Source organism: Polaromonas sp. CT11-55, assembly GCF_047303325.1.
Lineage (GTDB): Bacteria > Pseudomonadota > Gammaproteobacteria > Burkholderiales > Burkholderiaceae_C > Polaromonas.
On the sequence record NZ_JBKBEX010000017.1, the window covers coordinates 55,697 to 107,205 of the forward strand.

The window sequence follows — 51,509 nt, forward strand, 5'->3', positions numbered from 1 at the left end:
CAAGCTGCGCGGCACCGTGCAGCTGCTGGCGCCCGGCAGTCTCCCCAACGATGGCAAGGTTATTGAGGACGCACGAAGTTACAAGTGAAGCCCCCACGCTTTTCACTGCGCCTTCGGCTTCGTGTAATGCGCGAGGCCTTGCAGGCCGCGGCTCGCGAGACGCTTCGCCTCTGTCGCCCGTCCAAGCCTGCGCAGGCAGGCTTGGAGCCGCGGGCTCCAGCCCCTCGGGGGCGCTGCGCCTGCGGCCCCTGCTGGCCTGAACGCCCGAAACCAGGGCCGCTTTTAAGGCCAGAAAAGCCCCGCCATGAAGGGGATAGCCCTTACGTAGTTCCCGCGATGCTGGGGCGGTAAGGGGACCGTAAACTTGGCGCCTTCAGAATCAAGGAGACGCTCATGAAACGCCTGTTAGTCCTCGCCGCCGCCGCAACGGCCATGTTTGCCGCGCACGCGCAATCCGCCTTCCCCAGCTCCAAGCCCATCAGCCTGGTGGTGCCCTTCGCGGCCGGCGGCCCGACCGACCGCGTGGCCCGCGACCTGGCCGAAGCCATGCGCAAGGCCATGGGCGGCAACGCCAACTTCGTCGTTGAAAACGTCAACGGCGCCGGCGGCACCATAGGCGTCGCCAAGGTGGCACGCGCCGCCCCCGACGGCCACACCCTGCTCGTCCACCACATCGGCATGGCCGCCGCGCCCGCCCTGTACCGCAAGCTGCCGTACAAGATGCCCGACGATTTTGAGTACCTCGGCATGATCAACGAAGTGCCCATGACCATCATCGGCAAGCCGCAGTTGCCCGCCAACAACTACCGCGACTTCGAGAACTACATCCGCGCCAACTCCGGCAAGCTCAACATCGCCCACGCCGGCCTGGGTTCCGCATCGCACCTGTGCGGCCTGATGTGGCAATCGGCCATCAAGGCCAAGGACGCGATGACCACCATCCCCTTCGGCGGCACCGCGCCGGCCATGAATGCGCTGGTCGGCGGCCAGGTCGACATGATGTGCGACCAGACCACCAACACCACCGGCCAGATCGAAGCCGGCCGCGTCAAGGCCTTTGCCGTCACCACCGCCAAGCCGCTGAGCAACAACAAGCTGCTCAAAGACTACCCCACGCTGCAGGAAATGGGATTGAAGGGCTTTGACCTGACCATCTGGCACGGCCTCTATGCGCCCAAGGGCACGCCCCCGGCCGTGCTGGCCCAGCTCAACACCGCGCTGAAGGCCGCCCTGAAAGACCCCGACTTCATCAAGAAGCAGGAAGGCCTGGGCGCCGTCGTGGTGACCGACAAGCGCGTGGAGCCCGCGGCCCACAAGGCTTTTGTGATCGCCGAGATGAACAAGCTCAAGCCAGTGATCGAAGCCGCCGGCAAGTTTGCCGACTGATTGACTGTCTCGCTGACCAACGTCGCTTTCTGACTGCCAAGCCGCCCGGTTCACGCCGGGCGGCTTTTTCTTTTAAGGCGCCCGGGTTTAACCCCCTTGAAGCTCCGGCAGGTGCACGCTATCTTCATGCGACCCCCCGGCCGACTGCCGGCCATCCCCTGGAGACATTTCTTGAACAAACACCCATCCCTGCTTCGCGGCGCCACCTTCTTCGCCACCGCACTCACCGCCCTCAGCACCTTCATGGCCACCCCCTCGGCCTGGGCGCAAAGCGCCAACTGGCCCACCAGGCCCGTCAAAATCGTCGTGCCCTTCGCGCCCGGCGGCACCACCGACATCCTGGCCCGCGCCATGGCACCTGAACTCTCAAAAGCCTTCGGCCAGCCCTTTGTCGTCGAGAACCGCGCCGGCGCCGGCGGCAACATAGGCGCCGACATCGTCGCCAAGTCCACACCCGACGGCTACACGCTCCTCATGGGCACCGTAGGCACGCACGGCATCAACAAATCGCTGTACAGCAAGATGGCCTACGACCCGCAAAAAGACTTTGCGCCCATAACCCTCGTCGCCGGCGTGCCCAACGTCATGGTCGTCAACACCGAAAAAGCCAAAGCCGCCGGCATCAACAATGTCTTGGACTTCATACGCGCAGCCAAAGCCAAACCCGGCACCTTCAACATGGCCTCCAGCGGCAACGGCACCTCCATCCATCTGGCCGGTGAGCTCTTCAAAACCATGAGCGGCACCTACATGACCCACTTCCCCTACAGCGGCTCAGGCCCCGCGCTACTTGCTTTAGTGGGCGGCGACATGGACGTCATGTTCGACAACCTGCCCTCCTCCATGGCCCTCATCAAGTCCGGAAAATTGAAAGCATTAGCCGTCACCAGCTCGGAACGCTCAGCCGCCCTGCCCGACATCCCCACCATAGAACAAGCCGGCGGCCCCGCCCTGAAAGGCTACGACGCCAGCTCCTGGTTCGGCCTGCTCGCCCCCGCAGGCACACCGCCCGACATCGTCAACCGCATTCAGCAGGAAGCATCCAAGGCGCTGGGCACGCCGGCGATGAAAGAAAAACTCCTCGCGCAGGGCGCGATTCCCTCGGGTAATACGCCGGCGCAGTTCACGGCTTTTATCAATGCTGAGCACAAGAAGTGGGCGCAGGTGGTGAAGGCTTCTGGGGCGAAGGTGGATTGAGGGTTGAGGCCTCTGCAGCGCCTACCTCCACAGCGCTGCGACCCTGTGGCGTTGATTTTTTCTGGGCGAGCATTGCCTTGGACTGGCGAATTGACAATGATTTGACAGGCCTTCGATCGTCAATCACATCGAGCATCTTGAAGTTATCGCCCGCGGAGTACATCTCCTGTCAACTGCAGTAGGTTGCGTCGGCGAGCGGCCTGAACGTGGCGCTCTAGGCGAATGAGGTGGACAAAAAAGTTTTCTCCATCCAAAACGAAGGCGTCGACACACGAAGAAATGACTGTCGCAACATCTGTTTTTTTTGTATTTTCGTCAATCGCCTGCATCACTTTTACGATCCCCTCGAGACCCAATAAGATCTGTGCGGCCGAAGCGCGAAAAGCCACAGTGGAAAGCGCGATTGCCGGTCCCAGGTGTGCCGCATCGCTGTCGCTAATAAAGGTTTTTCCATCCATCAGGTACTGGCGAGTTGTCACAAATCCGTCCAGGCCTGCCTCGAATACGGCCGAGGTCATAGAGGATTTGTCAAAGCCTTTCCCGTCGTCCACGACTTTCTGCAGTGCCTCTTTGATCTTTGCTCTTATCTCATCCCGTTTTCCGACGTTCTCCGTATGTTGGGTATTAAACGCCTCGCGTCCCCGCATCAAGGATTCGGTGAGTTTCTTTTCGCGTTCTTCGATAGTGTTATAGAGCTGTACAGCATGGAGGTGCCGTACAACCAGCCCCTTCCAATGCATCACATAGGCTTGGAGCTGGCCCAGCATGATCTGTCGTTTGAGCGCAGCCTGAACTGCCTCCTTCACATAGATCGCTGCGATGGCTCCTACCCCACCGATCACAAGAGGCCAAAAAACTGAGTTTTCTTCTGCAGCCATCAATGCTCCTCCTCGTGGTTTTGGCGCGTGCTGCTCCGACAGACTGGCTCAGGTGATGAGAAATCGCGTGACCGTCTGTATTTATGGAGACTGCTAGCCGCGCTTCTAACCAGGGCTTTCAGTTCGCGTGCTAAACGGCGCTATTACGTGACGTCGACCAGCAGCAGCACCGCGGCGATCAGTTCCTACGATTTTGAAATGCCGATGAGTTGCGTTTAGAAATTGACTGTATTCGCTTCTCGCCTGCTTCGGAATTTTCTGATAAACGAGATTAATTGGCAGCTCAATCTCATCAAATGCCGGCTCCTCATTGATCAGAGGTATGCGTTTCCACCCATCGTCAATGTCACTAGACAACAGCAACGATGACTCCAAATGAGCCGCGGTTAGCTCCCAAAGGGTGCTCTTGTATCCGGTCCCCGATCTCCAAACCAAATAGCGATTGTCTGGATGATTTTCGCGCCTCAGATCATTTTCAATCCATTTAGTTAAAAAGTCTTGAGTCTTCGTAGGTATGAGGAGATCTGCACCTGGTTGCTGGGACCCCACCTTGTTTGCTGCAGCAAAATTGAGCGCACGAACAAGAATTGAAGACACGAGTTCGCTGGCGCTGATTGAGTCTCCGTTTTGAGCGCCATAAAGCGCAAGATAGCTCATTACCGCAACAGCAGCACTAGATTCAGCACCTGCCTCGATCTCATCCCGTAGAAGGCGCTGATACTTCGGCGCCCACTCTGTCGGGACTTTATTTTCAGCGAAAGCTAACAGCAAAATAGCCAACGTCGAGGCTGGTAATGCAGAGCCAGGATCACTCTCAATCCGCATCCAGAGTCGCTCCATAAACTCTGAAGATCTGGAAAATATAGCGAGGTAATTTAGACCAACAAGGCCAGTTTGCTCGGTAAGTGTTGCATACCATTTATCGAGAAAACTTTTGTCCGGTGCAAGTCCTATGAAGTTGCTGATCTCTTGGTTCAGAAATCGCGAGTAGGAGGTGTGCGTTGATGTATTGCTGACAAGGATCATTCGCTCTGCGACCAGAAACTCTTGGAACGATCGATGCGAAAAGTACAGAACCCCGGCTTCCTTTTCGTCCGTCAGCGTAGAGACGATGTATTCATTTTGCTTTGCTTCGATGTCTGTAGCCCCACCGTCGGGCAGTGCTTCTAAAAGTTCTGGTGGCACATCATCTCGGTAAAAGCTGCCTTGACTCACTCCGGCCCGTGCCCACGCCCACCAAGCAAGGTCGCGCTGGAACGTTAGCCTGTTTTCAAGAGGAATCTCTCTACGTGCTCGCTTATGGATTTGATCGCGCTTAACCATTTCCTTGACGAAATGAGAGTACAACGTGTATTCATCAAATCCATTGAAGTCAAAGACCGGATCGGCTGCAGCTTCGGCAATGAGCACCACATGCACGGGGCGTTTGAGTAAGTCATGCGGTACATGATTCATCACATCGTCCGTCCGAGAACTAACGGATGGTGTCAATTGGTCATGTCCAAGCGCTACTATCAGTACCTGCTGTAGAAGACTAACGGCTTCCTCTTTGGTAAAGAACGACAATCGCCACTCGAGCCAAGGTTTGTAGTGTGGTGACTGGATCGTTGTGCTACCAATCCGTTTGCGCCCCTTGAAGACCAGCTCACGCTCCTCCGATGGAAGTGCACTTGGTCGCCCCAGCAACATTACCTTCGCGCGTCCAGTCAAGAGACGGTTGAACTCCCTGAAGTTGGCTTCAAAGTCATGCGCACTCATCGCATGTTTCATCTCGTCGAACCCGTCGAGAATAATAAGGAGTCTTCCGAGTTGGTTTAGGTGCATTAAGGTATCGAAATGGTATTTCGAGACGTTGTGCTTTGCGGTGAACTCCTTGCCGAAAAGCCCCTCTAATTGGGTTTCATGAACAACCTCGCCCAACCGAATTAGTATTGGTATTCGATTGGTTGGATCAGCTAGGTACTTGTCGGCTGCGTAAGCTGCCACTTGTTCAGCGAGACTGGTTTTTCCTTGCCCGTACCCGCCGAGGACCGCGAGTCCTGGGTTATCGGGAGCGGCGATCCATTTCTCAATGGCTTCAAACGCGGGCTCGCTGTGTTCCTCAAATCGTGCTTGAATGTATCGACTAGAACTCGATTTCTTCGCTTCACGCAGCTTCTCGACGACTCCTCGAATTCCAAATAGCTGTTCAGCAAGCACTTCAAAAGTCAAATGTGCGTATGCAGGGAGAGCGCCCAAATATCCTTCAGCTGGTGCACTAATGGCTTTGCGACTAACTATGAGAACCTTATCGACGGATTTGGTCTGAACCATTGGTTCATATTTAGAGAAAATTTCTTGAAAATCTGCCTTTGTTAGTGCGCCCTCATAGTTCTTGCACTCCACGGCGCACTTCAGCGACTTTCCCCAAGTATGTTCGGTGAAGGTGATATCCACCTTCGTCCCGTCGATCAGTTGCTCGGTCTTAACATCTGGGAATTGGGTGCGGAGCAGAGCCGCCACGGCATCACGAAACTTGTCACCAATTTCTAGTGTGGTTGCCATCTTTGCGTAAGTCCTGTGGTGCGGTCAAAGGATTCGATATTTGGACTGTCGATTCTTGAAAGCTGGTTCCGTACCTTCCAGAATCTGCACAACTTTCGCCTTCATCTCAGGGTTCTCGATCGCCCCGGCCTCATATTCGAAGCGGCTTCCTGCCTTATTACAGGACGCATAGATGATTTGCTCGGCGTCGCAGACCACAGCCAAATTGGGGTTATGGGTAACCATGATGACCTGGCGGCGCTCTTTAGCGCGCTTGATGCAGCGGACAAGGACCTTATAAATCGTCTGATTGTCTAGATTTTCTTCGGGCTGATCGATAACGATTGGGATGTCATCTTCATCCACGAGCAGATAGAAAACGAGCAGGAGCAGACCTCGCTCGCCAGGCGAGAGCTGCCCGATCTCTTGACCGTCATAAGTCAGTGAGTATTGCGGGGACAAGTAGTCGAAAGCAAAAAGGTAGTCAAGAAGATCTTGCTCCGACGCGCCTCTCGCGAGCTGATCGCTCAGTTTGATCTCACGCCCGACTTGCCCTTCTCGTCGGTCGAACCGCAACATGTCGTCAATCCGGTCAGCGAAAGCAATCGCCTCATCCGCCGTCGAAAAGCCTGCTTCCTGGAGCATAGTCTTGAGGAGTAGAGAGCTTTCATCGACGCCCATGAACGAACCTCGAACACGCTGATTCAAGCGACTCATGAGTTGTTGGGCGAACCCCGACTCCTCTACGCGAACTTGGAAGTCCAACGGCAAATTCATCTCCTTCTGCTCGTCCGAGTTCACAAAATTCTGAACAGGCAAATAAAGGCGCCGATACTCCTCGACCATCGCTTGGATACGCGCGTGAACGGCGCGCGACAGCCCGGATCGCCGTGCTCGCAGGCTTACGAGCTTTTCGGGGAGCTCGGCGAGGGCTTCGATCTCGGCTTGTAGTTGAGTGATTGATCCCACTTTTGCACCGTCGCCGACAATGGTTGCTTTGGCCGTTTCCCAGGACGCTAACTCCTCCTTGTAGCGCACGTAGAGGCGCTGAGGTTCGTCTAATTGGCTTTTGGCAGCAGCGACAGCTGCTGCCGCGGCCAATTTTCTGTGCGATAGGCTTCCTTCGGCCTCATCGAGAAGCGCGTTATCGATTACGGCTACTTCCTTAGCTGAGGCGGACACAATAGCGTCCACCGGAGCAGAATTGACCCGCAGGTCCACGAGGGCGGCGACCTCGATTTTTTCGTCAAGTTGCGAGAGTAGTTCTTGGAGATCGGCGACGAATGCATGGTGGTGTCGCTTGTGATTTTCGAGCGCTTGTGAGATGCGCTGCGCGACAGCCTGTTTCTTTGCGAGAATAGATTTCCGATCCACCAGCAACGCTTCCTCGCTCACCAGTTGCCGCACTAACGCTTCTGACGCTTCCATGCGCTCAGCCGCTTGTTTCGATGCAACCTGCGCCAACTCGGATGCATTGGGATCTACCATCTCCGTCGGCTTTGCACTATCTAGGGCCGCAAGTTCTGCTTTTTTCGCAGCTAATTGGGCTTGGAGCCCTCGCAGAAACTCCTCCGTCGACCTGCGCTCCGCCTCTAGAATTTCGGCGTTGACTTTGCTGATGTCGTCTCTGAGAGCTTTCCTAGCGCGCTCGATCTCGGCCACTTTGAATTCGAGCAACTCATCCATGGACGCTTTGCCAAGCCTATCTGCGTCGGGCACGTGTGAGTAAATTATCTTGCGCAGTTCGGCGTCAAAGGTGGCCGAGCCTCCGTCGCCGAGCTCGTTGCATAGGTCTTCGAGGTAGCTCTGCGGCAAATATTTGACGCGCTCGACGTCGACAGGATTTGGATCCTCGTCAAGTCCGCGGTTGCTCGACGGGCCATCACGCCATCGCAGTTCGCCAACGAAATGTTGAGCGAATTTCGTCTTGGGGTTTCGAAAGCGATTGGTCTTTAAAAATGAGAATTTCTGATGATGCCTTGTGTTGCCGACTAGCGCAATGATGTCCGAAAGGGCACTCTTTCCGCTTCCCTTGTTGCCGATGATTGCGACCAGATCCTGATTCAATGGGAGATCGACATCAAACCAGTCCTGAGGCAACGGTGACCCCGGTTTCTTTGACACCTTTATGGAGTCGATGAACTTTGTCTTATTCTGTTCAACTATCTTTCGTTTGGGCGGATTGTCACCTACGAAAACACGATCGTCGAACTCGTGGATAGCTTGAAGCAGGCCTTCAAACGTCGTGTCGGCCTTGATCCATGTGAAGCAATTGCCAATACGATCCTTGTTTGCCGAACTGCTCAGCGCATGGGCATCCGAGCAATCCAACATTCGATCATTCACCATGGCCGCTTTTAAGACCGCTCTGGCGGTCGCATACCGCTGTGGATTCTCTGCGGCGATGAACACCAGATTAGCTTCGTTTATCACAGTTTTTTTGTCTGCAATCGTATGGTCGTTCCATTTCAGGTTGTCCCACTCGCTCTTGCCGATCGCAATTAGGCTTTTACCTTGGAAATAAGGCGTATTCAACGCGCGCTTGACTTCTTCGACACTGATGTTGAGATTGTTGAATCCGACGCGCAGCGGTGATGGAGCGTTCGCGCGCAGTGCCGCCGGCATCGACGCGATTACTCGATTGCCAAGCTCAGTCAGGTTGTCGCGCGTGATTACTCCGCCCCATTGGCCATAGGCTGCCGATCCAGGAACAAGCGTGTAATGCCGGTGAATTGATGCAAGAAACTGCGCGCGAATCACATCTGGATCTATCTCATCGAAGACGACATGAAGATTGATCTTGCTCCAGGCGGATGGCAAATAGCCGTCTGGGCCTTGCTCGAGCAGGCCGCCGAATTTGTCTAGACGCAGTTCGATGACCGGTAGAACAAGATCAATGTTGGCTAGTCGCCCCTTTTTTCGCTCGCTGAGAATGCGCGCATAGCCATCGACAAAAACATAGTCATTGATCCCAATAACTTTAAATTCCGGCGGTAGCGCTTCCAGGTCAGTTAAAAAGGCACTCCAAGCCTCTTCTTTGGTGCCTGGATAGTTATTCGTCTGCGACTCTGGCGTGTGGACGTGCAAGTCCCACTTTGCCCAGGCAGATCCTGGCAGTTTTATTGTCATTTGCTCCCCTCCCTTTTCCCACCCTCTGGTCGATCTATCTTGCGCTAAAGCAAAAGCAAAAGCCAGCGTAAAAGATTCACTGAATCGAGCCGCGCGATTACCGCAGTCTTTACTTCGGAGAAAGCCGATTTTAGAACTAAATACTGTATATTTATACAGTGATTTTCGACGTCTACATCCTCGGTGCCAAGGGCAGTGACCCAGTGGAAGCGCTGCGCTCGGGTCCCAGGCGCGGTGAGCTGATCATCCGAAGGCGGTGGCCGGATGGCCCACGCACAGACTTGCAAGCCCTCCTACTGGAGCCAGGCACTCGCAACGAGTTACTGCCGGCGCTTTTGAACCCAACCGTCATTGCAATGAACAGCTTGGGGATGACCGTCGAGGGCACCACGGCGCACCAGTTCCGCAACACGGCCAAGGCCAGGTTCGAATATTCCAAAGAGCGATGGCTGTGCAAGCCGCCGGGCGCCAAAGCCGTGCTGGACACCGAGAAGCTAATGAGGCAAAGCGCTGAACGACTCAAGCGCGCGTTGGACAACCCATTTGATCCAGCGCATGACGATATAGACGATCACACTGGCGATCAGCCTTCGATGTGAGCTAGGCTACTCGCGTACTCTTTTCCTCGGATACCTGTCAGACATTCACTGGGGTGAGCTCTATCTGAAGTAGCAGCTGTGCAGTTTCATGGGATCACTTTCGCCGCGACTAATCGCTCAACGACAGCTCTATAAAAATCATCAGCCATGGCGGGCGTTTGCTCCATCCCCAAAAGAGCACCAGCCTTGAAATCGGCCGACCACACGGGCGTACTCAGCTTGGGGTCAATCAGCCGGACGTCGAATGTGATGGACGTTTGGCAAATGATGGATGCTTTTCCACATTCAACAAAGTAGCGCTTCGGCGTAATGATCAGGCTGGTACTTGTTGGTTGGGCTGGCGCTTCGATGGCCACGCTGAGCCTGCGCCTTTCCAGCCGTGGTTTCAAGTCTGTGGCCAGCCCCTTCCGAACATGCGAGAGCATCACCGGAACATCTCTCTGGGCTTGTGCTTCCTGCTTGGACCAATCCACTTCAAAGCCCTTCTTCACGAGCGTCTCATATGTGCCCTTGAGGGCGGGATTTTCAACAAAGACGATGCTCACAGAAGACACCGGCGTGGAAGGATCGGGGCCCCTTTTTTCATTGCTGACGAATGTCGAGCAGCCCACCAGCATGACGAGGCCAAGAAGAGTGGCAATATTGCGCCAGCAATGTATGCAACGAGAAAAAGCAGGTTGAGGATTCACAGTAGCTCCAACAATAAAAAAGAACACGACGACCAACGCGGAGCCATAGATGACAAGCGATCCCGTGCCACAAGGCGTCAGCGGACGGACTGTAAAGAGATGACGAGGAACGCGCCAATAGTGTTTTGACATCTGCGCATACGCATCTCTCATGGTGCTAATGAACACAGATCAAAGTGCGACTGCTTGCAGATAAACTCCCCCACACAAAAGGGAGGATCGCTTCATGAACACCAAAGCAGCACGTCAACGTGCAGGCTATTTCTCGGCTACCTGCGTGCTGGCCGTTTTGCTTCAGGCAAGCAGCGTGTCAGCGCTTGCGCAAGCAAGCACAACACCCAACACCCAACTCACCTCACGCCTGGACCAGGTCACCAAAATGCTCGCAGGCGCCGCATCGCGCGATGCCAATGCGGTGTGGGATGCAAAGACGGAGATTGAAGAGCTGCCCTACCCCGCACGCGGAGACCGCAAGCTTGCGCGGCGGCTGAACACCACGGCGCTGGAGAAATTCAAGGCCGACCAGATTCCCGATTCGATGGCTGACTTTGAAAAGGCGCGGCGGGCCGACCCTTCCGATCAGGAGATTGCCAACAACTACGGTTATGTGCTGTACCGGGTGGGCAAGCTGCCTGAGGCGGAAGCGCAGTTGCGCTACACGCTGGCGCTGGCGCCGGCACGGGCGGCCGCCTGGGCCAACCTGGCGGAAGTGTTTGGGGCGCAGGGGCAGGTGCAGCGGGCGGCGGATGCGTTTGTGGTGTCGCATCGCTTTTCGCGCAACCCGGATACGACGCGGCAATACATTGAGAAGTTTGCCGCGTCGACGACGGACCCGGCGGGTTTGAAGCAGGGCGCTGCGCAGGCGCTTTCGCGCTTGTTCCCGACTGTGGGGGCGAATGGCACGGCGGCTACCGCTGCGGTGCAACCGCTGGCAGGCACGACGACTGAACGCAGCGCGGCTGCGCAGGCAGAGATGGCTGCGGCGGCGGGCGCCGCAAGCAGCACTGCGGCGGCTGCCGGCAAGGCAGTGCCTGTGGCGCTGGCGGATCCGTTTGCGCGGCTGCTGTCGCAGCTGCCGAATCCTGAAGTGGTGCCGCTGTTTGCGGCAGCATCCCAGGGCTCAGCCACCGCGCGTGAGGAGTTGCTGCGCCTGGCCCATGGCGGCAATGCGCGCGCCCAGCATGCGGTGGCGACGATCTACAACAACGGTCGGGGTGTGGAGGTGAACCACGAGCTGGCCAATACCTGGTACCGCAAGTCTGCCGAGGCGGGCTTTGTGCTGGCCCAGGCCGGGCTGGCGTGGAACCAGCAGAATGGCATTGGCATGGCGGCCGACCTGTCGCTGGCGTTTGACAACTACCGGCGCGCGGCCGAGCAGGGGCACCCGTATGCGATGAACAACCTGGCCATGATGTACTACCGGGGCATGGGCACGCGGCCTGATGTGAAGGCCTCGTATGACTGGTTTGTGCGTGCAGCGGAGGCGGGCCTGGCGCGCGGCGCGCATAACGCGGCCTGGTACCTTGAGTACGGCGTCGGCCAGCCGGCGGATTTACGCAAGGCTTTTGCCTATTACCTGTCTGCCGCCACGGCCGGTTTTGCGCAGTCGCAGTACAAGGTGGGCCATGCTTATGAGTACGGCTGGGGCGGCAGCCAGGACAGGGCGGCGGCGATCGAGTGGTACAAAAAGGCGGCGCTGCAAGGGCTGGAGCCGGCCAAGGATGCCTTGAAGCGGCTGGGTGTGACTGATATTTAAAGTGCCTGCCGCCCATGAAAAAAGCCCTGTCACCAGGGCTTTTTTTATTCCTACCTATATATAGAGAGAGTCAGGCCGCCCCAGCGGCCGGGGCGCCTACACCCCCCAAACCACCTCATGCCCCGCCTTGAGATTGCGCTGCAGCATGTCGATAAAGGGCACGGCGCGCTGGCGCAGGCCCAGGCCGTCGCCGGGGACGACGCCGTCTTCGGCATTGGCGTCGTGGGCTTCCTCGTGGGCGATGGCTTCTTTCAGGGCGGCGATGGCGGCGGGCATCTGCTCGGGCAGGATGATGCCTTTGGGGGCGGGGTCTTTGCCGATGATCTCGAGGACCTTGCGGCCGTTGGCTTCGAGCATGATCACATCGCCGGCGTCTTTGGATTTGAATTTGTAAAGCATGGATGGCTCCTCAAGTTGTGCGGACAGACCATTATGGAAAGGTTTGAGCGACTTTTGTGTAGGCAAGTTTCACCATTTTGGCCCCTGAGGGGTTTGCGCGGGCCTGGGGCGGGCGGGTGGCGCGGCTCAAGCAAAATAGCGGCCTATGTTCAATATCGCCACTGTCCCCAAGTCGGCCCGCCAGGCGCTCAGCCAGGACGGCCTGAGCCTGCTGAACCCGGCCGAGCTGACGGCCACGCTGGAGCTGGGTAATGCCTGGGTGCCGGCCTGGAATGCCCTGGTGCCCTCCTGGGACCGGCTGCCGCCGGATGCCCACCTGAAGGACGGCGGGCATTACCGCAAGCGCCGGCACTCGTGTTTTGTGCAGGAGATGGCCTCGGGCACGCTGGTGCAAACGCCGCACCGCGCGCACTGGCAGCCGACGGACTACAACGCGCTGCACGGTGGTTTTGAGCGCTGGTTCGAGCCGGTGGAGCCGGCCGTGGCCACCGCCACGGCCTGGACGGACTTGATCGCCGCCCTGGGCAGGCTGTTTGCCCAGGTGCAGCCGGCCGAGCGCTGGCATATCGAGGCGCACCAGTTCCGCATCGACACGGCGGGCGGCGTGGGCCGGCCCACACCCGAGGGCGCGCACCGCGACGGTGTGGACTTTGTGGTGGTGATGATGGTGGGGCGCCACGGCGTGAAGGGCGGCGAGACCCGGGTGTTTGACGCCAACGGCCCGCACGGCGTGCGTTTTGTGATGCGCGAGCCGCTGACGGCGCTGCTGCTGGACGACGCGCGGGTGATCCACGAGACCACGCCGATACTGCCGGCGGACGACCAGTCCGGCGCGGGATTCCGGGACACGCTGGTGCTCACTTACAGGGCGGCAGGCTTCCAATCCCCCTGACACCCAGGGCGGCCCCGGCTGGATTGAAAAATTCAGCAAACTAACGCGGCGGGGGTATTCACCAGTGGGGGGCCGCGGGACTGGCTTTGCCAGACCGCAGGCGCCGCCCCCTTGAGGGGGAGCAGGCTACACGAAGTGAGCCTGTACAGGGGTGGGCTTGTTTCTCGGCAAACATCTGCTTTCCACCTCGCGGTAAACCCTGCTTGACGGATTTACTTTAAACCTAAACAATTAAGGCAAGATTAATCCAGAGAGTACGCTTTCATGCACATTCTTTGCCTGGGCGGTGGTCCCGCAGGTTTGTATTTCGCCCTGCTGATGAAGCTGCAGAACCCGGCCCACCAGGTGACGGTGGTGGAGCGCAACCGGCCTTTCGATACCTTTGGCTGGGGCGTGGTGCTGTCGGACCAGACCCTGGGCAACCTGCGCGCGGCCGACCCGGTGAGCGCTCAACTGATAGGCGATGCCTTCAACCACTGGGATGACGTGGAGGTGTTCTTCAAGGGGCGCTCGGTGCGCTCGGGCGGCCACGGTTTTTGCGGGATTGGGCGCAAGCGCCTGCTCAATATCCTGCAGGAGCGCTGCATGGCGCTGGGCGTGGCGCTGGTGTTTGAAACCGACGTGCAGGACGACCAGGCGATTGCGGCGCAGTACGGCGCCGACCTGGTGGTCGCCAGCGACGGCCTGAACAGCCGCATACGCAACCGCTACGCGGAGACCTTCAAGCCCGACGTGGAGCTGCGTGCCTGTCGTTTTGTGTGGCTGGGCACACGCAAGACGTTTGACGCCTTTACCTTCGCGTTTGAGCGGACCGAGCACGGCTGGTTTGCCGCGCACGCCTACAAGTTTGACGAAAACACCTCGACCTTTATCGTCGAGACGCCCGAGGCGGTGTGGAAGGCCCACGGCCTGGACCAGATGAGCCAGGAGGACGGCATCGCCTTCTGCGAGCGCCTGTTCGCCAAATACCTGGACGGCAACGCGCTGATGAACAACGCCACGCATGTGCGCGGCTCGGCGATCTGGATACGTTTCCCGCGCGTGGTGTGCGAGCGCTGGGTGCATGAGGCTTCCATCGAAGGAAAAAAAGTGCCTATCGTGCTGATGGGCGATGCGGCGCATACCGCGCATTTTTCGATAGGCAGCGGCACCAAGCTGGCGCTGGAAGACGCGATTGAACTGAGCCACTGCTTTGCCCAGCACGGCGATGCCACGGCGGCGCTGCAGGCTTACGAGGCGCTGCGCTCCGTCGAGGTGCTGAAGATACAGAACGCGGCGCGCAATTCGACCGAATGGTTCGAGAACGTGGACCGCTACAGCGGCATGGAGGCCGAGCAGTTCTTTTATTCGCTGCTCACACGCTCGCAGCGCATCAGCCATGAAAACCTGCGGGTGCGCGATGCCGCCTGGCTCCAAGGTTACGAACAGTGGCTGGCGAAGAGCAACGCCGCGCATGCGCCGCCGCCCATGCTGCTGCCCTTGAAGGTGCGCGAGCTCAGTCTGAAAAACCGCATTGTCGTGTCGCCCATGGCCACCTACAGCGCGGTAGATGGCATGCCGCAAGACTTCCACCTGGTGCACCTGGGCGCGCGCGCCCTGGGCGGCGCCGGCTTGGTGTTTGTGGAAATGACCTCGCCCTGCCCCGAAGGCCGCATCACGCCGGGCTGCCCGGGTTTGTGGAACGAGGCGCAGGCCAAGGGCTTCAAGCGCATTGCGGACTTTGTGCATGCATCCGGCGCGGGCGCCAAGATAGGCATGCAGCTGGGCCACAGCGGGCCCAAGGGCTCGACGCAAGTGGGCTGGGAAGCGCCCGACGAGCCATTGCCAACTGGCAACTGGCCGCTGCTGGCGGCCAGCGCCGTGGCCTACGGCCCGACCAACCAGGTGCCCCAGGCCATGACGCGCGCCGACATGGACCGCGTGAAGGCCGAATTTGTGCAGTCCACGCGCTACGCGGCCGAGGCCGGCTTTGACTGGCTGGAGCTGCATTGCGCGCACGGCTATCTGCTGTCGAGCTTTATCACGCCGCTGACCAACCAGCGCACAGACGAGTACGGCGGCAGCCTGGAAAACCGCTGCCGCTTCCCGCTGGAAGTGTTTACCGCCATGCGCGCGGTGTGGCCTGCCCACCTGCCCATGAGCGTGCGCATTTCGGCGCATGACTGGGCGCCGGGCGGCAACACGGCGGACGACGCGGTGGCGATTGCGCGGCTATTCAAGGCCGCGGGCTGCGATTTCATCGACGTGTCTTCAGGCCAAACCACGCGCGCGGCCAAACCGGTGTACGGCCGCATGTACCAGACGCCGTTTGCCGACCGCATACGCAACGAGGTGGGCATACAGACCATCGCCGTGGGCGCGATCTCGGAAGTCGACCACGTCAACAGCATCATCGCGGCGGGCCGCGCCGACCTGTGCGCGATTGCCCGCCCGCACCTGGCCGACCCGGCCTGGACGCTGCACGAAGCCGCCAAGCTGCAAAGCCGCCATGTGAACTGGCCCCAGCCCTACCTCAGCGGGCGCGACCAGCTGTACCGTGAAATCGCCAAGCAGCAGGCACTCGCTGCACAGCCCGCGACCGGCAAATAAGCATCGATAAAAAAACAAAAGCAAAAGCCAATACATCAAGGAGACCCGCATGGACATGGAAGCACGAGGCCACAGCGAACACCCGGAGGCATTGCGCCTGTGGCTGCGCATGCTGACCTGCACACAGCTGGTGGAAAAGCAGGTGCGCACCCAGCTGCGCGAGCAGTTCGACACCACGCTGCCGCGCTTTGACCTGATGGCGCAGCTCGAGCGCAGCCCCGAGGGCCTGAAGATGAACGAGCTGTCGCGCCGCATGATGGTGACGGGCGGCAACGTCACCGGCATCACCGACCAGCTGGTGGCCGAAGGCCTGGTCGAACGCGTAGACGTGGAGGGCGACCGGCGCGCCTACCGCGTGCGCCTGACGTCGCGCGGGCGCAAGCTCTTTGACGAAATGGCGGCCGAGCACGAAGCCTGGATCGTCGCGGCCTTTGAGGCCTTGTCACCGCGCGAAGTCGAATCGCTGCACAAGCTGCTGGGCAAGGTCAAGCAGCACCACAACCAACTCGCTGACGCAAAACTGGAAACCCCATGAAACACTACATAGGCCTGGCCAACCCCATGCACGCGCATTTCGATGCGATGGCCCACTACCAGGCGGAGCATTTCGCGTATTCGTTCGAGGACGGCGTCGCGACGCTGACCTTGAACCGCCCCGAGCGCAAAAACCCGCTGACCTTTGACTCTTACGCGGAGCTGCGCGATCTGTTCCGCACGCTGAACAGCGCAACCGACGTGAAGACGGTGGTGATCACCGGCGCGGGCGGCAATTTTTGTTCGGGCGGCGACGTGCACGAGATCATCGGGCCGCTGACCAAGATGAGCATGCCCGAGCTGCTGGAGTTCACCCGCATGACGGGCGACCTGATCAAGGCCATGCGCCTGTGCCCGCAGCCCATCATCGCGGCGATTGACGGCATCTGCGCCGGCGCGGGCGCCATGATGGCGCTGGCGGCCGACATGCGCCTGGGCACGGCCCAGGCCAAGACGGCGTTTTTGTTCACGCGCGTGGGCCTGGCGGGCGCCGACATGGGCGCCTGCGCGCTGCTGCCGCGCCTGATAGGCCAGGGCCGCGCGTCGGAGCTGCTGTTCACCGGTCGCGCCATGAACGCGCAGGAAGGCCTGGCCTGGGGCTTCTTCAACGCGCTGCATGAGCCGCAGGAGCTGCTGGCGCAGGCGCAAAAGCTGGCGCGCGAACTGGCCGAGGGCCCGACCTTCGCGCACGGCATGACCAAGACCATGCTGCACCAGGAATGGGCCATGACGCTGGACCAGGCCATCGAAGCCGAGGCGCAGGCGCAGGCGATCTGCATGCAGACCAAGGACTTCACGCGCGCCTACAAGGCGTTTGCGGCCAAACAGAAACCGGTGTTCCAGGGCGACTGAGCCACGCGGCCCGGCAAGACAACAAGGCAAGGACATTCACGCATGAAATCGAGCACCGCCCACCTGGCTTTGCCTTTTTTTGACGAGGTTCACCGCGAGCTGGGCCGGCGCCTGGCCGACTGGGCGCCCCAGCAGCAGGTCGACGAGAGCGACGACCGCAAGGCCTGCAAGGAATGGGTGGCGCTGCTGGGCGAACAGGGCTGGCTGCGCTATTGCGTGCCGGCGGGCAAGGACGGCGCCCTGGGCGGCGCGCTGGAAAAACTGGACTCGCGCGCGCTGGTGATCCTGCGCGAGACCCTGGCCTTTCATTCGCCCCTGGCCGATTTTGCGTTTGCGATGCAGGGCCTGGGCAGCGGCGCCATCACGCTGGCGGGCACGCCGGCGCAGCAGGCGGCCTACCTGCCGCTGGTGGCCAGCGGCAAGAAGATCGCGGCCTTTGCCTTGAGCGAACCCGATGCGGGCTCGGACGCCGGCGCCATGGCGACCTCGGCCACTGACACGGGCGAGGGCTGGACGCTGAACGGCAGCAAGACCTGGATCAGCAACGGCGGTATCGCGGATTTTTACGTGACCTTTGCCAAGACCGACCTGCAGGCCGGCACGCGCGGCATCACGGCCTTCATCGTTGATGCCAACAGCAAGGGCCTGGACAGCAGCGAGCACATCGCGGTGATGGCGCCGCACCCGTTGGCCACGCTGAAGTTCGCGCACTGCAAGCTGTCGCGCGATGCGCAGCTGGGCGTGCTGCACGGTGGCTTCAAGCTGGCGATGCAGACGCTGGATATCTTCCGCGCATCCGTCGCGGCCGCCGCGCTGGGCATGGCGCGCCGCGCGCTGGCCGAGGCGGTGCGCTTTTCCAAAGAACGAAAAATGTTCGGCCAGACCCTGGCCGACTTCCAGCTGACGCAGGCCAAGCTCGGCGAAATGGCGGCCCTGGTGGACGCGGCCGCGCTGCTGACCTACCGCGCCGCCTGGATGCGCGACGAGAGCGAACGCCTGGGCAGCGGCGCGCGCATCACCGCCGAGGCGGCCATGGCCAAGATGACGGCCACCGAGAACGCGCAGAAGGTGATCGACATGGCGCTGCAAATGCACGGCGGCCTGGGCGTGAAGGTGGGCACCAAGGTGGAAAGCCTTTACCGCGACATACGCTCGCTGCGCATTTACGAAGGCGCGACCGAAGTGCAGCAACTCATTATTGGAAAGGCCCAATTGCAATCATGAGCACCTCCGTTTCCGACCCTGTCAAAAGCGTTTCCGCAGTGGACTCCGCGCCATCCGCGCCTTCTGCGCAGGTGGACCGTTTTGTGCACGAGCGCCTGCCCGCGCCCGAGCAGTTGCCGCGCATGGAATATGCGCTGCCCGAGCTGCGCATTCCGGCGCTGGCCAACCTGGTACAGGCCTTGTTTGACAAGGCGATTCGCGAGGGGCGCGGCGACAAGCCTATGCTGCGCTCGGACAAGATCACGCTGACATATGCCGAAGCCCTGGAGCGCGTGAACCGCATCGCGCAGGTGCTGACCGAGGACTTCGGCCTCAAGCCCGGCAACCGCGTGCTGCTGCGCGGCGGCAATTCCATCGGCATGGCGCTGGCCTGGCTGGGTGTGGTGCAGGCCGGGCTGGTAGCGGTGGCGACCATGCCGCTGCTGCGCGCCAAGGAACTCGGCGAGATCATCGAAAAAGCCAGGCCCGCGCTGGCCTTATGCGATGCAACGCTGCTTGATGAACTGCAGGCGGCGCAGGCGCCCAGCGCCGCGCTGCCGACCATCGTGCCCTTTAACCTGATGGGTGCACCGGGTTCGCTGGCCGTGCTGTCGGCGCAAAAGGATGGCAACTTCAAGCCCTGCCCGGTGTCGGCCGACGATATCGCGCTGATGGCTTTTACCTCGGGCACCACGGGCAAGCCCAAGGCTGCGGTGCACACCCACCGCGACGTGCTGGCCGCCTGCGAGGCCTGGCCGCGCCATGTGCTCAAGGCCAGGCCGGACGACATCGTGGTCGGCTCGCCGCCGCTGGCCTTTACCTTCGGGCTGGGCGGCATGCTGATTTTTCCGATGTGGGCCGGCGCCTCGGTGTATTACCCCTCCATCGGCTATACGCCGGAGGCCATGGTCAAGCTGATCAAACAGGTGGGCGCCACCATTTGCTACACCGCGCCCACGTTTTACCGGCAGATGGCCGCCTTTGCCAAACAGCACGGCGTGCCCGGCCTGCGCCTGTGCGTGAGCGCCGGCGAAAGCCTGCCCGACGCCACGCGCCAGCTGTGGAAGGATGCCACCGGCATCGAAATGATTGACGGCATAGGCGCGACCGAGATGTTTCACATCTTTATCTCGGCGGCCGGCGCCGACGTGCGCCGCGGCGCCATCGGCAAGGTGGTGCCCGGCTATACCGCCAAGGTGGTGGACGACACGGGCGCCGAAGTGCCGCGCGGCACGATAGGCAAGCTGGCGGTGGTGGGGCCCACGGGCTGCCGCTACCTCGAGGACGAACGCCAGGGCAACTATGTGAAGAACGGCTGGAACTACCCGGGCGATGCTTTCATGCAGGACGCCGACGGCTACTTTTTTTACCAGGCGCGCGCCGACGACATGATCATCACCGCCGGCTACAACGTGGCCGGCCCGGAGGTGGAAGATGCGCTGCTCAAGCACCCGGCCGTGGCCGAGTGCGGCGTGGTGGGCCTGCCCGACGAGGAACGCGGCATGGTGGTGAAGGCCTTTATCGTGCTCAAGCCCGGCGAGGCCGGCGGCGACGCCACAGCCAAGGCCTTGCAGGACCATGTCAAGGCGACACTCGCGCCCTTTAAATACCCGCGCCAGGTCGAGTTTGTCGACAAGCTGCCGCGCACCGAGACCGGCAAGCTGCAACGCTTCAAGCTGCGCCAGCCATGAAGTTCAGCGTTCCCAAGCGCGTGCGCTTTCACCACTGCGACCCGGCCGGCATTGTTTTTTACCCGCAGTTTTTTTACCTGCTGCACGAGGTGCAGGAAGACTTCCTGGAACACATAGGCTTTCCCGAGCACCAGCTGATTGCCAGCGGCGTCGGCGTGCCCATCGTGGACCTGAAGACCGAGTTCCTCGGCATGTGCCGCAACGGCGACGCGCTCACCATGACGCTGGAGCTCACGCGCATAGGCGGCTCCAGCATCGGCATGCAGTACGAGATCCACGGCGAAGCCGGCGACACCAGGCTCAAAGCCCACGGCGTGATCGTTTATTCCGAAGTTCCCAACGGCAAACCCATGCGCATTCCCGATGCACTGCGCGAGGCTTTGTTGCCCTATTTAAAAACACCCCCTGGAGCCCAGCCCCATGATCAAAAAACTGCAACCCCCTGACTGGGCCGAACCGAAGGGCTATGCCAACGGCATGCTCGCGCGCGGCGCGCTGCTCTTTGTGGGCGGCCAGATCGGCTGGAACGCGAAGCAGGAGTTTGAGAGCGACGACTTCGTCGCGCAGACCAAGCAGGCGCTGCAGAACATCGCGGCGGTGCTGAAAGCCGGCGGCGCCGGGCCCGAGCACATGGTGCGCATGACCTGGTATGTCGTCGACAAGGTGGAATATGTCGCCAGGCTCAAGGAGCTAGGCGCAGCCTACCGCGAGGTCATGGGCAGGAACTTCCCGGCCATGACTTGCGTCGAGGTGGCCGGCCTGGTGGAGGACCGGGCACAGGTGGAGATTGAGGTCACGGCGGTGGTGCCGGACTGAAGAAAAGAGCACGTGCCTGTCGTTGCCAGGGTGGCGTCTGATAGCCCTGCAGGGACGGAAGCTGATGCTAGCGCGCGACCAGCTTTGCGAGCTGCGCGGCGTTGTCGGCGCAGATCTGGCGAAATTCCGGGCTGATGCGCTGGTCAGCCGCAGCCAGCGCCCAGAACGCGAGGGCCGCGCGCGCCGCGTCTTGCCAGGCCGCCGCTTCGACCGGCAGCGGCAACCGCGGAGTGTAGCTGCGGGGTGGCAGCTCGACGCCTCGCACCGGCGCATAGAGCATCGGCAACATGTCGTAAATAGGCGCCAGCCGCAACACATTGCTGTCCCCGGTTTTCCCCGGAAGGAAAGACAGGTTGCCGTCGTGCATATCGGTGTTGCCGATCAGTTGCCCGAACAGCCAGACGCGCAGAATGTGATCGACCTCCTCTTCTGCCAGCCAGCCCTTTTGCACCAGAGGCCACACGGCCTCCGCCCACGGACGCCCGACGACACCGACAACGGCGTTGTTCACGGCAGACCAGGACACCATCGGCGACCGACCCAATGCGCCGTGGCGATCAAACCTGTCAACCTCAAGGAACACCCGATCGCCATATTCGAAGATCCTCGAGCTCGCCGTGGCGATGCCGGCCTTCTCTTGGAGCACCCGCCCGGCCAAGTGCTCACACACCAGTAAATCCGCCCAGCGACGAGTGCCCGGTGAAGTATCCGACCCCGAGAACTTGACCAGCACATGCTGTTGCGCGCCGCCATCCGTCTGCCTCAAGGCCGTGAATTTGGGGAATTCGCCGCCGGCCGAGGAGCCGGCCACACCTTGCTCCAGCGCCCGGGCCGCTAGCCTCGGGTATGCCTCGGCAAGCTGTGATGTCGCCCAGCCCGCCGGCGAAGCACCGGAGGTGGTCCGCTGCACATGGTCAAGCCATAAACGGCATGCGGTCGCGCCCACCAGTAGATCGCCCGGGGTATCACTTCCCAACACCGAGAGGGCATACAACACATCGTCGTCGGACCAGGTCGCAGGATCCTCATTCAACTGAAGTACGGCGGCGTGATGCCGTGCGAAGTTGCGACCTAGAAAGCCCTGCGGCCTCATGTCCTGCATAGGATATGGCAAGCCCTCAAACCAGCCCTCCAGCATCGCCCCTTCGAGAGGCCACCGGCTCTCGCCCCTAAGGTCGATAGCGGTCCCGTCGGGATAGACCAGATCCAGCCGACCAATCTCATGAGGAGCGCCTTCACGATCGATCCGAAAAAGCGGCAGCGGCTCCATCGACCCGCGCAGTGCTCGCCTGGCCGCATAGCGAGTGCGGCGCGCGCGTCCGCGCACAATAATTTCACCCCCTGCCGCGCGAATGGCCCGGCTCAGGGTCGGCCGGCTCGCCCCCATCAGGTCGGCAAGCCGACTGGCTGCCAATGGGCCGTTAGCGCGAAGCAATGCGACAGGATCAATCGGCATGATGAAACAATTTTCGAACTAATTTTTTGATTCTTCGATAGGGAGATTTCTTAAATTATCTCCCCGCATGAAACAATTCATGAAACGATTTTATCCTGCCTTTCATTGAGAATACAAGCAATCACGTTGGATAGGCCGTTCCTCTTGCTCTTGACATCGGGACGTACGAGTTCAGCCGCCACGATGCATGGCATCATGCTCAAGTGAAGCAAGAGTAAAAACGCGCCCAATAGTGGGACCTCCGCAATCCCGACCAGTGCCGGAGGCAATTGAGCAAAATGCCGACCTGCGCACGCTTGACCTGCTTCTTGAAGGTGACGGAATTCAACAACTGGGAAGCTGCAGTATCGGGCCATTTATGACGCAAAGATGTATACTTTAGTGTGCAATTCACAAGGCAAGGTTCTGCCTTCTGCCGTGCTTCCCTTCGCAATCCAAAGCGACATTGGCGCCCTTCGCAATGATTCATCTCGCGGACCAATTTGTGGCCATGCACAAACTGCTCGCGGAGTCGCGCGTACGGGCCACCTGCAAGCGCTACCAGAGAGGCGTCTACCTGGTGTTGCTCGGGCTTGCGGGCCCGCTTGTGATCGCTGTCACGCCCGATAGCCAGCATATTTTCTGGTCGGCGATTCTGCTTGTGGTCGCCGCGGCCTCTTGCATTGAATCTGGTTTGGAAGAGTTTCCCTACGGGCCGGTGCTTGCCATCCTGCCTTTGCTGATCGCGGCAACTGTTGCGTGGTCAAGTGCGACCCCATGGCTGCTGGTTCTTATAGTGGTCGCGATGGCGAGTTACTGGAGGATTCGCGTAAAACACCGAAAAACGATGAGGCCATTGGGGATCGCCGCGCCAGAAGCACAACACGTCGCCAGGCAAGATGAACGCCGTGCAATGCAATTGCTCGCTGCGGCCAGCCACGACCTGCGCCAGCCTGTGCAGGCGCTGGTGGCGCAGGTCAACCTGATGGGGGGCAACCCGGCCTACATCAATCCGCAGCGCTTCAAGGACGTTCAGACCAGCGTGAACACCCTTGCGGAGATGCTCAACGACCTGCTCGACGTCAATCGGATCAACCTGGGCCTTTATGAGGCAAGGCCGCAACCAGTCAATGTCCGGCTCCTGCTGCAGGAGGTCGAGCAGGTTTTCGCGGCCAATGCGAGCACCAAGGGACTTCGCCTGCTGGTTGAATGCACCGAAGACGTGTGGATCAAAAGCGATCTGAAGCTATTGCGCCGGATTGTTTTCAACCTGGTGGTGAACGCGATCAGATACACCGATGTCGGCGGCATCCAGCTAAGTTGCCTGGTTGTCGAGGGCCGGGCACTGCTTCAGGCAGAGGACACGGGGAAAGGCATGAACGTGGAAGACTTTCCAGGGAAAAGCACCACGTTCGAGCGGCGACCGACGGCCAGCCACCAAGGCCTTGGCTTGGGGCTTGCAATCGTCAGCACCATGGCGCTTCAGCTGGGGCATACGCTGCGCGTGGTGTCTGAACTTGGCGAAGGCACGCAAATCGAAGTCGACCTCGGCGAACGTATCTCCGCCCCTTCGGCGGCAGAGCAGGCGGGCAACGCGGCGCCCTCTGTACTCGCCGGCACACTCATTGCAATCGTGGAAGATGACGCGGCCGTCCGCCAGTCATTGGCGAATACCCTGGAGAGCTGGGGATGCCGCACGGTTTCAGCCGATAGCGGGCAGGGGCTTCAGGCGCAATTGCGCCACCTCGGCGCGCCACCCGCGCTGGTGATCACGGACTTCAACTTGCGGGCCAAGGAAACGGGCCTGGATGTCATCCGCGCATTGCGCAAGACCAGCCACGGGGCCAGGATCCCCGCGATCCTCCTGACTGGCGACCTGGTTGCCGATGTGCAGGAAGGCGCGACGCTCGCCGACGTCCGCGTGTTATACAAGCCGGTACGGCCTTCGGATTTGCGCAAGATTGTCAACGAACTGGTCTTCGCGAACCAGCGACAAGCATAGACACCACGTGAGCGAAACCATGAAATGGACAGTGTCAGTGCACCATCAAGCTCGAGTCGCTATCGTGCGTATAGCCCCAGAGCTGCGCACTCGATGGAAGGTGACCTGCCAGAATGTCCATGATGCGCTCGGCACCGGCACGTTTACAGGCTACGGCGCTCACCCCGGCGATCCACGCCTTCTCAAGAATCGCGGGCGACTCTTGCGGAACCAGAAGGACCACGGGCAACGTCGACGCCGGCTCCCCCGATTCGCGGATCGCCCGGGCCAGCTCCAGCCCATCCATACCCGGCATGTTCAGGTCGGTCAGCACCGCATCGAAGGACTGGTGGCGCAGCAACTCCAAAGCCTCTGCCGCATTACCGGCAAGATCAACAACGTGACCACCGGCGCTGAACTCGTCGGCCATCACCAGCCGGTTGATTCGGCGGTCATCGACCAGCAACAGCCGCAAAGACTTTTTGCAGCCCGTGAAGCTGCGCACAGGAATCCGCAGCCTCAGCACCACCGCATCCCCCCTTCGCGCGTATTCGCCCAAGCTCAGCTCCGCGCCCATCGACAGCGCAAGCGCCCTGGCGCACTCCAGCTCGCGCTCCGCGCAAGCCGACAGCGAAAGTTCGCAGCCAATTTCAAAGCACAGGTCGCTCCTGCCTGGCTGGGGCGAATCCAGATAAACGTCGATGCCGACAGGATCGCTCCAGTCGGACTGCCTTGACCGGACAAGATGCATGAGAACCTGTTCAACAATCACCTCGCTACCCGGGAGCTGGATCAGCTGGGATTCACGCGAATCCCGCGCGAATCCGGCGGAAAGCTCAAGCTGAATGGCGGTTGACCTGGAAAGCCTCTCGAAGAGCGAACGCAGCGTGGAGGGCGGACGATTTGGGGGAAGGCTGCGCTCAGCGGTTTCATGGGTGCCTACAAGCAGCGCGTCCAGCGAATTCAGTAACCTGCCTGCTTCGCCTCGCAACGAGAGCAATTGCATATGCTCCTGTACGCCGCAGGTGGACTTCCGGGCCAGCAGTCGAACGGCCGAAGCCATGACCGAGGCGGTGCTGATGCGGCCGCCCAGTTCCCGAAGAAGGCGAGTGCATGCCTGTGCCAGTTCCGAAGCCGCATTGAGCTCCAACGCCGCGTTGGTATCGACTGGCAGCACGCGTGCGTACTCGGATGAAGCACCCATGATTCGTTCTTTTCGCATTGGTATTCTGGGTCGGCGAAGCCTGTCGCTTAAAAATGGACTGTCAAAAAGTCTTTCGCCAATCTCCCGTCAAATTTACGCCCCAAGGGCCGGCAGGTCCAATGCATGTTCTGGGCACATCTATACCCATCAGCTATGAATCTGACCCAACGCCAACTCCGGATGTTTGTCGTGACGGCGACGCTCGGTAACGTTTCTCGCGCAAGCGAGGCGCTCCATCTCAGCCAGCCCGCACTGACGCGGGCGCTGCAGGAGTTCGCGGGGCAGCTGGGGTTTGCACTGTTTCGCCGCGAAGGACGAGGCCTGGCGCTGTCGCGTGAAGGCGCGCGCTTCCTGCCGATTGCGCAGCGCCTGCTCCGCGAGATGGATCACGTGCTTGAGGATGTGCGCGACGAAACAAAAGGCGTACGCGGCGCCGTGACGATCGCCGTCGGCGCCGCCTTCGGAAGCACGGTGTTGCCCGGCGTGCTGCGCAAATTTGCTGAGGACTATCCGCTGGTTCGCGTGCGGTTGATCGAGGACGACAGCGGCCCCATCATGGAGCACGTGACAAGGGGCGAAGCCGACCTTGGGATCGCCTCGCTGGTGGGCGACCCCGCGCCACTTTATTGCGAACGCATACTGCGTGCGCCTATCGGCCTGCTTCTGGATTCGCAGCAATTTACCGTCGCGCCCGACCAGACCGAACAGGCGCTGGCAACATTACCCATCTTGAAGGAAGCCTTGGGCACGAGCACGCTGCATGCGCTGCGGTCCAGCGGCTCCGCGGTGGTCAGCCGCATGGAAACCGGCATCGAGCTGTCAAGCCTGACACTGCAGATCGCGCTGGCGAAAGCTGGTGTCGGGGTAGCCGTGATGTCTGCCCTGGGGGCATCCAACCCGGCGGCTTCGGGCCTGCAGTTCACGGTACTCAAGCCGGCGGTGTTCCGCGAGATCTACCTGGTGCACCAGCGGCAGGTCCCCCTCAGTCCCGCCGCCAGTGTTTTCAGGGACACCTTCTGGAGCCATTTGCCCGTGCTGCAGAGCACGCTAAAAATTCATCCCGCCGTGGCATTCTTCAACACCTCCAACGCCAACGCCAACGCCAACGCCAATTTCAACGCCGATGCCGGCCCCGGTGCGTGAATTTCTCGTCACCCGCAGACACACTCGCAAACAACCTGCACGTCCCATTCCCGCAAGGCTGGCGCGGTCCCGCCAGAAGAAAGCACATCGGCCTTGCGCCCTTCGCTCACGCGCAACCGCAGCATCAAGCTGTCGAGTTCTTCTTTGCCGTCTCGATGGCAGGCACTGCCCGCTTCAATCGAGACATCGGCCCCTGGACCGGCTTGACGCAAAAGAGGCAACAAGGCCATTCCAAGCGGCTGCACCTGCAGCTCCCGCACTGCTGTGGCTGCGGATTCAGGCACAAGAAGATTCCATGCCTTGCCACCACCCGCGGCCCCACCCTTGGGCTGTAGCGCCATCAGCGCCAGCAGCCACTCCCGCAAGCCCGCCAGCGAGATCCAGCCGCCGGAATGGCAAAGCTGGGCCAGCAGCTTCAGATGGTCGCTCACCAGGTAGAGCTGATGGTCTTCGACCAGGGGTGCCGGTGCGCTGATGATGCATCGGTTCAATGCGTTGAGGCAGCTGTGCGGGTCCCATAGGCAAGACAGGTCAAGGGAATCCGGGCCGTAAGGTTCCGCGACCTTTGCCCCGGCAGCCGGCAGAACCTCCGTTGCCTGCGGCCGGGCTTGCCGATCGCGGCTCAACCAGCCGGCCCGGCCGCCCACAGCCAAACCCAGCAGGAACGCGGCACTGGCGAGGGCCGTGGCGGTGAAAGGAGTCATACAGGCGTCACTTCTTCAACCCACCTTGAACTGCTGCTCGAAAGGTTTGCTGACGACCAGGGTTTCAGGCCGGTCCTTGAGATGAACCCTGAAGCGCCCCATTTCATCGCGGCGCATGAAATCGACGCGCTTTATATTGACAATGGTGCTCCGATGCACTCGCTTGAACAACGCCTCGTCCAGGTTTGCCGCAACATCGCCGATGCCGTGCCGCACCAAAACCTGGCCCACGGCCAGAACGGCAATCGTGTACTTGCGCTCGGCCTGGAGATACAAAATTTCATTGGGATCCAAAGGCACGACATCGCGCCCGCGCACGCCTGTCAGCCAGCGGGGCGAGTTGGCGGCCACGGCAGGTGTGGGAGAAGCCCTCGCCGCCGCAACCCGCCGGGCGTAAATCATGTCATCGGCTCTTTGAAGGGCTTGCCCGAATCGAGTGGGCCTGACAGGCTTGACAACATAGTCGACGACTTCGTTGTCAAAAGCGAAAAGCGCCTGGGACGGATCTGCTGTGACCAGGATGACCACGGGCGGTACGGAGGCCTTGCGCACAATGTCAAGCGGGCTCATCCCCGGCAACTGGGCGCCCGGCATATGGAGGTCGAGCAAAAGAAGGTCGGGCCTGACACTGTCCAGGACGCCCTCCAGCTCAGCTCGGGAGTGCACGATCGCGTCAACATGCCAGCACGCGGAGAACTGTGCCACAAGGCCGGCGAGCGCCTGGGCCTGCTGAGGATCGTCTTCGGCGATAACAATGCGTTTAAGTTCCATCCCTGAAGTCTCCTTTTTGAATGAGCGCCTGTTGAATTCGCCACGGCCGACCAGCAACACTCCGAGCACGGCGGCGATCCTTCTTTTGTGTTCCTGCCACCTTCAATACCTGATGCGGCCGGCCCGGCGCGCCCACTCTTCGTAAACCGCCCAGGCTTCGGGATGAAGTTGCGGCATCTCCTGGGCGGGTATGGAACGCTCATGGAGCGGTCTGGCAAGCTGGCGGTCTATTTCGGCATTGTCGAAGCCGATGGTCTCGGCATCCTCGGGTTTGCAGCAGTAATAGATCTTGCTGATGCGGGCCCAATACATGGCGGCCATGCACATCGGGCAAGGCACGGAGATGTTGTAAACCTCGCAGCCCGACAGGTCATGGCTGCCCAGCTGCTTCGCGGCGGCGCGTATGGCCATGATTTCACCATGGGCGGTCGGGTCCGTGCTGGAAACAACCCGGTTGCAGCTCTCGCCGACGATCACGTCGTCCTTCACGATGACGCATCCGAACGGCCCACCGTGGCCGGCGGCGCTGCCGCTGCGCGCGAGTTCGATCGCGCGGCGCATATAGTCATCGTGACGGGTCATGGCGGCCGGTCCTCGCGGTAATCAATGGTGCCAGGCTGGCGGCATGCGCTCGCTGACGGGCGGCAGGAAGCGATCGGTGTAGACACTCGCCACGGGCAGGGGCGCCTTGTTATCGGTCGTCTGGAGCACGCTGTCGATCACCGCCGCCAGCCGCTTCGGGTCCGGGCTGGACAACCCGTTCTTGACGACATGGGGCGTGAGAATAAGCTGGCCGAGCAGCAATTCAAGCCGTCTGGCCTCGCCGTCCAGGTCGACCAATGAATCGCGCGTCTTGAGGCTGGCCAGCGCTTCCTTCGGGTTCTCGATCATGGCCTTGATCGAGCGATTCAGTGCACGAACAAAAGCACGGACCGTGTTCGGATTTTTCTGCGCGAATTCAGGCGAAACAATCAGCGCCTGGCCAAAACCGTCCACACCAAAATCCTTGTAGCGCATCACGACAAACTGCTGTTTGAGACTGGTCAGCTGGTTGATGGAGCTGATGGTGAACCCGGTGATGACGTCGACTTCTCCGCGGGCCAGCATGATCTCGCGCAACTGCGAATCCACTGTCTTCAAGGTCAAGCGGGAAAGATCGATCTTGTTGGCGTGGGCCAGCACTGGCAGCATCTGCCGGGCGCCGTCGAATTGCGAAACACCGATGCGCTTGCCTTCGATGTCCTTGGGTTTGGTGATGCCTTTGCCTTGCAGGCTGAACAAGGCCAGGGGCGAGTCGTCCTCCGCAACATAAACCGCAAGCACTGTCCGGCTGCGGTTTTCCGCGTTGTGACGCGTCAGGGTTCCGAGGTCCGCATAGCCGAACTGATAAGTTCCGCTGGCCACACGCTGGACGGCAGCGGCAGAGCCCGAACCGCGGTCAACCGTCACGTTCAAGCCCTCCTCCTTGAAGAATCCCTTTTCCACCCCGTAGATGTACATCGCCTGGCTCGCGATAAAGGTCCAGCCCAGTGCCATCTTGATGTCAGGCTTCTCAATGGCCTGTGCGCTCGCCGTCTGCGGGGTGACAACCATGATCACCATGGAAAGAAAACCGGCGGCAAGGATAGTTAGGGAGCGAAGCTTCAAGGTCGATGTAATTGCAATTGGCATATGGAGATATCTACAAACAAGCATCAATAACTGACGCCCCATATTGGACAGATGTATGAAAATGTAAGTACACGTTTTGGTGCCGTCAACACTAGAATTTTGAGCAATACGTTCTAATTTCTGCAACGCCAATGCCACTGCGAATTTTCCGGCGCTCCATGCACTACTTTGAAGTGGTTGCGCGCACCCAATCGATTCGCGCCGCCGCCGAAACCTTGCATATCGCGCCCTCGGCTGTGAGCCGGGCCATACAGCAACTTGAAGAAGAAATAGAGGTTCCCCTGTTCAACCGGACGTCACGGGGCCTGCAGCTGACTGTCGGGGGCGAGACCATACTAGCCTCCATGCAGCAGTGGAAGCGGGAGACCCAGCAGCTGGCTGACAACGTCAGAAGCCTCAAAGGCACTCGCCTGGAGACCATCCGCATCGCGGCGGTCGAGGTCGCCACCTACGAGCTTGTGCCGCAAGCCATCGCCAGCGTGCGGGAGCGGGTGCCCGGGCTGAGCATTTCTCTTCTAGTCGGCGATTTTGGGTTATGAGCGTTCTAACCCTCGTCGACGTTTTGCGATTCGCGTTGGCCTAAAACGGCTTAAGTCGTTGATTTAAAAAACAATCGACTGTGCAGCCACATTTTTCCCTCGTCCCGCTTGGCCCCAATCGGCACCACTTCGGCACACCCCATGCATAAAGGGGAAATGGTAGATGAGATTAACAGAGACCATTGGGTCACCGCAAATCAAGACAAGAGGGCACCACGACTTCCCCGCAAACGGCAAAGATAACCCCCAGCGAACTCCATCCCTAGGCCGAGAAGCTGGTAACCGAAGCTACAAAAAATCGCAGAAACAGCGACGCACTTTGGGGCAGATCAACTGGGCATCCCATCTCAACCGGAACGGCTACTTTTCGGCGCATGGGCTTGACTTCAGCAGTCGGCTAAAAGCACACTTAATGCGCACACGGGCCGCACGGTTACGCTTCCGGGGGCACCGTCAGTGTTAAATTAATCTAACAACCAGGGCCTGTTGTTAAATGAAATGAACACTCTTCAAACCATCGCTGAGAGCCTCCGCCAAGGTCGCAAGGGCAGGAGTGACGTGGAATTGGCTCGCAAGACAGGGCTTACCCGCCAAAGTGTGAGCCGTGCTTTGAGTGGAGAGCACAACTTCAACGTGAATTCACTTTTGGCGATTGCTGAAGCCAACGAGCAGGTCGTGGTGTTGATACCCCGTGAAGCTGCCCGCGTTCTGATGGGTATCAATGAGACTGAGACTCTCCGCATCGCCACCATGACGTCGGGTCTCTTGTCTCTGTAATGCGCTCCTCTCATTGACTTCTCTGACTCTGCCTGAAGCTAGTGAGATCTAGCTCCCATCTCCGTGATGGCCAACTAAAAGACTGGACTGTGTTCATCGGGCCTCAAAGTGCGGCCACGCTTTCCCTCATTCCGTTTAGCCCAACCGCACTACTCAGCCACATACCGTGCAGACACGCGAGCTGGAAGATGTAGTCAACAGCGACTGTTGGGTCACTGCAAGAAGGCGCCAACATTTCCTTGAAAACGGAAATATCCACCAGCAAAAATCACCCACCGATGGGACAAATCGGCTGATTTAGGCCAATTTCTCACCCAAAAAATATCGTTTTAGTCCCTAGAGTTAACTGCTCAACCGGCTGTCGGAATGCCGACCGTCCGAATATCTTGTAGCGGAGTAACCCTTGGAACCTGACCCGAATAAGCTACCCATCGTCCAACAGGACGATCTGTTCTCCCAAAGTGCAGTAGATTGCGAACCGACCGCACACCCACCGGCATTTTCCCAGCCTCACCTAATTAAAGATGGCATGGGACTTCCGGAGGCCGCCCAAATAATCGCCTCGTCCGCGAATCTGTCGCTGGAAACTGCCACGGCCGCGCTTCGCACCGTCGGCTATGTCGATGAGATCCATGCTCTCAGAGAAGTCATTGAACTGTTAGCGGGCATGAAAACGAGATTCAAGGCACTTGAGAAAGTTGTCACTCACCTCCCGGGAATATTCCAGGCATTCGATATCGTGGGCTCTCTTGACCCGACCGTTGCGGAGCCGAGCGTCTACAAAAAAAACTCCAGCATCCGGTGGAAATCCGCAAACTGGACAGCCGAAGGCAATTACCTTGAATGGATGTTTTTCTACTGTGCACCCCAGCAATTCGCTGAGCTCCTGGCAGACGATGCACCGTTGCGGCTGGATGTGTTGACCGTCTGGTGGTTTTACGGTTCTGCGGTGCGTTTATATGGTGACCAGATTCCGACATGGCGGGACCGGGACAGCTCTTTTGCGACACCGGACCTTGATATCGCTGCCGTAAAAAACCTCGGGGGGGATACTGGGCGCACGACCGCCGTCGAAGCTGGCGCCGTAGCTTCAGGCTACAAGAGCTGGCTTGCTGAGGTAGATCCACGCAACAGCCCCAGTGGTCATGGAGGGATCTACAGTGACGTCAAGCTGCCTCGAGCCATGGGGCGGCTAAGCGCCGTAGAGGAACTTGACGCCGAGCGGCTGAGTACCCTGGCTCCGCTCGTCGAACAAACCCCCTTGCCCAGGCTGGGAGAGCTGGAACTGCTCAAATCCCACCACAATTTCCCCCGCCCTACCGAACTCGAAAGGCTAAGGGTATTCCTGCAAAACGGGAAAGAACCTCTTTCCCCTCTGTATCACGAGGCGAATCTGATCGCGATGGCTATTGTTTCGTGCAGAACCGTCGAAAACAATCTCCAGTGGCGGGTATATCAGAACCCTTCGAATGACCCACCGGCGGACCGAATCGAGTGGAGATTCGAAAGCCGCTCACCTATGGGAGGACGGCACCTCATTCCCGCATGGCATAAGGCTGAGCACGGAGTGAGAGATGCACAGGCAATATGGTACCTCCCTCACAGCATTTCTCATTGGTTAAGAAGCCTGGATGTTGGGTTCGGAAGGCCGCGACTCGTAGATTTGCTTCCGCTATCCGAAAAAGATTGGCCGTCGCGCGCCTATCTGGCCCTGGCAAAGGAACTCGACTGCACGGTGGAGCGGGCCAGGCGCATTACCCGAGACTTACTTGCAAGACTCATTTACCACAAGACCGCGAATGCAGCAGTGGTGCATTTCTTTCGCTCTACCACCGGTGAGCAAATTGACCGCAGTGACCGTATTGCGTTAAGCCACTATGTGCCCCAAGGCGATGGCCGGGCCGTCAAGGAACATGCGGCGGCCTGTCGAAAGCTTCTCAGTGACACATTTCCGCCAGGCCCCCACGTGATGTCAACTCCCCTGGGCGCCCCACACTTGGCGCCCTCGGACATGATCTCAATTAGCAAGGGGCTTTTTCAGCACTACACCGACGCAACTGGTGTGGTGGAAAAGCACAACCGGCTGGCGCACTTCATGCTCTTTGCCTGCGTCGCAGGGACCGGTCACCGACGTAGCTCGACCCCCTTCCCTTTCCCCTGGGATCTCCACATCTCTGAGAAGCTGGCCTTTATTGCCGACAAGCTGGTGACCGGCAGTGAGTGCCGCCTGGTCCCTCTGGCGCCTTCGCTGCTGTTGCTGCTCGACTTCTACGTCGACCATCTGAACACTCTCAGTTGCAGCAACGAGGTACATTCCGAAGTCCGCGACTATGCCCGCGCCATCGCTGCATCCCTTCGCACCTCCAAAGCACCGCCCGACCAATGCTTGACGAATCCAGAAACGCCGACGTCAGGTGTATTCTTCGAAATCGCTGCGAACGGGCAGCGCGTCCTTGCTAAGCCTATTTCGACCCGCGCGCTGGATGACAGGATCGAGAAACTTACGTCATGCAAACGAACGGTCCAAAGGCTGCGCGCCGCAGCGGCCAGCTATCTCTGGGAAAGCGGACTCAGCGGAAGATCGGTCCAGACCTTCCTTGGGCATCAACCAGAAATGCACTCCTTCGGCCCGGGCTCTTCATGGTCTGTCACAGCGTGGGCTGATGAGGTGTCTTGTCATCTGGAGCGCTACCTCATAGAAAGCGGGATCGGGATACGAGGGGCAACCCATCCGCCGAAACCACGATCACCTTCAGGCACGATTCCGGCGTTGCAGGTTTCGAGCCATTTCGGATACGAAGGCCGGTCGCGGGATAAGAAATGGGCCCAGCAGTCGGCGCGTGCCTTTATCGTGCAGGAACTCAACGAATACGTGCTGCGCCATGATGAGACTGAGATCACAGAAGAGATTTTCAATGCCATCCGGGCCAATGCGCAGGAGGCCCTGCGCTATGACCCGGCCGCAGCGGATCAGGTTTCGGGCGAACTCAAAAAACAGCTGGCGAAACTGCGCAAGCAATTTGCAGCCCAAGTGACCGCCAAAGCCGCCTATCTGGGCGCAACAACTCCAGGCCCTATGGGCATCGATTTTTCGCGGTTGTTCAGGAACGCATGCGTGTTTCGAGAACTGTGGGCCAAGAACGTCGCCACCCCTATCGGAGCGTCGCTCTTTGACCCTATCGAACGGCTTGCTCACCTCACGATTTCCCTGGTCGTTTTCGACGCCATTCTTGTTCCTCGGCACCTCGAAAGTCTTCTCGAGGACCTGGAAAGTGGAACTGAGTACTGCGATCAAGGCGCCAGCCTGCGCTGCCAGGTTCAGTCCGCAACGCACGACTACTACTTCAGCGCCAATGTAGGAATGACGTCAACGAGCTTGGTACTCGGAGCGCTCCGACTTCCGCCTCGAGAAAGCGGCCCGGAACTCTGGAAAGCGGTGAGCCAGCGCGTTGGCCTAATCCTGCGCAAACTGCTTGGGAACCGGGAGCATGCTGAATGGAGTGTGCAAAAACTCTGCACAGTATTCAAGCCCTATTGGTTGAGCCGGCTTCCTGGATCGATGTATTCGGTGGCCGCCGGCGATCACCGAGGGCCGGCCGCCGACGCACGCTCACATGCACATCTGCTTGGCGGTGCTCTCGGAATTGAAGTGGTCAAACCGTCCATTTCATCCAAACGCGCCGCCCCTCCTATTGCAAAGCCTCAGGCGCACAAAGATCTACAGCGCCTCTTCAGAGAGTCCAGGGGAATTTTGGAGAAGGGAGAGCGAACCAAAAGGAAGCAGCGCGCGGCTCTCCGCGCCGCCCTTACCTCGGAGTCGGCTCTTTCCCTGTCTCGGTGGCGATCAGAAACCCAAATCGTTGACCTACTCCGTTCTTTCATCGGGTATCTCCTGGACAAGGGCGGCAAGCGCGTCAAGACACTGGCGTTTACGACGCTCGAGCGGTATTTCTCACTGATCGCCCAGGAGATGATTGCCCTGGCATGGGACATCGAGTTTGAATCCATCAGTGCCGAGGAGTTGACCGACCTTTTAAACGCGGTATCGGCGCGACTGAATGACAAGGCGGCCATGCCTGTTCTGAGGTATTTCACCGCACACTTACGTGACGAAGTAGACGCACCATTTTGCGGAGCTCAATGGTCAAACGCGTGGGAACCCATCCGCATCCGATCGACCCTTGTGTTTCCGCGTCACATCAGCAAGGCGGTCGCACTGCTTCAGGCTGAAGGCGATGAAGTAGCGCACCAGGCCGCAATTCTGACCGCGCTGATGCATGGCTACGGACTTCGCACAAAGGAAGGGCTCAATGCCCATGCGGCACTATTTGATGAGGTTCAGCCTGATGCCGTGCATGTGTACCACGGGCAGATCGCGGACCTTAAAACACGTAGCAGTCGGCGTTTTCAACCCTCCTCACTCAATCCAGAGTCGATTCAGAAGCTCGTACGCCAGGCGGTCACGAACGCGCGATCATCACCGCATGACGGACAATTTCTTTTTGAGGACAGCACAGGGCTGGCATTGATCAGCCGGCCATATAAGTACATCTCGAAAGCCGCAGAAGCTTTACGCACTGTGACGGGAGATCCGGGCATCGTGCCATATCATCTGCGGCACAGCTTCGCCACCGCCCTAGTCCTAGGCCTATTCGCCGTTCATGTCCCCGCACTTCATGCGGTGACCGTTCGGATGCTGGGGAGCTCCTATGAAAAGCGGATTCGAGACATCCTGTTGGCGCCGTCTGACTGGCCCTTCCTTCTGGAGCGGGCGGCAGCCGTCCTGGGGCACGCCTCAATGACAACGCTGCTGAACACCTACTTCCACGGATCCAGCTTTGTCATTGAGGCATCTTGCAATCGCTGGCAACCGCAGGGCCATTTGCCTGATGCGCGGCTGGGAGCCATGCTCGGCTGGGAACGCACCCGTGTCGTAAAACTGCGCTTGCGGCTGCCAACAGATGAGTCGAGGAAGCCGCAATGGCAAGATGTTGTGCGGCATCTCGTTCGACAGGCAATGCCCAAGGCCGATGAGAGTTCGATCCATTCTGAGGAGTCTCCACAGGACAATGCTTCAACTTCATGGGCCGTCCCCTGGGTGGCGATTTCTCGCATACTGCTTGAGCGTTTTCAGAGTGATTGTTCACTAGGAAGCGCTTCGGAATTTGCGATCCGGCAACTCAATGTTCCGCCTGATACCGCCACCCAGTTGATCACTGCTTACAGGAATCTTGTGGCACTCACGGAGATGGACGACTTCGAGCCACAGTCGTCCGAATTGCTTCTCCCGTTCTCCTCGCATTCGAAGGGCACTGTCCGGGGGCGACTGGAGCGAGACCGGTTCGTAGCCAGAGCGCAGGCTTGGTCAGAAAGCGATGCCACACACAAAGCATTGCTTGTAGCCTTCTTGAAACGTTGGGAAGCGCGCGTCGATGCCGTTAACCCGCGAGTCATCTGCACCAATCAGCAAGAGTTGGAAGATGCCATGGTGGTGCTCAAGAGTCTTGGGGCTTCGCCCAAGCAGCTTGGCCTGGAAATCCACGGCGATCCAGTCGACCGTTGGCTTAACCAGATGGCGCAAAGCTGGCCTCTTGCCAAGACCTCCAGGATTCGCGCCAGTCGAGGAAGCAAGAATATCCTGGTCAAGGAAGTGAGCATCTCAATTGCTCAGAGCACCGAGCAAGATTTACCCGATGGCAGGGATTTTCACAGGAGTCTCATTGCTGTCGCAGTGGCTTCGGCAGTTTTGGGAAGTGCGGGCAGCTAGTTCTAGGCTAATACACCCAAAAGTTCAAGGCGCCCTAAGCCGATCGATACCGTATGTGCAGAGGTCAAGGTTGACATCGCCCAGTTCCGCGAAGCAATGCGGCGCACTCCATAGGGAAAGCGTGAACGTGCTAAGCGTCTATCCGAAGACTGGGACACTGCACGAGTCGATAAGCAACTGCTTTCACTATAGCAAGACCATCAACAGCCTCAGGTTAATGGCACACTCGTGAGAGCCTTCGCTTTGATAGGAGCTAGTCAGCCATTAATCCAAGTCCACATCGCAAGGGCCCCGAGCAAGACTTGCTATAGCAACCTCGGTGAAGAATCTTGAAGCGCGGTAGGTGTTTGAAGATTTTGATTTCCGCTACCAAACGATGAGCCAGTCAGCAAGGCCTGTGCAGGAGCCATAGATAAGTCGCTGAAACTTCCATTCTTCGCATACAGATATGCCAAATCACCACCAATGGCGGCGGTATCACTACTACTAAGGTAGAAATCCAACAGCGACGACGACAAAGCCCAACTGCTCAGCGTGGGGTTGGCCGACCTTGCCTCGTCGAACCTCGTAACTAGTCCACCAAAATTAAACTGCTCGATCTTCTTGTTGACCAACTGGTTAGTGGAACTGGAATCATAGTCGCTTGTACCTTCGATCACGATTTGCAGATTCGCAACGCTGCGGTTGTTGATGTTCGTGTACCAGTCTTTGAAGGTGATCTGTTCGCCCGTTCCGGTCCCCAGAATCAGATCATTGCTGCTCTTCGTAAACAGAAGGTCAGCGTAGGTTATTCCTTTGCCCAATGACAAAGTGTTGTCGTTGCCGGTACTGAGGTTGACGGTGTCCTGACCGTCACCGCGGTTAAATGCAATGATGTCCGCGCCAGTACTGGTGTTAATCACATCGTTCCCCACGCCACCGGCAATAAACTCGTTGCCGGTTCCGCCAGTAAGCGTGTCATTTCCGGCGCCGCCATCAAATAAGTTGTTGCCAACAGTGTCGGTGACAGTATCAGCGCCTGCGCCGCCCTGGAGGATATCGTTGCCCCCAGCACCATTGAGCGTGTTGTTGCCGCTGTTGCCAAGAATGACATTGTCGCTTGTATTGCCGGTACCGTTGATGGCCGCAGTACCTGTCAAGGTCAAGTTTTCAACGTTGGCTTGTAACAGCCAACTCACCGAACTCTGAACGGTGTCGGTACCTTCATTCGAATTTTCGGTCACCTGATTGTTGGCGTCACTCATCACATAGGTGTCGTTCCCGGTACCACCGTACAACTGATTTCCACTTCCAGCAGAGACGATAGTGTCATTACCGGACTCGCCATAAACTTCAGATGAGAACCCCGTAATATTGATAAGATCGTCTCCCGCGCCGCCATACAAAAAACTGTGGTCACCATCCACCACGGTAAGGACATCGTTTCCCGAGCCCCCATCCAAAGTGTTTCCATATCCAACGGTCCGGAGGATGTCGTCGCCCGCACCGCCGTACAGCCCTGAGTCCCCCGAACTTCCTAGTGCAGTAATTGTGTCGTTACCTGCCTCACCGTCCATGATTTGCATCCAACCATCAGATGAGATCACGTCATCACCGGCACCGCCATACTGGCGGTTGCCGTATCCACCAGCGACTGTCATGATGTCATTACCGTCACCACCGTAGGCATCACTTTCTTCTCCACTACCCAAAATAGTGTCATCTCCTGCGTCGCCGAAAAGCGTATTCCGATAACCTGTATCGGTTATGGAGTCATTACCGCCTCCGCCGTGAACGACAAGGTGACTTCCACTGACGTAAATTGTGTCTGCACCTGTAGTGCTGGCCAGAAAGATCTGATCCAACTGAGATGCGGTAAGAACCGTTCCGTCGGCAAATCGCAATTTCTCAATGTAGTGACTGTTATTCGCCCAGTTCTCAATTGTGATTCGGTCCGAAGTCGTTGAGTTCTGCGGATTATTGATATTCAATAGAAGGTTTGAGCCCTCGCGACTTACCGTCACATCACTTGGCGCGATGCCTACTCCAAATATTATTTGGTCATCGCCACCGGCGAGACCGCCGAGAAGTACATCTATCGCGCTGAATCCATAGTCGTTGATAACGTCGTGTCCGTCACCCCGGTTAAAGATGTATGTATCGGCGCTGAATCCACTCACGATGCGGTCATCGCCCGCACCTCCCGTAAAAGTATTGCTATGGCCGCTTCCATCGCCAAAATACTGGTGATCACCTTGAATGACGTCATCGCCAACGCCGCCTTCAATTGTGTTGTTTGCTGTATGGCTGAAGGTGATGTTGTCATTGCCATTCCCACCGCGCAACACATTCGTTCCTCCCCCCAGGTGGGTGATCACATCATCGCCTTCGCCACCATCTAGAAGATCACTAGATCCGGACGAAATAATGACGTCGTTGCCATCACCACCAAAAGCGGAGATGGCAGGTCCATTTGCAATGATGGTGTCATCTCCCGCTTGACCATCGACCCAGGTTGTATCAGACCAAGGCCTGATCACGTCCGAGCCGGAGGTACTCGTCACCGTTGCTTGGCCAAGTTGGGCCGCGCTAAGAATTGTTCCATCAGCAAACAGCACCTGCTCAATACGGTAAAGGCTGTTGTTCCAGTTCTCTATTACGATCCTGTCAATTGAAGCAGGAGCGCTCGGATTGTTGATGCTCAGCACCAAGTTGTCACCTATGCGGGTGGCCTTTACATCTCCTACTGCAATGCCTGCACCAAACACAATCTTGTCAATGCCGACTGTTCCGCCTAGAGCACTGGCACCGTAGTCATTGATGGTGTCTTGACCATCACCCCTGTTAAAGAGGTAAGTATCCGAACTTGAGCCGCTGACGATCCTGTCGTTGCCCGTACCTCCCTCAAAGGTATTGGTGTAGGCCGCTGCCCCGTGGTCTTGCGAACCCGATTGAATGAGGTCGTTTCCGGTGCCACCTTGAATCGTGTTACTGGCGGAGTGGCTGAACGTGATGGTGTCGTTGCCGTCCCCACCGCGCAACGTATTTGTGCCACCGCCCTGGTCAACGATCGCGTCGTCGCCCGCGCCTCCATCAATGGTGTCGCTGCCACCACTGTCCGTGAGCGTGTTGTTGCCACTGTTTCCGCTGAGACGGTTGTCCAATGCATTGCCTGTGCCGTTCAGGTTGGCCGCTCCAGTAAGAACGAGGTTTTCAACGTTGGCGCCCAGGGTGTAGTTCAGACTGGCAATAACGGTATCCCAGCCATCATTCGTTGCCTCAGTCACACTGTCACCAGCGTTATCAACAAAGTAAGTGTCATCGCCTGAACCACCGATCAGGCTATCAGCGCCTGCGCCCCCATCCAACGAGTCGTTCCCGGCGAAACCCAGCAGCAAATCGCGCCCAGAGGCTCCTACCAAAACATCGTTGCCGGCAGTACCGTTGAGAACATCGGCGATGTCTATCGACAGAGACGTCAATGTAAACGCCCCTGCGAGATCGGTCGCTTTAATAGTGATGTTCAAGACGCCGGAACTAGTGTTCGGAGGAATCCCCGACAAAGTTCTGAGATTTGAATCAAAAGTAAGCCAGGCCGGCAATGCAGCACCGCCCGTCAAAGTGGCGCTCAGGGTCAGCGCATCGCCTATATCCACGTCGGTAAACGTATTGGCGGGCAGCACATATACGAACATCTGGCTCTCACTAGCCTGCTGAGCTGTCGGCGCGTTGACCAGAATCGGAGCGTCATTGGTATTGCTAACCACGACATTGAAGCTGGTTGCAATCGTTGCGCCAAAGCTGTCGGTAGCCATAACCTTGAGGCTCAGAATACCCACATCTGCGTTAACTGGTGTACCACTGAAGGTTCGGGTAGCCGCATTGAAACTGAGCCAACTCGGCAAAGCCGTTCCATCAGCTCGACATGCGCCGTAACTCATTGTGTCGCCGACCAACGCATCCGCGTCAGAAAACGTTCCCGCCGGCACCACAAAGGTCCATGTACTGTCTTCATTGGCGTTTTGTAAGGGCACAGGCTCACTAACAATCGGGGCCAAGTTGGCCAATGCGGTGAGGTGAGACATGTCCCAGACTGTGCCATTGGCAAACTCGACGCGCTCGATACGTTTGCCGTGGGATGCGTCCCAGTCGATGCGAACCTGATCTGAGGAGCTGATGGAAAGAACTAGTTGGGTAGCCGTGCGAGACACGGTGACATCCGCTGCGGTAATATCGGCTCGCATGACCAGCGTGTCGATGTTGCCCACCGTTGTATCCACGTCGGTGATTGTGTCCCGACCATCTCCTCGTCCGTAGACATACAGATCGTTGCCCGATCCACCCAGCAAGGCATCATTCCCAAGGCCACCAATTAGCGTGTTATTGCCGCTGTTGCCGGTGAGCTGGTTGTTCAAAGCGTTGCCAGTCCCGCTCAGATTGGCGGCACCGGTAAGATTGAGATTTTCAACATTGGCACCCAGCGTGTAGTCCAAACTGGCAATCACGGTATCAATGCCTTCATCTGCGAGCTCGCTCACGGCAGTACCGGTGACATCCATCAAATACGTGTCGTTACCGGCACCCCCATACAGATGGTTGTTACTCCCGGTCGCGGTCATAACGTCATTACCCGCATCACCGTACAAGTAGTTGTTATCACCCGCGGCCACCATAGTGTCGTTGCCGTCCCCGCCAGACGCGATAACGCCCCCCGCACCGACAACGATGGTGTCGTCGCCCGCTAGGCCGTACGCCAGGATCGCATCTAACGATATGTTGATGACGTCCGCATTGGTGGTTCCGCTTGCCGCCGTCTGGTCAAGTTGAGCTGCGCTGAGAGTCGCACCATCGCCGAATTGAACTTGTTCAATTCGGTAAAGGCTGTTATTCCAGTTTTCCACCGTGATGCAGTCCAACGCGGCGGGGTTGTTCGGATTGTTGATGCTCAGCACCAGGTTGGAACCCACGTGGCTTATCGTGACGTCCCCCACCGTGATGCCGGCACCGAACACGATCCTGTCAATGCCGACTGTCCCGCCTAGAGCACTGGCACCGTAGTCATTGATGGTGTCTTGACCATCACCCCTGTTAAAGAGGTAAGTATCCGAACTTGAGCCGCTGACGATCCTGTCGTTGCCCGTACCTCCCTCAAAGGTATTGGTGTAGGCCGCTGCCCCGTGGTCTTGCGAACCCGATTGAATGAGGTCGTTTCCGGTGCCACCTTGAATCGTGTTACTGGCGGAGTGGCTGAACGTGATGGTGTCGTTGCCGTCCCCACCGCGCAACGCATTTGCGCCATCACCCTGGTCAACGATCACGTCGTCGCCCGCGCCTCCATCAATGGTGTCGCTGCCACCACTGTCCGTGAGCGTGTTGTTGCCACTGTTTCCGCTGAGACGGTTGTCCAATGCATTGCCTGTGCCGTTCAGGTTGGATGCTCCAGTGAGAACGAGATTTTCAGCATTGGCGCCAAGTGCGTAGTTCACGCTGGTGACGACGGTGTCGACCCCTTCCGCCATATTTTCAACAACGGTATCGCCAGCATTGTCAACGTAATAAACGTCATCACCCGTGCCGCCAGCCATGGTATCGCTCCCCGCGCCACCGTCCAGTACATCATTGCCGGCCGCGCCTGACAAGGTGTTGGACAAGCTGTTGCCCAGCAAGATATTGCCAAGGTTGTTGCCAGTCAATGTGGTGGCTGCCCCGAACAACGTCCCGTTTTCCACATTGGCCTCAAGCGCCAAGTTGACATTGGTATAGACGGTGTCAATGCCTGAATCGGCCTCCTCAAATACCGTATCACCGGCGTTGTCGACATAGAAGGTATCGTTGCCTGCTCCACCCGACATGACATCGGCGCCTTGAGCACCGTCGATGATGTTGTCAGCGGAATTGCCTACCAGGATGTTGGAAACATCATTGCCGGTGGCATTGATATTGCCGGTGCCCGTGAGCGTGAGGTTCTCGAAGTTGCTGCCCAAGGTCCAGGAGACAGAGGACTCCACCTTGTCGATCCCTTCGTTGAAGTTTTCGTACGCGGTGTCGAGCTGGTCGTCCACCACATAGGTATCGCTTCCCGCTCCACCCAGCATGCTGTCGGCCTCGGCGCCTCCGTCCAGGCGGTTGCTGTCTGCATTGCCCACAAGGCGATTGCGCTGTGCATTGCCGGTAGCGTTGAGGTTGCCTGTACCGGTCAGAGTCAACGCTTCGACGTTGTCGCTGAGGGTGTAGTTCACACTCGACTGAACACTGTCGTAGCCGCCACCGGGAAGCTCGTTGATCGTGTCACCCACGTTGTCGACGATGTAGCTGTCGTCGCCCGTTCGTCCGGTCATGCTGTCAGCGCCGGCGAGGCCGTTGATAGTGTTTGCTCCCGCGTCGCCAGTCAGAATGTCGTTCCCGGTCGTTCCGGTGACAGCACCTGGCGTAGCGGGCGCAAATATGAAGTGGCTGGCATTGAGTTGCGAAAGTGAAACACCTCGTATGTTCAGGTTCAGCGACTGCGTACCGTTACTGACCGAGATGAGCGCGAATTGCACTCCGTTGACAATGAGATTCTGGATCCCCAGATCAGCCAGCTTGGTGATCCAGCCAAAGGCACGCAGGTCGATTTTCTCACCCGCCTGATTAGGATCGAAGTCTGCTATCAGGTTGGACGCACTGAAAGTAGCGCCGGAAGCACTGAAGCCCGCATTGCCACCGCCATTGGCCAGCACTTTAAAGACGTCCGCACCTGCCCCGCCGACACGCGTTCCGTAGTAGCCAAACGTCGTGCCATTGACCGTTCCCACGTCGCCGTCGAGTGTGATGAGGTCGTCGCCGAGGCCCCCGTCCAGGAAATCAAGGCCCGTATTACCAATCAGATAGTCGTTGCCTTCTTCGCCATACTCGGCATCGTCACCACTACCTCCAACCAGCCAGTCGCCTCCGTTGCCGCCATACAGCGTGTCATTGCCAGAACCGCCCTCGATCCAGTCGGCACCAGGCACGGGGGTGAACCCGGGATAGTCACCCCAGAGAGTGTCATTGCCATTACCACCATCAAGAAGGTCTTTCGCGGTGGTGGAACCCACCACGTCATTTCCTGCAAGGGCCGTGACTCTAAGGTCACCGAAAGGCGAGCTGATTACCTGGTTGTCCACGCCAGTAGTGCCTAGCCAAAAAGCCGGGTTGTTCCAGCGGATCGCATATTCTTCGACGAAACTGGCGTCGGACACAAACACAAAGTTCTGCTCGGACACCTGCGCGACCGTCGTGTTGCTGAGGATGATTGATTGCCCTTGGCCCAGGCCAATCTGCACGTTGGCACCAACCTGGGTAACACTGAGCTGGGTGGCGTCCGTGACGCTATCAAACCCAACGAGCACGATCTTTTCTGCGCCTGAAGCAGTATTGAAATCAACGATCGTGTCGGTGCTGCCTGCGTCTTTTTGAACCACAAACAAGTCATCTTCCGTTCCGCCGGTCAAGGTATCGTTGCCATATCCACCTTCGAGCCTGTCAATGCCGCCTCCACCGGTGATGTTGTCGTTACCTCTTCCACCCATCAGCACGTTAACGCCGGCACTACCGATCAGTGTGTCGTCGCCATCACCGCCAAAAGCCTTGTCGATATCGCCATTGAGTGTCAGCGTTTTACCCGCCAGCGTACTGGTGCTGCCATTGTTCAGGTTGATGATGCTGTTACCAGTGACGGCGCTGGCGTTAATGATGTCGCTACCGCCGTTGGTGTCCGTCAGTGTCGTGCGGCCTGCCGTGCTGGCAAACTCATTGGTGTAAACGTACACATCATCGCTGTCCGAGGTTGCACCATACAGGTCCAGTTTCCAGTTCTTCAGCGTGCCGGTACTACCCGTTGCCGCATCAATAACCTGCAGCGTCCAGTTCCCTCCGCTGGTCTCGCCGCGCACATGGGTGGTGTTGAAGCTGAAGCTCAAGGTGCCCGAAGTTGTATCGCCCAGGTCACTCGCGGCGCCGCCCGGCGCTTTGCCGGGGCGATTCACCAGAATACTCTCGGTGCCGGTGGGCGAGATCAGCTTGATGATCAGGTCGCCCCAGCGCTGATGGGTGAGTTCCAGCGTCACCTGCGCGGTTTCCACGTCCAGGCCTGCCGCCATGGTAAGCGTCTGAGTCAGCACCCCGGCCCCGTCGGGAATGGCAGCATTCAACGTAGCGCTGCTGGCCGTCTTTGTTTGCTCGTTCCAGGTGGTAGTCTGGCCATACCAGGTCTCAGCCAAGCGCACCGCGGCACGCGCGTCAACCTTTCCGAAGCCGTAGTCATGGCTGGCGTGCATGCCGCCGCCGTTCCAGTTCTTGGCAGTGTTGTAGGTCCAGTCCGTACCGTTCGGGTCGGCGAACTGGGTGGCGCTCATGGCCAGGATGGTTTGAATGTCCCGATAGCCCAGCTTCGGGTTGGCTTCCAGCATCAAAGCGATGACACCGCTCACAATCGGTGCGGCAAAGCTGGTGCCCTGGCTCGTGTTGTACTGGCTGCCAAAAGTGGAGCCGTTGTCGGCAATCAGCTCGCGGCTGGTTGAATCGATATTGCTGCCGGGAGCCGACACCAGAATGCTCGAGCCGGGGTTACTGAACGGCTTGCTGCCCATCTGCAAGGTGCCCAGGTCTCCCGGTGCGTTGATACTGCCCACCGTGATGACCGCGCGGTTGGCGGTGAGCGCGTTGTAGTTGGTATTGGCGCCATGCTCGCGGTCGTTGCCGCCCGCCATGACAATGGCCGTTCCCAGGCCTCCGCGGCCATTGCTCACCGCATCCAACATGCCGGTTTCAAGCAAACCGACAGGCGTCACATTGAGCTGAAAGTTGGCTGTGGGCCCCCAGCTGTTGTTGACGACATCGTAGTTCTTGAACTTGGCCAGGGCGGCGGTGATTTCCTGGTTGAGCTGGCTAACCTCCAGGCCTTCGCCTTGGATGTAGTGGCCCGCCAGGCTGGCGTTATAAGCCACGCCGACACCGCCTTCACCGTTGCGTGCCGCGACCATCACACCGGCAACCATGGTGGCGTGATTGCTAAAAACCTGCGGTGCGTTGTTGTTGCCGTTAGCGTCCAGGGTATTGAGCCAGGCTTTGTCTGCGTTGGGAGCCAAATCGGGATGACGGTAGTCAAACACCTCTGGGCCGGTGCTGAAGGGCCCGCCGGGCTCGAACTGTCCAATCTTGATGCCTTTGCCGCTGTAACCCCGACCCGCCGCCTGCTCCGCAACCGTTCCCCAGGCAGCGATGACATTGGTGTCCGACAGGTACCATTGCTCCACGACCAGAGGGTCGCTGGGAAGGTCTGTGATTTGCAGGTACACCGCCGCCTTCATGGGCTCGGTTTGCCCAGTGGTGGAGGTGACCTGGGTGTAGTTGCCCTGGGCGTCCTGCACCTTATACTTAAAACTCATCACGCCTGTGTAGTTAGCGTCGGGTGTAAACAGCACGTCACCCTGCGCAGTCAGACTGACGGTGCCACCCTTCGCCTCAAGCACCGCGGTAATGCTGAGTTGGGATATATCGCTATCCCAGTCCCGGTCATTGGCGAGCAGTTGAGTTTTGGAAAGCAGGTGCGCTGTGCTGCGGCTCAACGCGACTCCGCTGCTATTCACTGAGAGTACATCCTTCACGGGCAGCGGAGCGGCCAGCGTCAGGTCGACACGGGAGACATCCGAGAAGCTGAGCTTCTCGATGTTGGTCAAGGTGTCCGCGCCGTCCTGGCCGTTCCGGGTATCCACGACGCGAAAGATCGTCCCGCCTGAAACTTCATCCCTGATTTTGGTAATCCGATAGTCGGCGTAGCTGCCCGAATATTGAGCTACGTCGATTCCATCGCCGCCATTAAGATTGTCGTCGCCACGGCCGCCTATCAAGACGTCGTTGCCTGCGCCGCCACTCAGGGAGTCATCTTCTAGACCACCGTCGAGCACGTCGTCCCCCTGGCCCCCCAACAAACGGTCCTGCCCGCGATGGCCACGTATCAGGTCGTTGCCGGAACCACCGTCAATCATGTCCGAACCGTCTTCGCCGCTTAGCACATCGTTCGCTGCACCCCCAATGATGACATCGTCTCCACCGCCACCGCGCACGAATACCGTACTGCGGCCGCCACCGATGAGGACATCATCACCCTCACCACCTACGGCCATCTCGATATTGCTCTTGCTGAGATTTAGAGTGACGCCCTGAGTGCCTATCACTTGAGCGATGTCGAAACCGTCACCGCCATTGACACTGGTATCCCTAGCATCGATTAGCAGCACGTCGTCACCCGCACCGCCATTAAGGCTGTCTGCGCCCAGACCACCCGCCAGCCAGTTGTTTTGCGCGTCTCCGATGAGAACGTCATTACCGGTACCGCCGGTGATGTTCTTGACACCAAGCGCTGCGGCCGACAGTGATTCGGACACAGAGGCAACGATATTTTGCGAAATAAATGCCGTTGTGGCAGATCCACCGGCCACAGTACTTTCCGTAGAGACGATGATGCCGCTGCCCGACTGTGTGATGGTGCTACCGGCCGGGTTAGCTAGAAAGTTGGCAGCTATGGCTTCATGCGTGCTTCCGTTTTGGATAAAGCTTCCCTTGGCCAGCACCTCGTTACCATTGCGCACTTCACCGCTTTGGGCCGTAGTGCTCAGGTTGATGGCGGTGATACCAAGATCGCCAAAGGTTTTGAGCTCACTCGCGTCTGTCTTACCGTCGTGATTGGCGTCTTGCCAGACTCGGAGTTCGCTCCAGGTTGCGTCGGCGTTGGTGAATTGATTGTCGTGATTGGAGTCCAACGAACTCAATGCGGCGAAGCCATTGGCGAACGGCTTCGTGCCCGCCATTCCGTTGCTACCCGCGACGCCGTTGTAGTACTCGCTGAGCGTTTCGCTGATACTGTTGATCTTGCCGTCGTGGTTGAGGTCGTGCACGACGATACCGTCCTGGGAAGAGACCCAGCCAGTTTGTTCCAACGAACCGCCGTCGTTATCCACATCAAAAAGGACCGGAGAGTCGGTGTAGTTTGTGAGCTGAACGCCGTCACCGTTTAGATCTATCACCAAAGGATCAACAGGAAGTTGATGAAAATTGCTGGCGGCTGCGCTGTTCAATCCGGTACCCAACAGGCTGTAATCAATGGCACCGGGGCCAGCAGTTCCGCCGGGGGCCGGTACATGAAGGCCGACACCAGTCGATGCACCAATGTTCAAGCCCATGTTGCTGTTGCCAGGCCGAAGGCCATCAGTAATGGCATAACCTGCGGCGGCTTGATTTCCAACAGCCGTATTGACATCCCATAGGTTGCCGACACCCACAGTGTAGTCCCCTGTGATCACCAAGCTATTGCCTATTGTGCTGGGCCCACCAGAGGCGCTGTCGGGGATCGAATTTTGGATAGGAATAGGATCTGTGTTGGTGCCCAGATTGATGAGGTTGGTTACCGGGCCAGTTCCTACAACGTTAGACTCTTGCCATGCGCTAGCGACCACTTCCGCCATGCTCGCCGAGTTGGCATCGCTCCCGGTTCCGGGCAACTGCGAATCTAATGCTGTACGACCCTCAGCAGCGGAAAGCAACCAGTCGTTGAACGCGGTCGGCATCTCGCTATCTGACAGGCTATCGACCCGGTTGTATGCATCCAACCCCGCGGCTGCTAGCGCTTCTGCGCTGGCATCGGGTTGCGCAAGAGCGAGCGTGAGAGATGCCATTGACGCCGAATCCTCGGCAAGCACTCGACGAATTGTTGGAGCATCAACGGTTAAGGAAACAAAGTCAGCTAGCGAGTCAAGATCAAAATCTACGTCAAGTAGCCCATAGCGCTGCATTTCACTGCTTGGCATATAAATGCGGCAGCCACCATTCTCACCGGTCGTCTTAAAAGCCCACTTAGAGCCGAGTGTGAAGGTGTCACTCATCATCTGGCCCGGCGTAGTGGGACCACGCTTACCGAGCAATATACTCAGCATGCTGGACTGAGGAAGATTCAGACCTGATGTGAGGATGTTGCCGCCGACGAAACCCCCTAGCATGCCCGAGAGGGTTTTGCATAGGTTGTACTTTTGATCGATACTGAGCATTTCATCTGGCATGTTCCAGATATTGAGAAAGCCGCGACCGGCGCTTTCAAGCTCACCACGCGTTTGATCAAGCACATAGCCGATCTTGCCGCCGAAAGTTTCTGGATTCCAGCGTAACGTGCCGGAATTGTTATATATCTTGTCCCCAATGCTAACTTGATCGAGGGGGTATGTCGGAAACATTGAAGGGGGAAGATTCCACAGCTCATATTTGGCCGTACCGTATTGGTTAATGGAAATCTCAAGCTGATTGCGTAGAAAGAGCTTATCCGGCGGCGTGCGATTCAGCTCATTTTGTAGCTTAGCGAAATCAGCATCCAAAACGTCTGAACGGTCGAGGCGAAAGCCGTTGAGCTGGCGCTCAGTTTCCATCTGCTTGAAGGCGGCGTCTTCGTATATCTTGCGCCCATTAGCGTCCAGTGTTTGTGCCAAATATCGGGCCTCGTACTCTAGTCGGATGGCCAGATTGACCCTTCGGGTTTCCGAAAGCAAAGCATACTCACGCATCCATGCTTGTTGATTTTGAGTAAGGGTATCGAAATTAGGAACAGTGATAGTCATCTTCAGGCCTATTGAGTTTCGAGTTGGAGACATGTTTCAGGCGTGGCGACCTGAACGGTCAGGGGGAAAACGGCGGGGTCGTACTTATCCAGAATAGGAAAGTACTTGGGGTCGACTGACGGCGGTTTTCCCAGACGGGGGTCACCGCGAAAAGTCCAGGTGATGGTTTGCGTATCAATGCCGCTACTTCTGGAGTACTGTCCCACCAGACGCCCCCAACACAAGTAGCGTTCCAGGGGAAGACTCGATGGAAGAACGTAATTGCTTTTTTGCAATTCGTATCCGCGAAGATTCCTCAGTAGATGAAACGCGAGGTAGTAACCTTGCCGGGCGGCTTCAAACAAGTACGGAAATCCGGCAGCGTCATAGCGTGAATAGCTCACCACGCCTTCTTTTGTGACAGCGGATTGGAAAAAACTTTCACCATGCTGCACAAGGCATGCGCCATGGTTAGCTTTCAAGCCAATCGCCATTGCCGCAGTTTGTTCTTGCGCTATGGATTTGCGCCGTTTAACGCTGTCAAATCGACGGGTCATCGCAGTCAACGCGCAGGCGGCGGATGCGTCGCCAGCCTTGGCCGCAGCCGCCAACATGCCGAGCGCTTCATCCGCATAGGAGTACTGCAGCACATATTCGGGTGTCTGGTGCAGAAAGACATAGGCGGGAAGGTAGCCAGCATCCGCCATGCGCCTGAATTCTGCGCGCCTTGCCACGGACGCCTTCTCCAAATAGTTCCCTTCGCTAGGCACAGTCCGTCCGACGATCTCATCCTCACTAAGGTAGCGGTTGGACATCACCCCTGCGCTCAAATAAAACTCGTTGAAGTAAATCACGTCATACTCCCTGCGTTTTTCCGCAGAGAGTCTTTTTGCTGCTTCATAATCAAATGGCGGCGGTTGTGCGCAACTGGTCAAAGACATTACGACAAGCAGACAACCTAGTAACCGAGCTACTTTTCTAGGCATTTCCATTTCCCTCGATGTAATTAGTGAGTTCATAATTTATTACCCATAGAGATCACCTCTCCCTCCCCGACTCCTGCACCGCCTTCTGCACAGGCGACAGCAAATACTCCAGCACGGTCCGCTTGCCCTGGTTGATCTCAGCCACAACCTGCATACCCGGCGTGATGACCAGGGCCTTGCCCTGCGGGTCTTTGAGCACCTGCTCGTCAAGCTTGACGCGCACCTTGTAAGTCGCCATGGCAGCGGCTGCGGCCGCCGCGGCGTCGGCGCTGCTTGAGCCTGCGCTGGCTGATGACGTACTGCCGCTGCCCTGGTTGTTTTGCGTGGCGTCGGCGCTGATGTGGATGACCTTGCCCATCAACATGCCGTACTTTTGAAACGGATAGGCGGCGAGCTTGACTTGCGCGGACTGGCCGACCTGCACAAAGCCCACGTCGTCGTTCTTGATGGAAACATCGGCAAACAGCTGCTCGCCCTGGGGCACCAAAGTCAGCACCACGGTGCCGGGCTGCACCACGGCACCCACGGTGGTGGTGGCCAGGTCTTTGATGACGCCGTCTTGCGGGGCGCGCAGCTCCATCAGGCCTTCCTTGTAGATGCTCTTGTCTAGTGTGGGTTGCAGCTGTGCGGTTTTGGCGCGGACTTCGGCCAGTTCTTTTTGCAGCTCGCTTTTGTAGGCGCTTTGCAGTTGGCTGATTTTTTTGGTTTGCGCGGCGATGGTGGCGCTGAAAGCTTGTACTGCGGATTGCTGGGCGTCGAGGTCTTTGCCTTTTTCAATCGCTTCGCGCTGTTTGTCGGCGGCGGCCAGGCTGCCCAT

The 51,509-nt window shown here is 58.5% G+C and carries 32 protein-coding genes (1 of these 32 cut by a window edge); 18 read left to right on the forward strand and 14 right to left on the reverse strand.

Annotated features, from left to right (window positions below; all coding sequences use genetic code 11):
- The 3 genes from ACEN8I_RS16025 to ACEN8I_RS16035 all read left to right on the forward strand — a co-directional run.
- Positions 1-88, forward strand: partial view of a phenylacetate--CoA ligase family protein gene (locus ACEN8I_RS16025; RefSeq protein ID WP_413329502.1) — the final stretch only. Its footprint begins 1,166 nt before the window's first position; only the last 88 of its 1,254 coding nucleotides appear in the window; the start codon falls outside the window, past its left edge; its stop codon occupies positions 86-88.
- A gap of 305 nt (positions 89-393) precedes the next feature.
- Positions 394-1,386 carry a tripartite tricarboxylate transporter substrate-binding protein gene (locus tag ACEN8I_RS16030; RefSeq protein ID WP_413329503.1) on the forward strand — a complete coding sequence of 331 codons (993 nt, stop codon included), beginning with the start codon at positions 394-396 and terminating at the stop codon, positions 1,384-1,386.
- Positions 1,387-1,629: 243 nt separating this feature from the next.
- On the forward strand, positions 1,630-2,583 hold the full coding sequence (locus ACEN8I_RS16035) for a Bug family tripartite tricarboxylate transporter substrate binding protein (RefSeq protein ID WP_413329538.1): 954 nt from the start codon (positions 1,630-1,632) through the stop codon (positions 2,581-2,583).
- 143 nt (positions 2,584-2,726) lie between these two features.
- Here the strand turns inward: ACEN8I_RS16035 and ACEN8I_RS16040 are convergent, their stop codons facing one another.
- The 3 genes from ACEN8I_RS16040 to ACEN8I_RS16050 form a co-directional block, all read right to left on the reverse strand.
- Positions 2,727-3,461: a hypothetical protein gene (locus tag ACEN8I_RS16040; protein ID WP_413329504.1), complete on the reverse strand. Its 735-nt coding sequence runs from the start codon at positions 3,459-3,461 to the stop codon at positions 2,727-2,729.
- Positions 3,462-3,566: 105 nt separating this feature from the next.
- Positions 3,567-6,005: an NACHT domain-containing protein gene (locus ACEN8I_RS16045; RefSeq protein ID WP_413329505.1), complete on the reverse strand. Its 2,439-nt coding sequence runs from the start codon at positions 6,003-6,005 to the stop codon at positions 3,567-3,569.
- A 24-nt stretch (positions 6,006-6,029) separates the two neighbouring features.
- The gene (locus ACEN8I_RS16050) at positions 6,030-9,113 is read right to left on the reverse strand and encodes a TrlF family AAA-like ATPase (protein WP_413329506.1); all 3,084 of its coding nucleotides are present in this window, start codon (positions 9,111-9,113) and stop codon (positions 6,030-6,032) included.
- Between the two features lie 281 nt (positions 9,114-9,394).
- On the opposite strand from ACEN8I_RS16050, the gene ACEN8I_RS16055 reads away from it, so the two are divergent.
- A complete protein-coding gene (locus ACEN8I_RS16055) occupies positions 9,395-9,712 on the forward strand; it encodes a hypothetical protein (RefSeq protein WP_413329507.1) in 318 nt (105 codons plus the stop codon).
- 86 nt (positions 9,713-9,798) lie between these two features.
- Here ACEN8I_RS16055 and ACEN8I_RS16060 read toward each other — a convergent pair whose 3' ends face one another.
- Positions 9,799-10,533 carry a hypothetical protein gene (locus tag ACEN8I_RS16060; protein WP_413329508.1) on the reverse strand — a complete coding sequence of 245 codons (735 nt, stop codon included), beginning with the start codon at positions 10,531-10,533 and terminating at the stop codon, positions 9,799-9,801.
- A gap of 94 nt (positions 10,534-10,627) precedes the next feature.
- Between ACEN8I_RS16060 and ACEN8I_RS16065 the strand changes: the two genes are divergently transcribed.
- Positions 10,628-12,157: a hypothetical protein gene (locus ACEN8I_RS16065; RefSeq protein WP_413329510.1), complete on the forward strand. Its 1,530-nt coding sequence runs from the start codon at positions 10,628-10,630 to the stop codon at positions 12,155-12,157.
- A gap of 96 nt (positions 12,158-12,253) precedes the next feature.
- Here ACEN8I_RS16065 and ACEN8I_RS16070 read toward each other — a convergent pair whose 3' ends face one another.
- A complete protein-coding gene (locus ACEN8I_RS16070; protein ID WP_074579319.1) occupies positions 12,254-12,556 on the reverse strand; it encodes a DUF1840 domain-containing protein in 303 nt (100 codons plus the stop codon).
- Positions 12,557-12,701: 145 nt separating this feature from the next.
- Here ACEN8I_RS16070 and ACEN8I_RS16075 point away from each other — a divergent pair, with 145 nt between their 5' ends.
- The 8 genes from ACEN8I_RS16075 (at position 12,702) to ACEN8I_RS16110 (ending at position 21,133) form a co-directional block, all read left to right on the forward strand.
- Entirely contained in the window at positions 12,702-13,448 is a 747-nt protein-coding gene (locus tag ACEN8I_RS16075) for a 2OG-Fe dioxygenase family protein (RefSeq protein WP_413329511.1), read from the forward strand.
- A gap of 264 nt (positions 13,449-13,712) precedes the next feature.
- Complete coding sequence (locus tag ACEN8I_RS16080; RefSeq protein WP_413329512.1) at positions 13,713-16,037, forward strand: bifunctional salicylyl-CoA 5-hydroxylase/oxidoreductase; 2,325 nt, start codon at positions 13,713-13,715, stop codon at positions 16,035-16,037.
- A 49-nt stretch (positions 16,038-16,086) separates the two neighbouring features.
- Entirely contained in the window at positions 16,087-16,572 is a 486-nt protein-coding gene (locus tag ACEN8I_RS16085) for a MarR family winged helix-turn-helix transcriptional regulator (protein ID WP_413329513.1), read from the forward strand.
- A complete protein-coding gene (locus ACEN8I_RS16090; protein ID WP_413329514.1) occupies positions 16,569-17,423 on the forward strand; it encodes an enoyl-CoA hydratase family protein in 855 nt (284 codons plus the stop codon). The genes ACEN8I_RS16085 and ACEN8I_RS16090 overlap by 4 nt, the downstream gene beginning before the upstream one ends.
- A gap of 42 nt (positions 17,424-17,465) precedes the next feature.
- Positions 17,466-18,647 carry an acyl-CoA dehydrogenase family protein gene (locus tag ACEN8I_RS16095; RefSeq protein ID WP_413329515.1) on the forward strand — a complete coding sequence of 394 codons (1,182 nt, stop codon included), beginning with the start codon at positions 17,466-17,468 and terminating at the stop codon, positions 18,645-18,647.
- Entirely contained in the window at positions 18,644-20,317 is a 1,674-nt protein-coding gene (locus tag ACEN8I_RS16100) for a benzoate-CoA ligase family protein (RefSeq protein ID WP_413329516.1), read from the forward strand. The genes ACEN8I_RS16095 and ACEN8I_RS16100 overlap by 4 nt, the downstream gene beginning before the upstream one ends.
- Positions 20,314-20,763, forward strand: a complete 450-nt coding sequence (locus ACEN8I_RS16105; RefSeq protein ID WP_413329517.1) for an acyl-CoA thioesterase — start codon at positions 20,314-20,316, stop codon at positions 20,761-20,763. The genes ACEN8I_RS16100 and ACEN8I_RS16105 overlap by 4 nt, the downstream gene beginning before the upstream one ends.
- The gene (locus tag ACEN8I_RS16110; RefSeq protein WP_413329518.1) at positions 20,738-21,133 is read left to right on the forward strand and encodes a RidA family protein; all 396 of its coding nucleotides are present in this window, start codon (positions 20,738-20,740) and stop codon (positions 21,131-21,133) included. The genes ACEN8I_RS16105 and ACEN8I_RS16110 overlap by 26 nt, the downstream gene beginning before the upstream one ends.
- A gap of 67 nt (positions 21,134-21,200) precedes the next feature.
- On the opposite strand, the gene yjjJ is transcribed toward ACEN8I_RS16110, so the two are convergent.
- Entirely contained in the window at positions 21,201-22,589 is a 1,389-nt protein-coding gene (gene yjjJ, locus ACEN8I_RS16115; RefSeq protein WP_413329519.1) for a type II toxin-antitoxin system HipA family toxin YjjJ, read from the reverse strand.
- Positions 22,590-23,079: 490 nt separating this feature from the next.
- On the opposite strand from yjjJ, the gene ACEN8I_RS16120 reads away from it, so the two are divergent.
- Positions 23,080-24,570: a hybrid sensor histidine kinase/response regulator gene (locus ACEN8I_RS16120; RefSeq protein ID WP_413329520.1), complete on the forward strand. Its 1,491-nt coding sequence runs from the start codon at positions 23,080-23,082 to the stop codon at positions 24,568-24,570.
- 34 nt (positions 24,571-24,604) lie between these two features.
- On the opposite strand, the gene ACEN8I_RS16125 is transcribed toward ACEN8I_RS16120, so the two are convergent.
- Complete coding sequence (locus tag ACEN8I_RS16125) at positions 24,605-25,753, reverse strand: response regulator (RefSeq protein ID WP_413329521.1); 1,149 nt, start codon at positions 25,751-25,753, stop codon at positions 24,605-24,607.
- Positions 25,754-25,906: 153 nt separating this feature from the next.
- On the opposite strand from ACEN8I_RS16125, the gene ACEN8I_RS16130 reads away from it, so the two are divergent.
- Positions 25,907-26,896, forward strand: a complete 990-nt coding sequence (locus ACEN8I_RS16130; RefSeq protein WP_413329522.1) for a LysR family transcriptional regulator — start codon at positions 25,907-25,909, stop codon at positions 26,894-26,896.
- An 8-nt stretch (positions 26,897-26,904) separates the two neighbouring features.
- Here the strand turns inward: ACEN8I_RS16130 and ACEN8I_RS16135 are convergent, their stop codons facing one another.
- From ACEN8I_RS16135 to ACEN8I_RS16150, 4 genes are all read right to left on the reverse strand, one after another.
- Positions 26,905-27,600, reverse strand: a complete 696-nt coding sequence (locus ACEN8I_RS16135) for a hypothetical protein (protein ID WP_413329523.1) — start codon at positions 27,598-27,600, stop codon at positions 26,905-26,907.
- Between the two features lie 15 nt (positions 27,601-27,615).
- Complete coding sequence (locus ACEN8I_RS16140; protein WP_413329525.1) at positions 27,616-28,371, reverse strand: LytR/AlgR family response regulator transcription factor; 756 nt, start codon at positions 28,369-28,371, stop codon at positions 27,616-27,618.
- A gap of 102 nt (positions 28,372-28,473) precedes the next feature.
- Positions 28,474-28,953 carry a nucleoside deaminase gene (locus ACEN8I_RS16145; protein WP_413329526.1) on the reverse strand — a complete coding sequence of 160 codons (480 nt, stop codon included), beginning with the start codon at positions 28,951-28,953 and terminating at the stop codon, positions 28,474-28,476.
- A 21-nt stretch (positions 28,954-28,974) separates the two neighbouring features.
- Positions 28,975-30,018 carry an ABC transporter substrate-binding protein gene (locus tag ACEN8I_RS16150; protein WP_413329527.1) on the reverse strand — a complete coding sequence of 348 codons (1,044 nt, stop codon included), beginning with the start codon at positions 30,016-30,018 and terminating at the stop codon, positions 28,975-28,977.
- A gap of 182 nt (positions 30,019-30,200) precedes the next feature.
- On the opposite strand from ACEN8I_RS16150, the gene ACEN8I_RS16155 reads away from it, so the two are divergent.
- From ACEN8I_RS16155 to ACEN8I_RS16165, 3 genes are all read left to right on the forward strand, one after another.
- Complete coding sequence (locus ACEN8I_RS16155) at positions 30,201-30,581, forward strand: LysR family transcriptional regulator (RefSeq protein WP_413329528.1); 381 nt, start codon at positions 30,201-30,203, stop codon at positions 30,579-30,581.
- A gap of 498 nt (positions 30,582-31,079) precedes the next feature.
- Positions 31,080-31,358 carry a helix-turn-helix domain-containing protein gene (locus tag ACEN8I_RS16160; protein ID WP_413329529.1) on the forward strand — a complete coding sequence of 93 codons (279 nt, stop codon included), beginning with the start codon at positions 31,080-31,082 and terminating at the stop codon, positions 31,356-31,358.
- Positions 31,359-31,761: 403 nt separating this feature from the next.
- Positions 31,762-37,125: a hypothetical protein gene (locus ACEN8I_RS16165; protein ID WP_413329530.1), complete on the forward strand. Its 5,364-nt coding sequence runs from the start codon at positions 31,762-31,764 to the stop codon at positions 37,123-37,125.
- A 305-nt stretch (positions 37,126-37,430) separates the two neighbouring features.
- Here the strand turns inward: ACEN8I_RS16165 and ACEN8I_RS16170 are convergent, their stop codons facing one another.
- The 3 genes from ACEN8I_RS16170 to ACEN8I_RS16180 form a co-directional block, all read right to left on the reverse strand.
- On the reverse strand, positions 37,431-49,727 hold the full coding sequence (locus tag ACEN8I_RS16170) for a calcium-binding protein (RefSeq protein ID WP_413329531.1): 12,297 nt from the start codon (positions 49,725-49,727) through the stop codon (positions 37,431-37,433).
- An 8-nt stretch (positions 49,728-49,735) separates the two neighbouring features.
- Positions 49,736-50,647 (reverse strand): hypothetical protein, encoded by a 912-nt coding sequence (locus ACEN8I_RS16175; protein WP_413329532.1) that lies wholly within the window; start codon positions 50,645-50,647, stop codon positions 49,736-49,738.
- A 97-nt stretch (positions 50,648-50,744) separates the two neighbouring features.
- Positions 50,745-51,509, reverse strand: a 765-nt coding sequence (locus ACEN8I_RS16180; RefSeq protein WP_413329534.1) for an HlyD family efflux transporter periplasmic adaptor subunit, incomplete at its 5' end; no start/stop codon positions are given.

Bases quoted from the DNA above. Each gene is read 5' to 3' on its own strand.
- ACEN8I_RS16030 (WP_413329503.1), top strand. From the start codon at position 394: ATGAAACGCCTGTTAGTCCTCGCCGCCGCCGCAACGGCCATGTTTGCC.
- ACEN8I_RS16035 (WP_413329538.1), top strand. From the start codon at position 1,630: ATGGCCACCCCCTCGGCCTGGGCGCAAAGCGCCAACTGGCCCACCAGG.
- ACEN8I_RS16040 (WP_413329504.1), bottom strand. From the start codon at position 3,461: ATGGCTGCAGAAGAAAACTCAGTTTTTTGGCCTCTTGTGATCGGTGGG.
- ACEN8I_RS16045 (WP_413329505.1), bottom strand. From the start codon at position 6,005: ATGGCAACCACACTAGAAATTGGTGACAAGTTTCGTGATGCCGTGGCG.
- ACEN8I_RS16050 (WP_413329506.1), bottom strand. From the start codon at position 9,113: ATGACAATAAAACTGCCAGGATCTGCCTGGGCAAAGTGGGACTTGCAC.
- ACEN8I_RS16060 (WP_413329508.1), bottom strand. From the start codon at position 10,533: ATGTCAAAACACTATTGGCGCGTTCCTCGTCATCTCTTTACAGTCCGT.
- ACEN8I_RS16065 (WP_413329510.1), top strand. From the start codon at position 10,628: ATGAACACCAAAGCAGCACGTCAACGTGCAGGCTATTTCTCGGCTACC.
- ACEN8I_RS16070 (WP_074579319.1), bottom strand. From the start codon at position 12,556: ATGCTTTACAAATTCAAATCCAAAGACGCCGGCGATGTGATCATGCTC.
- ACEN8I_RS16075 (WP_413329511.1), top strand. From the start codon at position 12,702: ATGTTCAATATCGCCACTGTCCCCAAGTCGGCCCGCCAGGCGCTCAGC.
- ACEN8I_RS16080 (WP_413329512.1), top strand. From the start codon at position 13,713: ATGCACATTCTTTGCCTGGGCGGTGGTCCCGCAGGTTTGTATTTCGCC.
- ACEN8I_RS16085 (WP_413329513.1), top strand. From the start codon at position 16,087: ATGGACATGGAAGCACGAGGCCACAGCGAACACCCGGAGGCATTGCGC.
- ACEN8I_RS16090 (WP_413329514.1), top strand. From the start codon at position 16,569: ATGAAACACTACATAGGCCTGGCCAACCCCATGCACGCGCATTTCGAT.
- ACEN8I_RS16095 (WP_413329515.1), top strand. From the start codon at position 17,466: ATGAAATCGAGCACCGCCCACCTGGCTTTGCCTTTTTTTGACGAGGTT.
- ACEN8I_RS16100 (WP_413329516.1), top strand. From the start codon at position 18,644: ATGAGCACCTCCGTTTCCGACCCTGTCAAAAGCGTTTCCGCAGTGGAC.
- ACEN8I_RS16105 (WP_413329517.1), top strand. From the start codon at position 20,314: ATGAAGTTCAGCGTTCCCAAGCGCGTGCGCTTTCACCACTGCGACCCG.
- ACEN8I_RS16110 (WP_413329518.1), top strand. From the start codon at position 20,738: ATGATCAAAAAACTGCAACCCCCTGACTGGGCCGAACCGAAGGGCTAT.
- yjjJ (WP_413329519.1), bottom strand. From the start codon at position 22,589: ATGCCGATTGATCCTGTCGCATTGCTTCGCGCTAACGGCCCATTGGCA.
- ACEN8I_RS16120 (WP_413329520.1), top strand. From the start codon at position 23,080: ATGCACAAACTGCTCGCGGAGTCGCGCGTACGGGCCACCTGCAAGCGC.
- ACEN8I_RS16125 (WP_413329521.1), bottom strand. From the start codon at position 25,753: ATGGGTGCTTCATCCGAGTACGCACGCGTGCTGCCAGTCGATACCAAC.
- ACEN8I_RS16130 (WP_413329522.1), top strand. From the start codon at position 25,907: ATGAATCTGACCCAACGCCAACTCCGGATGTTTGTCGTGACGGCGACG.
- ACEN8I_RS16135 (WP_413329523.1), bottom strand. From the start codon at position 27,600: ATGACTCCTTTCACCGCCACGGCCCTCGCCAGTGCCGCGTTCCTGCTG.
- ACEN8I_RS16140 (WP_413329525.1), bottom strand. From the start codon at position 28,371: ATGGAACTTAAACGCATTGTTATCGCCGAAGACGATCCTCAGCAGGCC.
- ACEN8I_RS16145 (WP_413329526.1), bottom strand. From the start codon at position 28,953: ATGACCCGTCACGATGACTATATGCGCCGCGCGATCGAACTCGCGCGC.
- ACEN8I_RS16155 (WP_413329528.1), top strand. From the start codon at position 30,201: ATGCACTACTTTGAAGTGGTTGCGCGCACCCAATCGATTCGCGCCGCC.
- ACEN8I_RS16160 (WP_413329529.1), top strand. From the start codon at position 31,080: ATGAACACTCTTCAAACCATCGCTGAGAGCCTCCGCCAAGGTCGCAAG.
- ACEN8I_RS16170 (WP_413329531.1), bottom strand. From the start codon at position 49,727: ATGACTATCACTGTTCCTAATTTCGATACCCTTACTCAAAATCAACAA.
- ACEN8I_RS16175 (WP_413329532.1), bottom strand. From the start codon at position 50,647: ATGTCTTTGACCAGTTGCGCACAACCGCCGCCATTTGATTATGAAGCA.